General features: G+C 42.6%; 46 protein-coding genes and 2 pseudogenes (1 of these 48 running past the window's edge). 22 read left to right on the top strand and 26 right to left on the bottom strand.

All coding sequences use genetic code 11. From position 1 onward, the window contains the following. The 5 genes and pseudogenes from RM347_RS21220 to RM347_RS21200 form a co-directional block, all read left to right on the top strand. Window positions 1-296 carry the end of a hypothetical protein gene (locus RM347_RS21220; RefSeq protein WP_322718311.1) on the top strand. Its footprint begins 454 nt before the window's first position, so the window shows 296 of its 750 coding nt (coding positions 455-750); its start codon lies off the left edge, out of view; it ends in the stop codon at window positions 294-296. A 32-nt stretch (window positions 297-328) separates the two neighbouring features. Further along, window positions 329-1117 (top strand): Nif3-like dinuclear metal center hexameric protein, encoded by a 789-nt coding sequence (locus RM347_RS21215; RefSeq protein WP_322718310.1) that lies wholly within the window; start codon window positions 329-331, stop codon window positions 1115-1117. 295 nt (window positions 1118-1412) lie between these two features. Beyond that, window positions 1413-1610 (top strand): annotated as a pseudogene (locus RM347_RS21210) (hypothetical protein); the annotation flags it as partial. Between the two features lie 369 nt (window positions 1611-1979). Then, a complete protein-coding gene (locus RM347_RS21205; protein WP_322718309.1) occupies window positions 1980-2138 on the top strand; it encodes a hypothetical protein in 159 nt (52 codons plus the stop codon). A 219-nt stretch (window positions 2139-2357) separates the two neighbouring features. After that, entirely contained in the window at window positions 2358-2669 is a 312-nt protein-coding gene (locus RM347_RS21200; protein WP_012408115.1) for a DUF6679 family protein, read from the top strand. 62 nt (window positions 2670-2731) lie between these two features. Here RM347_RS21200 and RM347_RS21195 read toward each other — a convergent pair whose 3' ends face one another. The 8 genes from RM347_RS21195 to RM347_RS21160 all read right to left on the bottom strand — a co-directional run bounded on the left by RM347_RS21195 (window position 2732) and on the right by RM347_RS21160 (window position 15678). Next, window positions 2732-4399: an MBL fold metallo-hydrolase gene (locus tag RM347_RS21195; RefSeq protein ID WP_322718308.1), complete on the bottom strand. Its 1668-nt coding sequence runs from the start codon at window positions 4397-4399 to the stop codon at window positions 2732-2734. 636 nt (window positions 4400-5035) lie between these two features. Next, window positions 5036-6154 (bottom strand): hypothetical protein, encoded by a 1119-nt coding sequence (locus RM347_RS21190; RefSeq protein WP_322718307.1) that lies wholly within the window; start codon window positions 6152-6154, stop codon window positions 5036-5038. A gap of 405 nt (window positions 6155-6559) precedes the next feature. Then, on the bottom strand, window positions 6560-9163 hold the full coding sequence (locus RM347_RS21185) for a HEAT repeat domain-containing protein (RefSeq protein ID WP_428850590.1): 2604 nt from the start codon (window positions 9161-9163) through the stop codon (window positions 6560-6562). Window positions 9164-9244: 81 nt separating this feature from the next. Beyond that, window positions 9245-9502, bottom strand: a complete 258-nt coding sequence (locus RM347_RS21180; RefSeq protein ID WP_322715910.1) for a hypothetical protein — start codon at window positions 9500-9502, stop codon at window positions 9245-9247. 280 nt (window positions 9503-9782) lie between these two features. After that, the gene (locus tag RM347_RS21175; protein ID WP_322715909.1) at window positions 9783-10169 is read right to left on the bottom strand and encodes an endonuclease domain-containing protein; all 387 of its coding nucleotides are present in this window, start codon (window positions 10167-10169) and stop codon (window positions 9783-9785) included. Between the two features lie 215 nt (window positions 10170-10384). After that, the gene (locus RM347_RS21170) at window positions 10385-10861 is read right to left on the bottom strand and encodes a hypothetical protein (protein WP_322715908.1); all 477 of its coding nucleotides are present in this window, start codon (window positions 10859-10861) and stop codon (window positions 10385-10387) included. 133 nt (window positions 10862-10994) lie between these two features. Next, window positions 10995-14141, bottom strand: coding sequence for an efflux RND transporter permease subunit (locus RM347_RS21165; RefSeq protein WP_322715907.1), 3147 nt, complete (start codon window positions 14139-14141; stop codon window positions 10995-10997). Window positions 14142-14220: 79 nt separating this feature from the next. Next, window positions 14221-15678: an efflux RND transporter periplasmic adaptor subunit gene (locus RM347_RS21160; RefSeq protein ID WP_322715906.1), complete on the bottom strand. Its 1458-nt coding sequence runs from the start codon at window positions 15676-15678 to the stop codon at window positions 14221-14223. 584 nt (window positions 15679-16262) lie between these two features. On the opposite strand from RM347_RS21160, the gene RM347_RS21155 reads away from it, so the two are divergent. After that, the gene (locus RM347_RS21155) at window positions 16263-17144 is read left to right on the top strand and encodes an Npun_R2479 family HD domain-containing metalloprotein (RefSeq protein ID WP_322715905.1); all 882 of its coding nucleotides are present in this window, start codon (window positions 16263-16265) and stop codon (window positions 17142-17144) included. Between the two features lie 162 nt (window positions 17145-17306). Further along, window positions 17307-18422 carry an ABC transporter permease gene (locus tag RM347_RS21150; protein ID WP_322715904.1) on the top strand — a complete coding sequence of 372 codons (1116 nt, stop codon included), beginning with the start codon at window positions 17307-17309 and terminating at the stop codon, window positions 18420-18422. Between the two features lie 229 nt (window positions 18423-18651). Here RM347_RS21150 and RM347_RS21145 read toward each other — a convergent pair whose 3' ends face one another. After that, window positions 18652-20406: an AAA family ATPase gene (locus RM347_RS21145; RefSeq protein WP_428850589.1), complete on the bottom strand. Its 1755-nt coding sequence runs from the start codon at window positions 20404-20406 to the stop codon at window positions 18652-18654. Between the two features lie 905 nt (window positions 20407-21311). Continuing rightward, window positions 21312-22379: a hypothetical protein gene (locus RM347_RS21140; protein ID WP_428850588.1), complete on the bottom strand. Its 1068-nt coding sequence runs from the start codon at window positions 22377-22379 to the stop codon at window positions 21312-21314. 191 nt (window positions 22380-22570) lie between these two features. On the opposite strand from RM347_RS21140, the gene RM347_RS21135 reads away from it, so the two are divergent. Then, window positions 22571-23113 carry a hypothetical protein gene (locus tag RM347_RS21135; protein WP_322715901.1) on the top strand — a complete coding sequence of 181 codons (543 nt, stop codon included), beginning with the start codon at window positions 22571-22573 and terminating at the stop codon, window positions 23111-23113. A 41-nt stretch (window positions 23114-23154) separates the two neighbouring features. Continuing rightward, on the top strand, window positions 23155-23760 hold the full coding sequence (locus RM347_RS21130) for a hypothetical protein (RefSeq protein ID WP_322715900.1): 606 nt from the start codon (window positions 23155-23157) through the stop codon (window positions 23758-23760). Window positions 23761-23776: 16 nt separating this feature from the next. On the opposite strand, the gene RM347_RS21125 is transcribed toward RM347_RS21130, so the two are convergent. Together RM347_RS21125 and RM347_RS21120 are read right to left on the bottom strand one after the other, a co-directional pair. Beyond that, window positions 23777-24802, bottom strand: a complete 1026-nt coding sequence (locus RM347_RS21125; RefSeq protein ID WP_292714796.1) for an ABC transporter permease — start codon at window positions 24800-24802, stop codon at window positions 23777-23779. A 145-nt stretch (window positions 24803-24947) separates the two neighbouring features. Further along, window positions 24948-26600 carry an ABC transporter substrate-binding protein gene (locus RM347_RS21120; protein ID WP_322715899.1) on the bottom strand — a complete coding sequence of 551 codons (1653 nt, stop codon included), beginning with the start codon at window positions 26598-26600 and terminating at the stop codon, window positions 24948-24950. Between the two features lie 419 nt (window positions 26601-27019). Between RM347_RS21120 and RM347_RS21115 the strand changes: the two genes are divergently transcribed. The 7 genes from RM347_RS21115 to RM347_RS21085 all read left to right on the top strand — a co-directional run bounded on the left by RM347_RS21115 (window position 27020) and on the right by RM347_RS21085 (window position 32136). After that, window positions 27020-27169 (top strand): hypothetical protein, encoded by a 150-nt coding sequence (locus RM347_RS21115; protein ID WP_322715898.1) that lies wholly within the window; start codon window positions 27020-27022, stop codon window positions 27167-27169. Window positions 27170-27204: 35 nt separating this feature from the next. After that, window positions 27205-27531: a hypothetical protein gene (locus RM347_RS21110; protein ID WP_322715897.1), complete on the top strand. Its 327-nt coding sequence runs from the start codon at window positions 27205-27207 to the stop codon at window positions 27529-27531. Window positions 27532-28058: 527 nt separating this feature from the next. After that, window positions 28059-29588 carry a photosystem II chlorophyll-binding protein CP47 gene (psbB, locus tag RM347_RS21105; protein ID WP_322715896.1) on the top strand — a complete coding sequence of 510 codons (1530 nt, stop codon included), beginning with the start codon at window positions 28059-28061 and terminating at the stop codon, window positions 29586-29588. Window positions 29589-29604: 16 nt separating this feature from the next. Beyond that, on the top strand, window positions 29605-29748 hold the full coding sequence (locus RM347_RS21100) for a hypothetical protein (RefSeq protein ID WP_322715913.1): 144 nt from the start codon (window positions 29605-29607) through the stop codon (window positions 29746-29748). Next, on the top strand, window positions 29724-29831 hold the full coding sequence (locus RM347_RS21095; protein WP_084227385.1) for a photosystem II reaction center protein T: 108 nt from the start codon (window positions 29724-29726) through the stop codon (window positions 29829-29831). The genes RM347_RS21100 and RM347_RS21095 overlap by 25 nt, the downstream gene beginning before the upstream one ends. A 297-nt stretch (window positions 29832-30128) precedes the next feature. Continuing rightward, window positions 30129-31223, top strand: coding sequence for a 30S ribosomal protein S1 (locus tag RM347_RS21090; RefSeq protein WP_322715895.1), 1095 nt, complete (start codon window positions 30129-30131; stop codon window positions 31221-31223). 178 nt (window positions 31224-31401) lie between these two features. After that, complete coding sequence (locus tag RM347_RS21085) at window positions 31402-32136, top strand: HAD family hydrolase (protein WP_322715894.1); 735 nt, start codon at window positions 31402-31404, stop codon at window positions 32134-32136. A gap of 988 nt (window positions 32137-33124) precedes the next feature. Here RM347_RS21085 and RM347_RS21080 read toward each other — a convergent pair. From RM347_RS21080 to RM347_RS21055, 6 genes are all read right to left on the bottom strand, one after another. After that, window positions 33125-33760 carry a DUF4231 domain-containing protein gene (locus tag RM347_RS21080; RefSeq protein WP_322715893.1) on the bottom strand — a complete coding sequence of 212 codons (636 nt, stop codon included), beginning with the start codon at window positions 33758-33760 and terminating at the stop codon, window positions 33125-33127. A gap of 9 nt (window positions 33761-33769) precedes the next feature. Then, window positions 33770-34516 carry a hypothetical protein gene (locus tag RM347_RS21075; RefSeq protein ID WP_322715892.1) on the bottom strand — a complete coding sequence of 249 codons (747 nt, stop codon included), beginning with the start codon at window positions 34514-34516 and terminating at the stop codon, window positions 33770-33772. A 163-nt stretch (window positions 34517-34679) separates the two neighbouring features. Further along, the gene (locus RM347_RS21070) at window positions 34680-34823 is read right to left on the bottom strand and encodes a hypothetical protein (protein WP_322715891.1); all 144 of its coding nucleotides are present in this window, start codon (window positions 34821-34823) and stop codon (window positions 34680-34682) included. A 124-nt stretch (window positions 34824-34947) separates the two neighbouring features. Continuing rightward, complete coding sequence (locus RM347_RS21065; RefSeq protein WP_416211861.1) at window positions 34948-35991, bottom strand: AI-2E family transporter; 1044 nt, start codon at window positions 35989-35991, stop codon at window positions 34948-34950. 190 nt (window positions 35992-36181) lie between these two features. Next, window positions 36182-36622 carry an NUDIX hydrolase gene (locus tag RM347_RS21060; RefSeq protein WP_322715889.1) on the bottom strand — a complete coding sequence of 147 codons (441 nt, stop codon included), beginning with the start codon at window positions 36620-36622 and terminating at the stop codon, window positions 36182-36184. A gap of 21 nt (window positions 36623-36643) precedes the next feature. Then, window positions 36644-37060 carry a hypothetical protein gene (locus RM347_RS21055; protein ID WP_322715888.1) on the bottom strand — a complete coding sequence of 139 codons (417 nt, stop codon included), beginning with the start codon at window positions 37058-37060 and terminating at the stop codon, window positions 36644-36646. 362 nt (window positions 37061-37422) lie between these two features. Between RM347_RS21055 and folD the strand changes: the two genes are divergently transcribed. The 3 genes from folD (at window position 37423) to RM347_RS21040 (ending at window position 40130) form a co-directional block, all read left to right on the top strand. Continuing rightward, window positions 37423-38313 carry a bifunctional methylenetetrahydrofolate dehydrogenase/methenyltetrahydrofolate cyclohydrolase FolD gene (folD, locus tag RM347_RS21050; RefSeq protein WP_322715887.1) on the top strand — a complete coding sequence of 297 codons (891 nt, stop codon included), beginning with the start codon at window positions 37423-37425 and terminating at the stop codon, window positions 38311-38313. 167 nt (window positions 38314-38480) lie between these two features. Continuing rightward, window positions 38481-39413 (top strand): geranylgeranyl diphosphate synthase CrtE, encoded by a 933-nt coding sequence (gene crtE / locus RM347_RS21045; protein ID WP_322715886.1) that lies wholly within the window; start codon window positions 38481-38483, stop codon window positions 39411-39413. A 261-nt stretch (window positions 39414-39674) separates the two neighbouring features. Next, window positions 39675-40130, top strand: a complete 456-nt coding sequence (locus RM347_RS21040) for a divergent PAP2 family protein (protein WP_190894381.1) — start codon at window positions 39675-39677, stop codon at window positions 40128-40130. A gap of 64 nt (window positions 40131-40194) precedes the next feature. Here RM347_RS21040 and RM347_RS21035 read toward each other — a convergent pair whose 3' ends face one another. The 4 genes from RM347_RS21035 to RM347_RS21020 all read right to left on the bottom strand — a co-directional run bounded on the left by RM347_RS21035 (window position 40195) and on the right by RM347_RS21020 (window position 43072). Beyond that, the gene (locus tag RM347_RS21035) at window positions 40195-40851 is read right to left on the bottom strand and encodes a hypothetical protein (RefSeq protein WP_322715885.1); all 657 of its coding nucleotides are present in this window, start codon (window positions 40849-40851) and stop codon (window positions 40195-40197) included. A 226-nt stretch (window positions 40852-41077) separates the two neighbouring features. Next, window positions 41078-41407 carry an MgPME-cyclase complex family protein gene (locus RM347_RS21030; RefSeq protein ID WP_322715912.1) on the bottom strand — a complete coding sequence of 110 codons (330 nt, stop codon included), beginning with the start codon at window positions 41405-41407 and terminating at the stop codon, window positions 41078-41080. 65 nt (window positions 41408-41472) lie between these two features. Beyond that, the gene (locus RM347_RS21025) at window positions 41473-42192 is read right to left on the bottom strand and encodes a SnoaL-like polyketide cyclase (RefSeq protein WP_322715884.1); all 720 of its coding nucleotides are present in this window, start codon (window positions 42190-42192) and stop codon (window positions 41473-41475) included. 154 nt (window positions 42193-42346) lie between these two features. Beyond that, window positions 42347-43072, bottom strand: coding sequence for a pyridoxine 5'-phosphate synthase (locus RM347_RS21020; RefSeq protein WP_322715883.1), 726 nt, complete (start codon window positions 43070-43072; stop codon window positions 42347-42349). A gap of 180 nt (window positions 43073-43252) precedes the next feature. Here RM347_RS21020 and RM347_RS21015 point away from each other — a divergent pair, with 180 nt between their 5' ends. From RM347_RS21015 to RM347_RS21005, 3 genes are all read left to right on the top strand, one after another. Then, a complete protein-coding gene (locus tag RM347_RS21015) occupies window positions 43253-49204 on the top strand; it encodes a trifunctional serine/threonine-protein kinase/ATP-binding protein/sensor histidine kinase (protein ID WP_322715882.1) in 5952 nt (1983 codons plus the stop codon). Window positions 49205-49407: 203 nt separating this feature from the next. Further along, window positions 49408-51210: a sensor histidine kinase gene (locus RM347_RS21010; RefSeq protein WP_416211860.1), complete on the top strand. Its 1803-nt coding sequence runs from the start codon at window positions 49408-49410 to the stop codon at window positions 51208-51210. 174 nt (window positions 51211-51384) lie between these two features. Then, on the top strand, window positions 51385-52170 hold the full coding sequence (locus RM347_RS21005) for a Uma2 family endonuclease (protein ID WP_322715880.1): 786 nt from the start codon (window positions 51385-51387) through the stop codon (window positions 52168-52170). A gap of 117 nt (window positions 52171-52287) precedes the next feature. On the opposite strand, the gene RM347_RS21000 is transcribed toward RM347_RS21005, so the two are convergent. From RM347_RS21000 to RM347_RS20985, 4 genes and pseudogenes are all read right to left on the bottom strand, one after another. Further along, complete coding sequence (locus tag RM347_RS21000) at window positions 52288-54810, bottom strand: caspase, EACC1-associated type (RefSeq protein ID WP_322715879.1); 2523 nt, start codon at window positions 54808-54810, stop codon at window positions 52288-52290. Between the two features lie 30 nt (window positions 54811-54840). After that, window positions 54841-55218, bottom strand: a complete 378-nt coding sequence (locus RM347_RS20995; RefSeq protein WP_322715878.1) for a hypothetical protein — start codon at window positions 55216-55218, stop codon at window positions 54841-54843. A gap of 417 nt (window positions 55219-55635) precedes the next feature. Further along, complete coding sequence (gene ilvD / locus RM347_RS20990) at window positions 55636-57321, bottom strand: dihydroxy-acid dehydratase (protein WP_322715877.1); 1686 nt, start codon at window positions 57319-57321, stop codon at window positions 55636-55638. Between the two features lie 167 nt (window positions 57322-57488). Then, window positions 57489-57671: pseudogene (locus tag RM347_RS20985) on the bottom strand (hypothetical protein); the annotation flags it as partial.

Below are 57671 nucleotides of genomic sequence, written 5' to 3'. Positions count from 1 at the left end.
AGCCTTTTAGTCTGCTTTTTTTGGATTATTTGCTTATCAAAGGTAAAGAACTTTTACAACGGATTAATCACGGTCAGATCACATCTTATAAACTATGTGACACAGGTTACCGCAATCCCTTCACATTTTCTCGTGAACCAGAAGATGAATACCGTCTGCTAACTTATCTTGCTGAGGAACAACTTATCCCAGTAGCAGTATGGGACTGGAATGCTAGCCCTGTATGGAACAAACCTTTCCAAGAAATGCGTCAGCAATTAGCATTAAAATTAAATATTCAACCACAGAGACACTGATTAGCAATTAGAAATTGCTGAAGAAAATAATTATGAAAATTGCTGATTTAATTACTTGGTTTGAAGCATGGGCAAATCCCACTTGGTGTGAAAGCTGGGATAATTGTGGCTGGCAGATTGAACCAGGAGTGTTGCAGGAAAAAGCACGGGTTTTGGTATGTTTGACACCGACTTTGGCAGTAATGCAGGAAGCGATCGCTCTTAATGCTAATCTGATTTTTGCCCATCATCCCTTAATTTTTAATCCTCTCAAGTCCTTACGCACTGGTGAAGCGATCGCAGAAATGGTAAGGTTCGCCTTTACCCACAATATTGGTATTTACAGCGCCCACACGAATTTTGACCAAGTACAGGATGGTACTGCTGACGTTTTAGCTCAAATTTTAGAACTTAAGGAAGTTACTCCTATATTACCTACACAAGCAGGTTTAGGATATGGTCGTATTGGTTTGCTAGAACCATTTTTAACACTACAGGAATTACTCGCGACAATTCAAACGCGACTTGCTCCCCCTAATTTGATTTTTTCCCCAAGTGCTGATTTACAGCAAACAATTTCACGAGTTGCGGTTTTGGGTGGTTCGGGGGCTAGTTTTATTTCAGCCGTCGCCAAAAGTGGTGCTCAAGCTTATCTAACTTCTGACTGTAAGTTCCATCAATTTCAAGAAAGCCGCGATCGCAGTCTTATTTTAATCGATGCCGGACATTACGCTACCGAACGTCCGGCTTGCGATCGCTTGGTGCAAAAATTTCAGTCTTTAAATCTAGACTGGGTGCAATTAAGTAAAAAGGATGAAGATTTCCGCCAGTTTTTTGCTTGATTGCTTACAAGACCCAACTATATTTTTTGGATGCTTGCCTAAAAGTTTTTTTATATTTTAATATTGTTAAATTATTTGGCTTCTCAATATTAATACTTAAGCTTTTCGGGCTACCTATCTAAGTACATTTAAGAGGGAGATGCACCTAAAGCTCATATTCTTAAACATTCTTGTGATGGCAATCACTATCTACGTGTAATTATAATCACATACTATTAATGTTCCATATCAATTAATAGCAAAGAAAAATGTTCCACACTTGACGTAATAAATTGTTTACTCTGCCCTAATCAACATGATTCGCACACTCGTTGAATCTGCTTTCCAAACTGGATATCTTAGTGTTGAATCTGAGGGTTTACTCCAGCAAGTGCTGTCCACTAAATGCTATCAGTCAGAGGATTTGCCAGCCCTCGCAGCCTTATACAATGCAGTTCGCGCAGGTGAAATTAAACGAGAAGCGTCCTCGTCGAACGTGCTTATGGAATTTCCTCTATCGGTTGAAGGAGGCAGGAGGCGGGAGTCAGGAGGCGGGAGCCAGGAGGAGCAAACTCCAAGGGGATTCGACCCCGGATGATTTGGAGTCACTGAACAGAAATTCAGTAACAGCCTTAAACTGCAAGCTTGCTCTGCTTGCTTTACTGAAGCAGAGGGGAATCTTCTCAAGGTCTTTACCCTTTGCTCTTTATCTCCTTTGTCTATCTGCCTTTTCCCCAACTCGCTTTCTATAATCGGGCAAAAATCTTAAAAACTCAAAACTCTTTGGGTGTTATTGTTGAAAACCATCAAGGTCAGCAAGAGAATGAGTTAAGATCAGATACAAGTGGGTAAAAGTAAAATCAAGTCCCCGGACTTCCCAGTAATGCCAATGATTAAAAGTAGGCAAGTTAAACAACCGCAATCAACGATTGTTTTGGAGTATTCTTTATTACATAATGGTAAGAATGACTCACCAGTAAATATTAACCTGGTTAGGACAGGTACTGAATTGTTTGACTTCTATGAAGCAGACATTCCCTAAAATAAGCCAGAGGGAGATTAAGTTCATTGGTACAGCAACTATTGATTGATGACCCAACATTTCCCAATATTTTGACAACTACAAGCAAGTCTTGGGATTGAGTTATGAAGCGTACTTGTTCTAAACGGTGAAATTAACCTCTTAAAGGTGTAATCTAATGGGGTAGAACCCAGATTTTGACAGGTTTAACTACGTTGTTTAAAAAGGCAGAAACAATACATGCTACACCGCAAGATTTATCAACTCTGTTGCGATGGGCGCGAGGTATGTGTTTTCTTGCGGGACCAGCAACGCTGGATTGAACGCGCCCGCATCATCGACATAGAGGGAGATTTAGTGACCCTACGCTATGAAACAGAAGAAGAGGATGAAGTTTGTTCTTGGGAAGAAATGGTTCGCCTCGAGAGCATTGGTGCTGTAACGCAAAAATTGGCTTCAGTACCACGCGGGAATGTGGAACCTCTGATGACTGAGGACTGTCCCGAAGCTGAACGCATCCACAACCGTTACACTGACTCGAATCCAGAATAATTGTCATTAGTCATTAGTTATTAGTCATTAGTCAAAAATGACAAAGGACAAAGAGCTAATGACTATTGACTATCATTCAAACCTTCAAAGGCAGGACAGTAACCTTCGAGAGTTACCTTGAAGTTAAACAACGGGGAAGCTGGGTTCCAACACCGCTGCCCCCTTTGATATCGGCAAGTACCGCAACAGTCGACATCTGTCCATGTATAGCGATCGCTATTTTGGTTGAGCAGTTCTCGTTGAGACAATCCCCTTAATACTAATTCTTCCCCTTGCCAACGAGCTTCGATTAACCCAGTATCGGCAAACTGCCGCCAACGCGGATCAGCAGTAATCACATCGGGGAGGGTGATTGTGATTACTGTTCCTAACTCTGTCAGTTCGCCTTCGTAGTTAGTCTCTGGCGCTGCCGGTTGTAAAAATGTGTCGCCGATGGGCAGTTCTACTAAGGTTTCAGCCGCCGGGGAATGTATATGGTAGCGGTTTTGCAACTCCTCTAAGCTAGTCAGGTCTGCCAAGTAGGCAGGAGAACCGTGGACAAAAATGACGTGCTGGGGTCGCAAATTATGAATTAGCTGCGTAGTACCAGGGCCGTCACTATGTTGAGCCAAGAGATAGGTTTCGACAGTGGTGGGTGCTAAATATTCTTTGTTAACTTTTATATCAATTTTTTCTGGTAGGAGGATTAGCCAAGGGCCTGTGTCTAGTTGGCAGTGCTTACCCAAATCATCTGTAGAGTCGGTGAGGACAATACAAGGTGACTTACCTACAGTAGGACGATGTTCTGGTTGTAAACGACGCACGCGGGGACGCACCCGTTCATCCCAAAATAAGGGTTGATGGCGGGCGAAGTTCTGCACGGATGGGGGGAGGTGAGATAGCAGTTCTAGGTATGCATCACACCCAGTGGCGACAGCCCCATCTACCCAGATATCTAAATCTCGTCCGGTGAAGTGGTGATGAGACCGTAAGAGCATTAGCAGTTCTTGACCCAATCCTAAAGCAGGAGTGGGAAGGATTACAGAACAATGGTCAGCGATCGCGCGATTAATTCGCTCTGCTAGTTGATTTTCTTGGTTGCGGCGATGGGGATGTCGGGATGTGCCATAAGTGCCTTCAATGATTAGCACATCTAAGTCTAAGCCCCGCAGTTCTTCTAAACGCAAACCTTCTACCAATCGGGAGTTAGATAGGAAAAAGTCTCCTGTATACAGTAGTTTGTAGGTACGCTGCTGGGTAGTGTAGGTAAGTAGAATTGCCACTGCCCCTGGTAGATGCCCTGCGGGAAATAATTCTGCTACCAGACCATCTTGGAATTCTACAGGCGATCGCAACGGCAAGGCATGACAAAATTGGGAAATTTCCTGAGGATCTTGGTCTAGCCAATTCAGCGGCAGTAATTTGCTGGTTACTTCGCTACCATAAATAGGTAACTTTGGAAAAGCCTTATGCAGTGCCAGTAAGCCTCTGGAGTGATCTGGGTGGGCGTGACTAATCAAAACTAAATCTGCTGGTAGGGGCGAACTAGCTCCACGTACCGACTTAGTAAGCCCCTTAGCCAGCGATGAAATATCCTCCAAACCACAGTCCAGCAATATGCGGTGTGGGCCCATTTTCACCAATAAACACACGCCCTCATCGTAATGCTGGACACTATAGGGCAAACATTCTAATTCACTACCCGTTTCCGCAGCATCTACGCGAGAGGATGCCGACAGATTATCCCTCATGCTCTCCTCCCCTCAAACCTCATCATCATGGACATATCCCAAAATCCAAAAGTTACACAAATTTTGGTTTTGTGACTTAGGGGTAAGTTTTATCGTGCGCCCCTACACCCTGAGAATACAGATTTTTGATTGGGGAGGACGCCTCCACCGAACCCGCACTGGTTCGGAAAGGTGGACTAACAACAAGCCAACAAACTAGGAGCTAAAGGATGCCTCTTGTTTATTTTCCCTTTGCAAGTTTTGAGCGCTCTTAGCCAACTCATCCTACGGTAAGTCGCCCAAGCGTCTACAGATTTATCTCAATGTGCGGAGCCATTGCCGTGATAGTTATCTGAATCATAGAATCCATTTTTCGTGCCAAAAAACAAGCACGAAAGCGTAAATATAACTGTTAATCCAGCTAGAATCAGCTTTACATCCATTAGTTTGCTGCCCTTTACTCAAGACTTTCCTATATTAATTTAGTGCTTCCGCAATCAAACGCAATCACTAGAAAATCTTTACTATGCTTATGTGGATTGGGCAATAGGTAAATTTACCGCAATCAGTCAGATTGTAGAACCTTTCGGTTCACCTGTCTATCCATTTAGAAATGATATCGCGTCCAGGTAAAGACTGTTTTTAATTCAACAAAGGTCACTGCTTCCGGCGTACATAGCTAACTCCATCGAGCCAGATGACACTCTTGGGATCTTTCGGATCGGTGATTAAGATGCGACGCTCGCTTGAGCCATCGTCGTAGGTGATGTCCAGCGTCAGTCCTTCAACGCGATAGCGACCGCGCTGATTTGGTGCTGTGTTGCTAGTAGCGATCGATGTGCCACCGGACTGTGCGCGTCCACCGACACCGTTGCCGCGCACGACTCGGCCATCAGCCGAGAAGCGATAGTCCTGCCAAGCAGCGATGGATTGGTTGCCTCCGATCGCAACCGTCCCCGTGCCAGAGAGCGAGCGGAAGAGTCCGTCAAGCCTGAAGTCATTCGGCAATTTCGGATACGTCGTTTGGAAAGGTAACGCTTTCCAGCCGTCCTTTTGTGCAAGTTGCAGTTTGCCACCCTGACGACGCCAACGTGTCCATTCGTCCGGATTTACACCTTTGTGGGCTTCGAGACCGCCTCCGAAAGAAAGCCCTTCGACGTTGGTGAGCGCATCGCCGTTGCGAAAGAGGACAACGGGATAGATATCGAGGGCTATGAAGCCACCAATACCCATCTTCGGACGCGAATTGAAGCCAAAACTATCGATCTGAGCCACAATTTTGGCGTTCGATTGGGAAGAAACAATCGCAGGTGTGGCGGAAGGCGATCGCTCGGCCTTGTTGGGTGTTTTGGGGGGGTTGCTCACCGACGCGAGGAGTTGTGGTGACACCGTTGCAAACTGCGCGTCAGGTAGTTTTGACACCGACAATGCCGCAGTGCAGGCATCAAGATTGACGTACTGACCTGCGATCTTTTGAGTGATATTGGCTACAGCCTGGTCGAGTTGCTGCTTTTGGGTGGGGTAGCGATCGAGGTCGCGTAGGCGTATGCGGATCTGGGCGACACCGTTTGCGGTTTGCCACGCGTCGATCTTGGCAGCATCATTAGCAACGAAGCCACTACCCTGCTGGCATTTTGTGGCGTAGTAGTCGAATGTCATCACCGTCAGCGCCGCCTGCATGAATGCCTTACTCGTGATATCAATGTCTTGCGCGTAAGCACCCTGCGCCGCAACCAGTGAGACTAGCAGAGTCATGGCAATAACATTTACTTGCATACAATAAACACTCCCAGATCGTGACGCTAACGGTTGAATTGAGGGGCAGTAGATATTATGTTTTACGATTAATTGAAATTATCTCTGTTTTGTCCGCTCCTAATGATGTATTATCCGGCGATCGCTCGATCGCCGTAAAAATCCTCATCTAGAATCTGCTCAATCGAAAAAGGACTCCGAGTTATTCAACATTCCAGCTAGCACGAAAGTTTATTCGATCGTAGCGATGAAAGCGATCGCACTTAGAGCCAAGACGAATGGAATTGCCTGCGGCACACTGCGTGTAGCTTGCTTCACCATACGGTCTTTGAAGACGCGATAAATCGCGTCTCTACATGAGGGTTTTGTTGCTCATTCTGAACTGTATTGGGATTTAAATCCCTTACTCCACTGTTAAATTACGAATTATCTAGTTCGCAACAACTGCACAAAGGTATTACTCACTGTATTGTCTTTGGTGTCAGCGGCGTATTGAATCAATTCTTCCCGCAGTTTTTTGGCTGCATCTATCTCAAGTAAGGTTGCTAGTAAGAAGTAAACGCCACGAAAACGCGGGTCGCCCATTCTATCAACTAAGAGTCCTTCGGCGGCATCAGTTTCGCCGAGAAAGTTCTGCACTAAGAAGAAATCCATGATTTTATCGTGGCGGAAGTACCATTCTTTTTTGGCTTCGCCTTTTTCATCTTGCCACTGACGGCTGACTACCATCTTGTATTTCTCGTCTGACAAAGACATGGCGACTTGATAAAATTCATCTGCGGGTAAGGCTTGTTTGTCTGCGAGTCGCATTTCGTAGACGGCGGCGGAGAATTTCTTTAAGGGAAATTCTTGATTCCATTCTTTGAGGTATTCTGCCGCTATTAAATTGTATTGCTGTTCTTGCAGCCGAAATAAATTAGGGTGTTTGCCTTGTGATAACATCAGCGCTACCACAGTTAGATCCATTGGATTGGAAAGAATTCGGCGGACAGCATCTAACTCTTCTTTGGCCTGTGGCTGTTGGAAGACTTCTGTTAAATAGTTGGTGCAGGCTTTGGCGTAATCAGCACCTTGAAGTTGGGCATCTTTGGGGAGTCGCGGCTGACGGGATATCAAAAACTCTTGAATTTGTTGTTGTTCAAGGGGCTGCAATTTATATATCTTGGCTGTTGAGGGCGCTGTCCACTCTAGGGGCTGGGTTGTCATGATAATGTTGCCCCGGAAATAGCTTTCCACAAACTGGCAGATTTTGGCGCGGGTTTCGGCGGTGACTTCGTTGAGTCCGTCGATGCAGATGTCAATTGCACCACTGTAAATCAGGTTTTTTAAGAAGCCGGCATCTTGGGCTTGGCCGTGTAGCTTGTCTTGGATGGCTTCAATTACGCCTTTATGACACTTTTGGGCGGGGAGATAGACAAGAATTTGCTGGGAGTTTTTGACGAGATGGCGCAAAAACATCGACTTGCCTAAACCAGAATCGCCTTCTAAGACTATTTGCCCTTTGATACTGGGTAAGGCTGCGGTGACAGGGAGGATTTCTTCGGAAATGGGAATTTTGACTCTGGACTCTGGGAAGTATGATTGGTCATTAAAGTTATCTAAGCCTGCATCGGCTAATAGAGAAGGCTGGAACGGCTCAAACAGTTTGCGGCGCAGGAACGGAACCCAGGCAAGGAGAAAGCCGACATAGCCGACACCGAAAATTCGGCGTACCCACGGGTTCCAGAAGAAGATGGCTTGGACTTGGGGAAATTTGGGGTAGGCAAAGATGAGGGCTAGCCACAAGGCAGCATGGATGAGGATTGTATTTCTGGCGCGGACAAACCATCGCCACACCTCCAGATTATCTATAACTGACTGCACCGCATTAGCATGGGTGGATCTGACTTGTTTGAGGTTGTTGTAATGGCTTTGCAGTAAGAGAAGATTATCTAATTTCCAAGTCACCTTTTTGTTAGTGGCAACTTCGGAAATTTGCTTGGCTAAGTCTTCTCTTAATTCTGTAAACCCCTGAGTAGGTTCCCAGGCTTTGAGAAAAACCTCTAGTGTTGTCTTGCCCTGTTCGTGGGTAAGTTTAGGAGGAACTGCTTTTCTCTCAGGTTTGCCTACCCATGTGAGTAGCGTTTTTACTTCATCATTGCCACCACTAAGGAAATAAGTCAAAAACCGCCAATATTCAAAAGTTCCGTTGTCTTTAAGGCTTTCCTGGTTTGGTTCATAGATATAATTCAAAACTACAACAACCTCTTCCAACTTGAGTTGTTTTATATTTTCCAATGCCGATGCCGCACTGCCACGAATATATGAGTTAACCTTTTCATCCTTGAGGAAGTTAAGGATGTTAGGGATATACTTGGTAGCCGCCTCTCCCAGGTTGCCCAATGCCGATGCCGCACTGCGACGAACACCTGAGTCAACCTTTTCATCCTTGAGGATGTTAACGATGTCAGGGATATACTTGGTTGCCGCCTTTCCCAGGTTGCCCAATGCCGATGCCGCACTGCCACGAACAACTGAGTAAACCTTTTCATCCTTGAGGAAGTTAAGGATGTCAGGGATATACTTGGTTGCCGCCTCTCCCAGGTTGCCCAATGCCGATGCCGCACTGCCACGAATATATGAGTTAACCTTTTCATCCTTGAGGATGTTAAGGATGTCAGGGATATACTTGGTTGCCGCCTCTCCCAGGTTGCCCAATGCCGATGCCGCACTGCTACGAACAGATGAATCAACCTTTTCATCCTTGAGGATGTTGGCGGCTTTCTGGGCAATTTCCTCCGGTTTTTTAAGCAGAATTTTTAAATCTTGCGGCTTATATTCAGCTAATTTGTCAAAAGCATATCCCTTTACTTTGGGGTAGCTGTCGTCAAGGGCTGCTACTATGCCGTCAATCTGCCACTGTTGCGGTTTGGGTTTGGGGGTTTCTTTGGCGTTTACCCAAGGTAGACAGAGGAGGAAGGAGAAGATAAAGGCTAAAGCATAAAGGATAAAGGGAGAAGGCTTGCTGCTGTGGCGGGGTGTGGTGAGCATAATTTGGGGCAAGGCGGCAGATTACACGCGGTTATGGGTATAATACCAAGCTTGCAATTCCTAATTCCTGATTGAGAGCCTTTAATGTTCGTGGGCGAGTATTAAATACTCATTAACGAAGCTTTGATATTCATCGCCGAATGTTTGATATTCATCGCCGAATGTTTGATATTCGGCGACGAATGTTTGATATTCGGCGACGAATGTTTGATATTCGGCGACGAATGTTTGATATTCATCGCTGAATGTTTGATATTCATCGACGAAGCTTTGAGGTTCATTGCTGAATCTTTGAGGTTCATTGCTGAATCTTTGATGTTCATCGACCAAAAGATACATCTCGTTTTGCCAATTAGGAGACTCTCAATACGATTCGGTTAAGAGGATATTTGAAAAGTCCTCTGCTCGGTAGCAAATACTTTGAGATCCCCCTAAATCCCCCTTAAGAAGGGGGACTTTAAGATCTGTCCTCTGCTCAGTAGCAAATACTTTGAGATCCCCTAAATCCCCCTTAAGAAGGGGGACTTTAAGAGCTTTTTGCCCCCCTTTTTAAGGGGGGTTGGGGGGATCAAAAGCCTGTGGCGCAACTCTAGAAGACTTGTGTGTACACCGTAGCTTTTTAAGGGGTGCTAGGGGGGATCAGACGCTGTATCTGCTCACACACACTATCAAAGTGATTTAAAACTTGACTATTTGTAAACCTAATAATCTTTAAACCATAGCCTTCCAAAATGTTTGTTCTCTCTAGATCATAATCTTGACCTTCATCTGTAAAATGGCTATCCCCATCAACTTCAATCACTGTTTTTAAAGTAGGGCAGTAGAAATCAACTATGAAATGATTAATCGGTCGTTGTCTTAAAACCCGAAATTGAAAATTTATCAAATATTCATACCACAGCTTTTTTTCTGCTGGGGTCATATTTTTACGAAGTTCTTTCGCTCTTTCTACAAGCTTTGGATTGTAAGGTAAATGGTGATTGCTGCTATTGAGTTTGTTTGTCATATTTTCTAGTGTTTATACCCCCTACCCAATACTGCTTGGTTAAGGTGCATAGTTATTGGAGATCCCCCCTAACCCCCCTTAAAAAGGGGGGAACCGGAGTAAAGTCAAAGTTCCCCTTAAAAAAGGGGGAACTAGAATCAAAGTCCCCCTTTTTAAGGGGGATTTAGGGGGATCTCAAAGTATTTGCTACATCACTAAAGGCTTTTAAAAATCCTTTAAGAATCGACAGCAGCTTTGGCAGGTTTACTTTTTATAGCCTTAAAGCGATCGCCTAATTGTTGAGCTATACTTTTTAACCCTGGAGTTTTCTTAGCTGCTGTCTTGACGTAATCATAAACTGTCAAGCTGCTGCCCATTGCTTCGCTACCGACTGCCATTAGCGTATCATCTACTTGTTCTGTCAGTTGTTGCAGTCCAATCAACAGTTCGGTGAGGTTCGCGGCTAGTTGATAATCCCGGACAAACTCATCTAAATCGAAGCTGGCTGGTAAGATTTCCTTGTTAGACTGGGCAGCAATCAGGCTAGTGTTGACAAAAGCGAGTCTTTTATCGCCCATCTTAAATAACTTGCGTCGTTCTTCCACACTCAGGGTTACGAGAAAAGGCATCTTTGCTTGGATAGTCGCAAAGGCTGCTTTAATTTCTTGGATATCTGCTGGGGAAAGGGAAGCAGTGATGTTTTGGTAAGCCATTGGTTATTTACTCAGGTGAATCTGTTTGTTATGATTCCCAGTGGTAAATGCGATCGCACAATAGGCAGAGAGGCGGAAGCAATACGGTTCGGTTAAGGAGACGGCGATAAATCGCCGTCTCTACAATTAATTATTAACGCGATGGTTTCTTGCCAAAGCCATAGCGCAATGTATTCATAATCCAAGTTTGAAAGTTATCAATGTAGCTAAATATTACTGGCACTACCACCAGTGTCAGCAGGGTGGAAGTTGTGAAACCGCCCATAATGGCAATTCCCATTGGTTGGCGAACTTCAGAACCTGCGCCAATTCCCAATGCTAGGGGCAGAGTACCTGCGATCGTTGCCAAAGAAGTCATCATAATTGGGCGCAGACGTGATACGCCCGATTCTACGAGTGCCTGACGCTGGGTTTTGCCTTCCTGCATATTGATGATTGTGTAGTCAACTAACAGAATCGAGTTTTTGGTGACAATCCCCAACAGCAACACGACACCAATCAGGGCATAAAGTCCCAAAGGTTTTTGGGCAACCATCAACGCTACCAATGCGCCGCCTAAACAAAAGGGCAAGGCCGCCATAATCGATAATGGATGCAGGAAGTTGTTATACAGCAGCACCAGAATCGCATAGATACACATTAATGCCAGCCCTAATGCTCCGCCAAAGCGACCGAAAATGTCTTGCATAATTTTGGCACTGCCTGATGGTTGCTGTACTACTCCTGGCGGTAAGTTTTGCATTGCAGGTAGTTTGTTGATTGTCTGGACTGCCTCTCCTAAAGAAATTCCTTGCAAGTTAGCTTCTACGGCAACTTGACGGGCGCGATCGTAGCGGTTGATGGTAGCAGGGCCACTACCAAAGCGGATATCTGCCACTGCGACAAGGGGAACTAATCTGCCATTTTGACTGGGGACTTGGAGATTTGTGATTGTGTTGATGTCAGCCCGCGCTTCCGGGTCGATTTGCACACGAATGGGGATTTGGCGATCGCTCAAATTAAATTTTGCCAAGTTGGCCTCATTATCGCCGATGGTGGCAAGGGAAGCAGTCCGAGCGATCGCTTGCACTGTCACCCCCAAATCTGCTGCCCGTTGTGGGTTGGGAACGATCAAAATCTCTGGTTTAACCAAACTTGCAGTAGAAGACACTTCTACCAATCCAGTTATGGATCGCATCTGTTTTTCTAGCGCATCAGCAGCTTGATTCAATGCTTGGGGATTTTCACTCCTCAGAACAATTGATAAACCTTTACGGCTATCACCTGGTGACTGACTTTGAAAACTAATTCTAGCTCCTGGTATTTGCTCAAAGTCAGGGCGCACTTGTTCCTCAAACTGTTTTTGGGAAATATTCCGTTCTTCTCTGGGTTTGAGATTAATCGCAAGGGTTGCAGAATTGATCTCTTCCGTTGCTAGTACACGTTCAACTATTGGGTTTTGTCGGATGATGTCAGTCGCTTGTGTGACTACCTTGTTAACGTCTGACAAAGTCGAACCAGGAGGTAGTTCTATAGATACGTTAGAAATCCCGAAGTCGCCATCATCAACGAAACCCTTGGGGATTAAGGGAACCAGCGTCAGACTGGCAATAAAGAAAGCTAAAGCGATCGCCATTGTTGTCAATCTATGGCGTAACGCCCACTCCAAAAGCGATCTATAAGGTTGAAAGCGCCGACGCTTTTCAGTTCTGAGTTTTTTACTTCTGTTGCCGCTACCTGGAAGTGTAAATTTAAAATTAAAGAATTTTATTACTCCCCTACCCCCCTGCCCCTCTGCCCCTCTGCCCCTCTGCTCCCCTGCCTCCTTTAAAAGATACGCCCCCATCATCGGCGTAACCATCCGCGCGACAAGAGTTGAAAAAATTGTGGAAACGGCAACGGTAACCCCGAATGGTTGGAAAAATTGCCCCGGAATCCCCCCCATAAAGGCGACAGGCAGAAATACAGCAATAATCGTTGCTGAACTTGCTATTACCGCTAATCCTACTTCGTCGGAAGAGTCAAAAGCAGCTTCCCAAGCTGACTTACCCATAGCCATGTGCCGTTCCATGTTTTCAATTTCCACAACGGCATCATCTACCAAGTTGCCCACCGCCAGCGCTAATGCCAACAAAGTCATGTTGTTGAGAGTGTAACCAAGGGCTTGCTGCACTGCGAAGGTGGGAATTATTGATAGGGGCAAGGCAACAGCCGTAATTAATGTTGCTCGCCAGTCTCGTAAAAACACTAAAATAACGATGACTGCCAGCACCGAAGCTTGAATCAATTCATCAATGGTGCTTTGGTAAGATTGGCGGACAATATCGGCTCTAGTAAAAATTAAATCTAGCTTGACATCTGCGGGAAGGGTTTTTTCCAGTTGTTTGATTGCTGCTTTCACTCCTTCTTCGACTGTCACCAGAACGCTGCCAGTACTACGCAAGACTTGGAAAGCTACCACGGGTTGATTATTCAAGCGGGCAGCTTGGCGCACATCACCAAATTTATCTTCTATGGTTCCCAAGGTGGATAAGGGTACGGAACCACCTTGTGGTAAAAGGATTTCGTAGGTTTTCAACAGATCCACACTGGCGGCACTCCCTAAAGTGCGGATACTTTGTTCGCTACCACCAACTTCGGCGCGTCCACCGGGTAAGTTAATGTTCAAAGCGCGGATTTGATCGTTTACCTGAGTGGCAGTGATAGCTAGAGCTTCTAAGCGGTTTGGATTGAGGTTAATCCGAATTTCTCGGTCAACCCCACCCACACGCTGAATTTGTGCGACACCACGGACTCCCAATAAGGCGCGGCTAATGGTTTGGTCTACGAGATTGCTTAATTCTTCTACAGAACGCCGATCTGATTTAACTGCGTAAGTAATCACCGGGCCGCCGGCAAATTCTAGGCGTTCCACAATTGGGTCGTTGATATCTTGGGGTAAATCTTGGCGAATTTGAGCGATCGCATTCCGAACATCATTGGTGGCGCGATCGCTATCTGTACCCAAAACAAAATTGATTGTGGTCTTAGAATTCCCATCGCTGACGGTGGAAATCATATAATCGATATTGCCCAACCCCGCGACGGCATCTTCAATTTTTTTCGTCACTTGGGATTCTAGTTCTGCTGGGCCTGCACCTGGTTGGGTGACTTTTATTAAAACTGTTGGTACATCAATATTTGGGTTAGTATCAATCCCCAAGGATATGAAGGAGAACCAACCAACTACTGTCAAAATTAAAAATAAAACTATTGTGGGAACAGGTTTTTTGATCGACCAAGCTGAGATATTAAAGGACATTGGGAAATTTTAGATTTTGGATTAGTCATTTGTCATTGGTCATTTGTCATTGGTTATTTCTTCTCATTCCCTATTCCATTCAATTTGTGACTCGAACCCGATCGCCATCTTTGAGATAGCCTGCACCATCAACTACGACGCGATCGCCCAACTGTAACCCACTCTTGATTTCCACTTTGTCGCCATTACCAGGATCTCCTAACTCTACTTTCTGGCTGCGGACTGTATTTTCACCCGACAAGATAAATACAATTACACTTGAGTCTGCTTGGGATTGCACTGCTTTTTGCGGCACCACCATCCGCATCCCTGAGTTCGTAGTAATTGCTGCACTAGCAAACATCCCTGGTTTAAGTAAAGTTGTTGGCGGTAGGTCAATTTTTACCGTAGCCTCCCGTCTTTGATCGTTCACCTGTGGTTGTATGTCCCTGACTCGTCCCTGCGATCGCACGCGCCGATCGACATCAGAAGTAATTTGCACGGATGCGCCAATTTTCACTTGATTTAGTTGAATTTCGGGCACCTTCGCCTGAAGTTCTAATTTTTCATCTCGGATAATCGAAAATAGCTTTTGTGTGCCACCAATCACGGTTCCAACCTGAGTTTGTGGCGGCACACCAGTCACATCACCTACTCTGGCAAGTTTCTCGGCGATTACTCCAGAAACAGGCGATCGCACCACAGTTTGTCCCAACTGAGTTTGTAGTTGTTGCACCTTAGCAGCACTGCTGCGAACATCGGCTTTGGCTTTGTTGATGATCGCTTGGGCGTTACCAATATTAGCTTGAGCGCTGCCGATATTGGCCTGGGCACTACGCACATTTTCTTGGGACAGATTCACAACTTCTATGGCAGTTTTCACTGCGTAGGAACGAGTATCGAGTTCTTGCTTACTAATCGTTCCAGAGTCAGCGAGTTGTTGATAGCGCTGATAATTCTTGGCTGCTTCTTCTAACTTCGCCTTAGCTTGAGCTAAATCTGCTTGTTTTTGTTGGACTATGGCTTTATTTGATGCCAAATCTGCCTGCTTGGCTGCTAAATCTGCTTGTTTTGATTCCACATCTGCTTGTTTTGATTCCACATCTGCTTTTGCTTGGCTAATTTGGTTTTGCAGTATGGAACCATCCAACACTGCCAACACTTGACCTTTTTTGACAAAAGCCCCTTCTTTTACATCTTCAGGGATGCTTTTGATTTGTAAGCCGTTTGTCTGCGGTAGCACTGGAATTAAATCACGTGCTGCAACAGTCCCAGTAGTTTTGAGGGTACGGAAAACACGGGCAGTTTCTACTGTGGCGATGGTAACTGTCATGGTTGGGTTAACTTTTTTATCCGCTACCGCGCTTTGTTGACGGGATGGAAGACGACTTAATATACCCATCCCACCCAAGGCGATCGCGATTCCTAAACCAGCACCCAAGAATAATGGCTTCAACCATGCCCTGGTTGGTTTTTGAGCTGATTTGCTCGAAAAGCTAGCATCTTCAGAGGATACAGGTTCTTTCACTTCGACTTCTGAAACACTTTCATCGCTCACAGTCCCACCTCCACTTTCTGTCTATGCATACCAATCTTGGTATTTTCTTAAGAAAACTTAAAATTTATTTACTTCATATCAACTATGACGCATTTCATAGTAAATGTCTTTCAAATGCAACCGTATAAAATATAGTTATCTTGCTAAGAGTAATTACTACTAAATAGTGCTTAAACATCTAATGTAGATTATGATACAAAAAATATCTCATCTTCATATAATTACTCTAGGTCACACACCAGATGTATTTAGATCACTGTCAACCAATCCTTAGATATGAAAAACTGATGAAGCTAATCTAGATTTATTTAATAAAAATTCAACTTGCAATTGTACTATTTAATACTAATAAAAATACTTTTTTACGCAAGCTATAATTCCTCTAAAGCCTTTGTGTTGCCCGGAAGCCATGCAGTACCATGTCAGCCAAGTATAAGTCAAGCTAGCGTCCACAGCGACACGTGAGTTACAAAGGAGCAAACTCAAACTCCATTGCCCTAAATTCCAGCAAGGGTGGCCCTGATTATGGAATTTTGAAATCAATCAAATCAATAAATAATTGGTATTTACCAGAGTAACCAGATATGTTCAATGCAACTGAAATTTTAATTGATGCCTTTGTAAATGAAATTCGAGAAGGCTACCGTCGCACCTACGGCTGCTTTAAAAATGATTATCAGGACATTATCGCCTGGGCTGGTAACATGGCTTTGGAAAACATTGCCAATAGTGACGCCCTTTATCACAATGTTGAACACACTGTCTTAGTCGCCCTGGTGGGGCAAGAAATTTTACGTGGAAAACACATCAGAGAAGGCGGTGTTTCCAGTGAAGACTGGTTGCATTGTATTATTTCCTTAGTGTGTCATGATATTGGCTACGTTAAGGGAGTTTGTCGGCAAGACCGAGAAACAGCAAACTTATATGCCACAGGTAAAAATGGCAGAATGATTACTGTGGCTGCTGGCGCTTCTGATGCTAGTCTGACGCCGTATCATGTTGATAGAGCCAAGCTTTTTATTGATGAGCGTTTTGGAGGTCACAAGTTAATAGATGCTGAGGCAATTAAGAGCAATATTGAACTGACTAGATTTCCCGTGCCTGCGGCAGAAGATCATCAAGATACAAGGTGTTTTGCAGGATTAGTACGTGCTGCTGATTTGATTGGTCAACTAAGCGACCCGCGTTACCTGAAGAAAATTACTTCTTTATTTTACGAGTTTGAAGAAACTGGGGTAAATAAAGTTTTGGGCTATAAAACTCCTGCCGATTTACGTAATAACTACGCTAAGTTTTACTGGAATGGCGTCTATCCCTATATCCAAGAGGGACTGCATTATTTATCACTAACACAGCAGGGAAAACAAATTCTTGCTAATCTCTACTCAAACGTGTTTGTTGTGGAACATGAAAAACAACAGGAAGAACAGCAGCGGTATTTAGAGAAGTTAGGAGTTGGAAGTTAGGAGTTATTCAATTTTGGATTTTAGATTTTAGATTTTTCTTTCAATCTAAAATTCAAAATCCAAAATTGGCAGACTTAGAAGTTAAGAACTATTAATGATGAATTATGAATTAAAATAAAAGCTTAATTACTCATAGCTCATAACTTATAACTCCTAACTACTATGGATTGGTGGCGAAGACTGAAGAAAAATCCTTTGGCACGATTTGGGGCAATTTTACTGTTGATTTTTTACATAGCAGTAATTGCAGCTGATTTTGTAGCGCCTTATGACCCCTATGCCTCACAGCCTAATGGTTCACTGTTGCCACCAACTAAGATCCACTGGGTTTCTCAGTCAGGGCAGTTTATTGGCCCCTATATTTATCCGACGACTCAGGGAGATACTAATTTAGAAACAGGCGATCGCCAACTCATTGTAGACTCAACAAAGCCTTCACCTCTGCGTCTATTTGTCTCCGGGCCAGAATACCGATTGTTGCAGATGAGTTTGCCATTACCACCGAAGTGGGATGAAGTCACAATTTTTCCTGGTATTCCCTTAAATTGGCATTTATTTGGCACAACAACTGGCGCAAAGTTCAACATCTTGGGTACTGATGACCAAGGCCGCGACCAATTCAGTCGCTTGCTGCATGGCGGTCGCATCAGTATGTTTATCGGGATTTTTGGCATTATCATTACCTATCCCCTCGGTTTGCTCATTGGGGGAATTTCTGGCTATTTCGGCGGTGTGACTGATAGCATCATTATGCGCTTGGCAGAAGTACTAATGACTTTCCCTAGTATTTATCTTTTGGTGACTTTGGGAGCAGTTTTACCACCTGGTTTAAGCAGTACCCAGCGCTTCTTGCTGATTGTGGTGATTACTTCGGTTATTAGCTGGGCTGGTTTAGCACGGGTCATTCGGGGACAAGTATTATCAATTAAAGAGCGAGAATTTGTTCAAGCGGCACGCGCAATGGGCGGGAATCCAATTTATATTATCCTCCGCCACGTTTTGCCGCAAACGGCTAGTTATGTAATTATCTCTGCTACTCTTGCAATTCCCAGCTTTATTGGCGCAGAAGCGATACTGAGTCTTATCGGTTTGGGAATTCAACAACCAGACCCCTCTTGGGGCAATATGCTTTCTCTGGCAAGCAATGCTTCAATTTTGGTACTGCAACCTTGGTTAATTTGGCCGCCGGCTGTGCTGATTATCCTCACAGTGCTAGCATTCAATCTACTCGGTGATGGGCTGAGAGATGCACTTGACCCGCGCAGTTTAAGAAGATAAGCACTCAATAATAGCGAATGCGATCGCCAAATAAGCAAATGGAGTCGCCGAACAAGCAAATGCGATCGCTGAAGTAACAAATGCGAACTCCGAAATAACAAATGCGAACGCCGAAGTAACAAATGCGAACGCCGAAATAGCAAATGCGAACGCCGAAGTAACAAATGCGAACGCTGAAATAACAAATGCCAAATGCGTAGACGTAGCTAGCCGTAGGTATTGCTTTACTCTACTGCTGCAAAACCCAACGCCGAAAAAGTTCTACGATAATCCGCCAGCTTCCCTGAGTTTCTTCAACAACATCATGACGCTTCAGAGTATTCAGCGCTTCCTGTAAATCGGCGTTGTTCATATTTGTAGATTGAGCTAAGGCATCCAAACTTAACCCCTCCGTGTGAGGTGCAAGTACCCGTAGAATTGCTTGTTGACCCTCAACACTCCGTGCTGCCTGACCCCAAACCCCAGTAAAATAGTAGCGTCCCTGCTTGAAAAACCCAGGTTCATTGATAACTACTTCCACATCTTCTACCGTGAAAACTGGGTCACGGGGTTTTCCTTGCTCAAAAACAAAGTTATTGTAGCGGCGCACTAGCTGAAAACCCAGCAGTTGTACTAAATATGGTTGACCATGTGTTAGGGCGTAGATTTCATCTAAGGCTTCCAAAGTGTAGTCGAGGGGGAAATCATCACCTGGGTTAGCTAAAATTTGGCGAGTAGCTGCGCGTTCTTGAAAGCCAACATGGATGGGGATGACACTGGCAAAGAATGGTTGGAAGTAATCTGTTGTCATCTCTTCTAAGGTGTGCAAACCAGCAAAAGCAAAAGCGATTTTAGAACTCATTTGCACTAACCCTCGCAGAAAACCCATAAAGTCCACAGGGATTTTTTTCGCTTCAATCAAATCTTCAATTTTCTCGAATTCGTCTAAGGCGATGATTAACCCACCATCTAGTTGTGCTTCAACCTGCTTTAAATAACGTTCAAAAGTCCGGTAGGGGAGATTTAGTAAATCAGTGTCAGCTGGCGGTGGAAGTTTTACAGTTTGAGAAATTTCATCACAAATTGCCATCAGCACCTCACCAACTCCTTGGGGGCTATCTCCCAAACGTAGAAGGTTAACATAAGCTAGCTGTATTTTTGACTCTAAACGGCTAGCAACATTAACTAGAATAGAGGTTTTGCCCATGCGTCTGTGACCATAGAGAACTACAGATTGGAGTTGATGATCCATAATCCATAATTCCTCTAGCTGTCTCATCACGTCTTCTCGCCCAACAAACCGCTTGCCCTCAACTGGATTACCTACAATGTAGGGATTACGTACATGCTCAGTAATTGAATTCTCCTTTAACTTCTCAGCTACTCGTAGCAAAGATTTCTCCCAAGAACTGGCAATTAACTGTACTATTCTTATATCAGCATATTGAAGTAAACTATTAGTCTTTTCTGAAAGAGTTTTTAACTTCTGCAAAGCTTGGTTAAGAGCAAAAGAACGGGATACAGGAGATGCACTTCTTTGGATGGTACGAGCATCCTGAATGATTGAAACAAGATAATCAAGAGCTTCCCAAGTACTATAGCGGAGTAGAGGTGCTGGAGGAATTACTGGTGATTGAAGCATAGCAATAGTTACTAATTCATCAGCATCTAAAAAAGCAGCAAGGGTTTGAGTTAAAGTCAACATTTCCTCACCGTAAGGACAAGAACGAACTTGATAAAAAGCTTTAATCGCCTCTTGAAGACATCCCTTTTCTCTATATTCTTCACCCCAATAGTCATTAATTTTATACAGTTCCCAAAAACCATATAAAGCAGCATGATATGGACTATCAAAACGGATGTTTGAATATGACTCTAGATTTCCTTCCCAAGTATAGCGGAGTTGTTCTAGATGTTCAGATGATAACTGCGATAAGCGTAATAAAAGTTGTTCTGGAGGTGTTTTTGCAAGGGCGCGATTAATAGCCTCAGTAACGACGAACAATTGGAGACTGTAAGCTAAAATTTGATTGATGTTGTAAAGGCCACTTTCCCAATCATGCAGCAGCCAGTTTGTTAATTGAGGTGATAGATGCGGAAGTCTGAGTGAAGTTATATGAGCAACTAGCCTGCTTTTTCTGCTAGGAATTAGTTGAGATAGGAGAATATTAATCAGCCAATCATCTAGCCTATGCGTTGCTAAGTCATTTGCTATGTAAAATGCTATAAAAAAATTTATTAAACTTATTGCAATAATATTTAAGAGAGATATTCTAAAAAATAATACTATTGTAAAAATAAAAACTACACGACTAATCCAAACTTTTACTAATTTTCTGATAGAATTAAATTTATTATTATTATTATTTTTATAATCTAGACTTCTAATGACACCATTCATTAGGCCAAATAATATACCAAAAGCCACATTATTTTCTGCTTTAAAGGATAGATTAATTTCATCTATGCCTGTATTAATAAGAACATCTATGTTTCCAGGAAGTACACTTAAAACACAGCCCAGCATTATATTTAAACCTATAAAATTTCCAAGCCAGTGTACTTTCTCTATTTGATGATCTAAGTCAGAAAAAAAGTTGCCTAAGTAACCTATACTAAAAAATACACTTATTATGACACTCTGCCAATTAAATGGAAACTTTGTATTTTTAAGAAGAATATTGAGAAAATAGTTACTAAATATTACTAATAGCCAACTTTGTATAGCTAACTGAAGTTGAATATGATTATAACGTTGTTGACTTCTGAAGGTATCCACATACCACTGCAAAGCTTGCGGAAAGAAAAACACCCAATACAGTAGCCGCAAATAGTCCAACGGATTCCATAAAGACAAAGGTTGTCTAAGATTAGGAGCTAAGTTTAAGCGAGGAACAGAGTGGTTTTGGCTCATTGTAGATATTCTACATATTGGGCATAAGTTTGATGGCAGAGTTGCATCAATCGCTGGGGATGACCACCACTTTCTTGTACAAGTTCTTCTATTTCTTCCCTAGTAAAACTTACAGAAGTCATACTTAGACGAGATGCAATAAAAGCACGGATAGTATTTTCGTCCCAAGGTTCAATGTTTTCTTCTTGACAAATACCTTCTAGCGGTGATGTATTACCTTGATTGTGACTATCGTTAAACAATTCATTCAATGGTACACGAGCAGCAAGAATCAGCCGAAAAAAAGGATCGCTCCCCTCTGCTAAACCGCGCAGTTGTTCAAACACATGGCGAGAAAACCCTTTTGAGGTGATATTGCCTACATTATCTGTAGCTAGAATAATTCTACAATTTCGTAAATTGCGGGCTAGCATATGACCTTTACTGTTAGGAATGCCAATTTCGTTACATAAAGCACTGTAGAAGTCATCTTCATCATCAACCAAATTCAAGTCTAAAAATACTGCTTGACAAGGCGATTCAACAAAAGTTTTTACTTGTTGGCAAATTCTCCATAGCAGAGAGGATTTACCGAGACCCTTCTTGCCTATAAGTGCAATACTACTACCACTGTTAAATGCTTCAAATATGCGTCGCATTTCTCGTTCTCGTGCAAAGAACTGCTGCGGATTTACTCTGCCTTGTAGGGGAATAAAAGGATTATAATTTTGCTGTGGAATGGAAGTAGGCTCTGATTCATCTTGTTGAGCTAAATTAGTTGGTTCTGCAATTGATTTTTGTAAAGATAAAACTTGTGCATAAAGCTGTTGATATTGATGTTCTATTGGGTTTTTAAAATTTCTCTTACTAACTTTTATTCCTATCTCTTCTGTAATCTTTTTGCATAAGTTTGCACCTGCCTCTCTCAAATGTTGTTCGCTGTAATCAACCTGACTAGCAATATCTTTGTAACTCTTATGCTGCCATATTCCTAAAAAGAGGCTGGTTTCCAAGTCATTTAAGACTTGCTTATTCTTTTTTACAAACATATTATTAATGAATTCCAATGCTTCTTTTGAGTTCATTCGACTGACTTGAACTGGCAGAGTAAATTTTAAAATCAGCTATTAGCGTAATACTTTACCCTACAAACCTACATTTGCCTACTTTCCCTTACAACAATTTAATCACTCAAGCTTCCTACTAGCGCCTACCTATAGAGTCTGTGTCTCAAGTGATGATGGTTTTACAGCACAAAAGTTGAGGAGTTTGAGAAATGACAACTTTTAGACAACAGCTTGCACTTGCTCTTATCGCTGCCACTGCCACCATAGCAGCTGCCGGAGTGCCTGCCATTATGGGGCTTGGGAACAAACCTTCTCTAGAGTTACCCTCTGTCACCGCCACTTCTACAACGTGTGATAAAGTTACTGTGGCTAAAGTATGCGTTGATAATCTTACAGTGCAGTTTAATAGCAACGAACCTCAGCAAGTAAAAAATCGCGATCGCATACCTCTAAAAGCTGGAGATACTCTAAGATTATCAAATCTAACCTATTGCATACCATCGAAAGCTCCGGTCAATCGAGTAGAAGTAAAAGTTTTTCTGTTTCCAAATGGAGTTGAGAGTTATAAAAATGGACTTTTCACTCCTAGTAACTTCCCGATTAATGCTGCTTGTCATAATATTGGTAATTTCCAACAAACTTTGACGCTTAAGCCAGGACAGCACCGAGTTAGTATACCTATTATCAAATATGTTGGCAGCAACAGAATTGTTGACGGTGGTTTCTACTTTGACTTGGATGTTGGACGGTAATTTCAGTCTTCTATTTAAAAGCGAAAGAGAGTAATAGTTTTATGGCTTACAGCGAGTTTAGTTTAGCTAAAGCAAAACAAGACTTTAGTTTAAGCACATTAGAAAAACGCAATATCTTCGCTGGTGTTTCTGAATTAACAGCGAGTAACTTACTTGTAGAAACACTCAACTATAACCTGGATATCGCTTTAGGAAGTAATAGTGAAAAAGCTCGTTCCGAGTTAATTATTGCTCCAATTTTAGTTGATTTACGCCGACAATTACACGAACAAGTTAGTTTATTTTCTGGAGTAGATTTTACTGTCGATAATAGCAAAGGATTAAACGGCACTTGCGATTTTATTATTACTAAATCTCCAGAAATTCTCATTTTGACAGCACCAGTAATTACAGTTGTAGAAGCTAAAAAAGAAAATATTAATGGGGGTTTAGGTCAGTGTGCGGCGGAAATGGTAGCAGCCCAAATTTTTAATGAGCAAGCTGCAAGCGAGATTAAAACAATTTACGGAGCAGTCACAACGGGCAGTATTTGGCAATTCCTGAAACTAGAAGAACAAACATTGACTATTGATTTAAGCGAATATTATCTCAAAGATGTGAACAAAATTCTTGGGATTTTAGCCAGTGGTATTTCTCAAGAAATTTAACAAAATGTCCAACAGCTTAATATCGAATTCGCGGATCTACATAAGCATTTAAAATATCAATCAAAATGCTGGCACTCACAACGATCGCACCAAAAAAGACTAGCACTCCCTGGACTGTGGGATAATCGCGATCAGCGATCGCTTGATACAGTCGATTTGCTAACCCAGGCCAAGAAAATGTCACCTCTGTCAAAATCGCCCCACCTAACAGAGACGCAAAGGTTAATCCCAAGACTGTAATCACTGGAATTAGCGCATTTTTTAAAGCGTGGGAGGCTAAAATCTTATTTTCACCAATACCTCTGGCTCTAGCTGCTTCTACATAATCGGCTTGCAAGGTTTGCTTTAAATTCACTCGCACAATTCGCTCAAAAATTCCACTGAGCAAAATTCCTAGTGTGAGACTCGGTAGGGCAAGATGGTGCAAAGATGTGAAAAACTGGGTAAAATTTCCACCGAGTAAGCTGTCAATTGTATACAATCCAGTCACAGGAGTAGGCGCTGGAAGATTGGGCGGAAAGCGGTTGGAATTAGGAAACCAACCCAGTTGGACTGAGAAAATCAACTGCAAAAGCATTCCCGCCCAAAACATGGGGAGTGCGTAGGTGATGATCCCAAATAAGCGCCCACCGACATCAAAATATGTCCCAGGACGAGAGGCAGAAAGAGTCCCAACCGCAATTCCGACGATGAGTGCAACCGCCATACTACACACTGCTAACTCCACCGTCGCTGGGAAATATTGCCCAATTATGTCCCAAACATTCTGTCCGCGACTCATTAAAGATGTTCCCAAGTCAAAGCGCAGTATGCTTCCCAAATAATTTAGGTACTGTAGCCAGAGGGGAAGGTTTAAACCTAGTTGTTTTCGCAATTCTTCTTTAGCAGCTTCTGGCGCACGTCCACCGAGAATTGCATCTGCTGGATCTCCTGGTGTTGCTCTTAGTAAGAGAAATACAATGGTGATGATCGTTAATAGCTGAAGAGGCGCGAGAAGCAACCGAGAAACAATGTAATATTGTAAAGCTTTAGAACGAGACATAAGCAATTCAAAGTTTAAAATTAAAAATGCAGTTTTTGGAACTATCTTAGCTATTCACTAGAAATATATTAAACATGAAATATTTTATTTAAGAGTCAAAAGTCAAAAGTCAATTGACTAATGACTTTTGACCAATAACTAATGACTACTTTTTAATTCTTTGATAAACCAGAATTTGGGTAGGGTTAAGTTGTACGCTGTTCACACCATTTCGGGCAAATACATAGTCTTTGCTTTGCCATAAAGGAACATAAGGTACATCAGTAGCTACTTGCGTTTGGATTTCGGTAAAAATTTTCTGACGCGCTTCGGGATTTAGTTCTTTGCGTTGCCGATCAATCAGTTTATTGATGACTTCGCTATAGTAAAACGAACCCTGAGTTTGACTGGCTCCATCTTCGCATCCTTTAGCAACTGAACCTTTATCACAAGACAAAAACGGCTGGACGTAATTATCTGGGTCTAAAAAATCTGGATACCAATCAAGTAAAGCTCCTGGATATAATCCCTTGGAAATGTCTTTAAAAAAGGCTGGTCCTTCTGCTTGACTGACTTCAAATTGCAGTATTCCATCCATCTTGGCATCAACAAGGGATTTGAGTGTCTGTGCTGCCAAACTACGAGTAGGTGAACTAGAAGGGTACCAAATTTGTACTTTTGCCGGATTTTCTTTGGAAAAACCAGCAGTAGTTAACAATTTTTTAGCTTGATCAAAGTTAGCATCACCATATTTATCTTTAAATAATGGCACAGAAACATTAAACGTCGTAGGAATCATGCTATAAAGCGGATCTGCTTGACCAAGTAAGGCCCGCTGATTTAAAAGTGGACGGTCAATTATTGACGCGATCGCAGCTCTAACCTCTGGTTTATCTAAAGGCTTTTGATTCCGGTTTAATACCAGATAACTTACTACGCTACCTTGAGCAGCGATCGCTTGCCAATCACCTTTTTTGGCACCTTCTTCCAAGCTCCGATTTTGATCTGGCTGTAGCGACAGATAAGCTACATCGATTGCGCCTGTACGGAAAGCATTAAACAAATTAACTGGACTAGTTTGAATTTGGAGGTTAACACCCTTGTTAGCTGGTTTTTCTCCCCAATACTTATCAAACGTATCAAATCGGATTGAATCAGTACCATACTGTCCTAACTTGTAAGGCCCAGTCCCCACAAAAATATTCGGCTTGAATTTACCAGCACCGAGTTCGTAAGCTTTTGGTGAAACTGCACACACCCCAGGAAACGCCAGCAGTGAGGGAAACGCTGCAAAGGGCTTTTTCAGCTTAATAGTTAACTCATACTCGTTTGTACTTTTTACCGAATCTACTATATCACCTAGTAAAAAAGAGGGTTTTCCTTTATTTTCAATAAAGCGCTGGATGGTAAAGGCCATTGCTTGGGCGTTGAAGGGAGTCCCATCGTGAAAAACTACTCTCTGACGTAAGGGAATGGTATAAGTTAAGCCATCTTGACTGACTTTGGGTAATGCTGTGGCTAGCTGGGGCTTAATTTCTGTGCTTCCTGGTTCGTAGGTGTAGAGGCGATCGCTCATATTAAACACCAAACCTAAGGATGCTAACTCATAGGCATCAGCTGGATCAAGAGTTCTTGGCTTTGCTGTTGTACCTATAGTAATACGACCATCACCTGTAGGGCTATTTACAGAACCAGATGGTGGCGTAGTTGTTTGTGGACGAGGAGCACAACTAACAACCAAAAATAAACATAGACAGAACAAAGATAGGAATTGTGTAATCCGACCCCACCGTTTTACAGACAAGGAAAACCAGGTCATAGCAATTATATTTTTGATACCAGCGGTCAGCAATTTTACTACATTTATGACTATTGTGCTAAACATTCACAATTTATAGTAGTTCTTGATTTGATGGAACACGCGCTTTGAATGGCAATGCCTACGGCTAAGTATATACGTATAAAAAGCATAACTTGTACAGCCACATGAGAGAAAACTTGATTTTACATTATGACTCTGTAGGCATCTAAATCAAAAATTTGTGGCGGCTACTCAATTTCATAGTTAAGTTTATTCATACTGTAGGATTGCACTATTTTGTTACAAAAAAACCTTGACAGAAATACAAAAATTGACCTTTTTTATGTACTGAAAAATTTTTATTTAATTAAGATTTTCAACATTGGCTAAATTTGTCGTAAATTCTATAGTTACTAGGAAAATAGGTCTGTTAAACTTTGACCTTAGCCCAAGTAGTGTACATTAAGACTTTGCCTGTTGCTGCTTGGGTACAGACATCGATAGAGCAGCGATCGCCAAGTTCAGCTGTATTGTCAAAAAGAAAAGTGTTTGTACATCAGCGACTAAAGCGATCGCGATATCGTTAACAGCAGATTGAAAGTCTAATAGTGAGACTAAGACCGTGAAGTATTTCTTTCTATCTGAGGGATGGGCAGTTGCTAGAGTCTGGGCATCTGATGGACTCTGGCAAATAACTGCATGGCGACGCCAACCAGATATTCAGCGAATGAATATTTGTATAGTTGAACAAAACGAATTGCTATGGCTTTATCGAGTAGAAGAAGCTGTTTTAACCGTGGAAGTGAAGCCAACAACACCAGTGATTGTCAGTAAGACCATAGGTCAAGTAGTACTCAAGCGTTTGATGAGCGCCGAACAGGTAATCGAACGCCTAGGTACAGCTGAGACGAAGTGTCAACTGCAAAATATCCAGTTAGTGGTTCAGTAGATATTAGGGCATTGGACATTGGGAAGAGGCAGGGAGCAGAGGAGAAAGAGGTGATTTTCTTATTTTCCCCCTTGCCCCCTGCTCCCCGGTTACTGAGCGACTTGCCTTGAGCGAAGTCGAAAGGAGTCGAAGTATACTCCCCTGCTTCATCCCCATTTCCCACCGTCCTCGTAAAGAAAAGATAAGCAAATTTAATCTGTGACAGGTCTTGGTAGCGAAAAAACTTGGACATGCTACGCGATCGCATCAATTTACACGCTTGCAAACAATTCCATCAATAGTTACACTTTTTAAAACATTCTCATTTTTGCTTGGCGATGGCTACCCTACAAGGTAAACCTCCCGAAGCGAGTAAGCATTGCCAAAGCACCCACGCTGTCTGACTTATAAGACTAAGCTGTGGTAAGACTCTGGCTCTGGCAATAACAAAAAACAAGAGAGAGTTTTCTGAGTAACGACTTTCGTCTCTCAGAACCTCAGTAAGAAAATTGCTTTGTAAACTAACTCATCGAGGAGGAGCGTAGTCGATGGGACTACCCTGGTACCGAGTACATACAGTCGTTCTGAATGATCCAGGGCGACTGATTTCTGTACACTTAATGCACACAGCCTTAGTAGCAGGCTGGGCTGGTTCGATGGCACTCTACGAACTGGCTGTTTTTGACCCTAGCGATCCCGTTCTCAACCCGATGTGGCGTCAAGGAATGTTCGTCCTGCCGTTCATGTCACGTCTGGGCGTCACCCAATCTTGGGGTGGTTGGAACGTTACTGGTGGCCCATCAACTGATCCTGGCTTCTGGTCATTTGAAGGGGTTGCTGCCGCTCACATTGTTCTTTCCGGTTTGCTGTTCCTAGCTGCCGTATGGCACTGGGTTTACTGGGATTTGGAACTCTTTAGAGATCCTCGCACTGGTGAACCCGCCCTAGACTTGCCAAAGATGTTTGGCATTCACCTGTTCTTATCTGGTCTACTTTGTTTTGGATTTGGTGCTTTTCATCTCACCGGACTATTTGGGCCGGGAATATGGGTTTCTGACCCCTATGGTATAACTGGCACCGTCCAGGCAGTAGCACCAGAATGGGGCCCAGATGGTTTTAACCCATATAACCCTGGTGGGATTGCGGCTCACCACATTGCCGCTGGTGTTGTTGGTATTATTGCAGGCTTATTCCACCTCACAGTTAGACCCCCCGAACGGCTCTATAAAGCCCTACGGATGGGGAACATTGAAACAGTACTTTCTAGCAGTATTGCAGCAGTCTTCTTCGCTGCTTTCGTTGTTGCTGGTACTATGTGGTACGGTAACGCCGCCACACCCATCGAATTGTTTGGCCCTACCCGTTATCAGTGGGATCAAGGCTACTTCCGTCAAGAAATTCAGCGTCGTGTCCAAACAAGCGTCTCTCAAGGTGCAACTCTTGATCAAGCTTGGTCGCAGATTCCAGAAAAACTGGCTTTCTATGATTACGTCGGTAATAGCCCCGCAAAAGGCGGTCTATTCCGTACAGGGCCAATGGTGAAAGGTGATGGCATTGCCCAGTCTTGGCAAGGTCATGCCGTATTCAAAGATTCAGAAGGACGGGAATTGACCGTGCGTCGTCTCCCCAACTTCTTTGAAACGTTCCCAGTGATTTTGACTGATGCAGATGGAATTGTCCGCGCTGACATTCCCTTCCGTCGGGCAGAATCTAAGTATAGCTTCGAGCAATCTGGTGTCACTGTTAGTTTCTACGGTGGCGATCTGAATGGTAAAACCTTTACAGAGCCAGCTGATGTGAAGAAGTATGCCCGTAAAGCTCAAGGTGGTGAAATCTTTGAATTTGACCGAGAAACCTTGAACTCTGATGGTGTATTCCGCACCAGTCCTAGAGGTTGGTTTACCTTTGGACACGCCGTATTTGCTCTGCTGTTCTTCTTTGGTCACCTCTGGCATGGTGCTCGGACAATCTACCGAGACGTATTTGCTGGTGTTGATGCGGATCTAGAAGAGCAAGTTGAGTGGGGTCTGTTCCAGAAAGTGGGTGACAAGTCAACCCGCCGGAAGGAAGCCCTCTAATTTTCAGTGCTGAGTTATGAGTGCTGAGTTCCGAGTTAATGCTCTGATTCAGCACTCAGTACGGGCTAAACGCCCCGCTACCGCTAACAGCATTCGTAACTTAAATTACTGGCTCGATAGGCAGGAAACCGTAATATGGAAAGCGTCGCGTACATCTTGATTTTTACTCTGTGTATAGGTACTCTCTTTTTTGCGATCGCATTTCGCGAACCCCCTCGTTTTGAGAAACCAAAAGATAAGTAGATCCTATTACCAGACCTTTAAGCTGATTTAAAGAAGTTAGTATCCGTTGCTACTACTCGTGGTAGCAACGGATATTATTGTGTTTGTCCTTTATTGGTTTTAACTACTAAGTAAATAACCATTCATTTTTATATTATGATATAATTTCCAATCTTGGGAGTAGATATGTGTTAATACTAGCTTTTCTGCGCTAGGATGAAAATGGATGTTTTGTGTAAGCTGCCATAGAAATGCTTGCATAGCACATCGCGCTTGTCGCACAACCTTTACGGAGACTAGAACCAGGAACAAATCAGCATGGTCAATCAGAATTTAACCGCTACAGAAATTGGATTCACTCACGAAGATTTCGCTGCTCTACTTGACAAATACGACTACCATTTTAGCCCTGGTGATGTTGTCCCAGGAACAGTTTTCAGTATAGAGCCGCGCGGCGCTCTGATTGACATTGGTGCTAAAACCGCAGCATATATACCTATACAAGAAATGTCTATTAACCGGGTTGATAGCCCGGAAGAAGTATTACAGTCAAACGAAACGCGGGAATTTTTCATCCTTACCGATGAAAACGAAGATGGTCAATTAACCCTTTCCATTCGCCGTATTGAGTATATGCGGGCTTGGGAACGCGTGCGACAGCTACAAGCAGAAGATGCTACTGTCCGTTCTGGCGTATTTGCAACCAATCGCGGTGGAGCATTGGTGCGGATTGAGGGATTACGTGGCTTTATCCCAGGTTCCCACATTAGTACCCGTAAACCTAAAGAAGAATTGGTCGGCGAAGAACTGCCATTGAAATTCCTAGAGGTGGACGAAGAACGTAATCGCTTAGTTCTATCTCACCGTAGGGCGTTAGTTGAGCGCAAGATGAACCGCCTAGAAGTCGGCGAAGTAGTAATTGGTACAGTTCGTGGGATCAAACCCTACGGTGCTTTCATCGACATCGGCGGCGTCAGTGGTCTACTGCATATCTCTGAGATTTCTCACGAACATATTGATACACCTCATAGCGTGTTCAATGTCAATGATGAAGTAAAAGTTATGATCATTGACTTGGATGCAGAAAGGGGTCGGATTTCCCTATCTACCAAGCAGCTAGAACCCGAACCCGGCGACATGATTAAAAACCGGGATTTGGTCTACGATAAAGCAGAAGAAATGGCTGCTAAGTATCGTGAACAGCTACTAGCCAAGCAGCAAGGTGCTACTGCGGCGGCGGCATCTGTGGAAGTTGTAGCAGAGGAAGAAATACCACCAGCAGCAGAACTTGAAGAAGAAATACCACCAGCAGCGGAACTTGAAGAAGAAATTCCAGTAGTTGCGGAAATTGAAAAGGAAATTCCAGCAGCGACAGAAACTGAAGAAGAAATTCCAGCAGCTATTGAAGAGTAATAGATTTTTTATAATTTTACTTGTCTTAAAGTAAGAGTATCAAATCATTTTATAAAGAGGGTTTTTCCCTCTTTTTTTATGTGGAGAATCGGTAAAAGTGAAGAGTGGTAGAAGTTAAAAATTAGGAATAATAACTCCTAGGTTTTAACTTTTAACTAAATAAGTGGGGTGAAATATTGTGGTGACCATTAAATGTAGAAATATCACTTTTGATAATATCCAGGCAATTTTGTTTGACAAAAACGGTACTCTAGAAGATTCAGAAACGTATTTGCGAGCGATCGCACAAAAGGCTGCAAGGTTAATAGATGCTCAAATCCCTGGAACTGGGGAACCCCTATTAATGGCATTTGGCGTCAATGGCAATCTTCTAGATCCCGCAGGTTTAATATCAGTAGCGAGTCGCCGCGAAACAGAAGTTGCGGCTGCGGCATATATTGCTGAAACTGGAAGAGGATGGTTTGAGTGCTTAAAAATAGCCCGTCAAGCTTTAGATGAAGCGGAGAAATACATTGGACAAACCCCTTCACCACTGTTTGTGGGTAGCTTAGAAATTTTGAAATACTTACGGGAAGGCGGATTAAAACTTGGTATCCTTTCAGCTGCGACAACTAAAGAAGTACGAAACTTTGTCGCTAATCACCAGTTAAGTGATTATATCCAGTTGGAAATGGGAGTAGATGAAGGGCCGAGTAAACCAGATCCAGTGCTATTTTTGCAAGCTTGCCAAGCTTTGGGAGTCGAGCCAGGCGCTACATTGATGGTGGGTGATTCAGTTGGTGATATGCAAATGGCGCGTAATGCCAAAGCCGCAGGTTGTATTGGTATCACTTGGGTGGGTAAGTCAGATAATGTCCGAGGTGCGGATGTGGTGATTAATCAATTCGATGAAATCGAGATTTTAAAGGATTAAGTTATGGCAGTTTTCAATTGCGTGAACAGCAATTTGTAGGGGTACACAGCTAGTACAGCACGCAATTAACGTGAATTCGACGAATCTCTCCCTGCCTTAAACTAAAGTTCAAATCTGTCCCTCTCCGAATCGGAGAGGGACGGTTTTGTGTGGTAAAACCAGGGAGAGGTCTTTTTATCCCAATACGGTTCAGTTAACAAAAATTTTAGGTTGGGTTAAGCAAAGCGCAACCCAACAAAGTCCTGGAAATGTTGGGTTACCCTGCGGGAAGCCTCTTTGAGTCTACGTTCCTCAACCCGACCTACGTAGTTTAAGGTTTTTGGCGCTAACTGAACCGTATTGCTTTTTATCCAGCTAATTGGACGGACACTAAATATCTTTTAATTATTTGCGTCTAGATACTTAAAAATTTTATATTTTTCTTCAAATTCACCTTATAGTGCCAATAAATACATAGATGAACATATTAATAGAATATTTCTCTATCTAACGGAGGAATTGAGAAAGATAGTATCAAGACAAAATAAACAGATATTCCGATCACCTGACGAACTTTAACTTATATTTCCTCATTTCTATCTAGCAATGGGGATTTTTTTTCAAAAGCTACCAACGTCGAATTCAAAACAGATATTTATCTGCCTTAAGGAGGAATAAGATAAAGTCGAAAAATAATAAAAACTTAAGTAGCCCGATTACCCTACCGGACTTTAGTTCTAGCTCTCCTCATGTTTTTATCTGACGGGGGAGAGTTTATTTAACTAATCACTAATTTGGAATTCGCAATTATTGGGTTTAAGTACTCCACCAAATGGTCAAATTGGTGCTCTTGAATTAGTAGGGGTCTCAATGCCCAACTAATTCAATTACAAATTATATTAGCAACATTCGTGTAGCATTTTTTTGACACAGCCAGTAGTAGAGAATAGAAGGAGTGTTATTATCAATTACAAATTATTTTTAGAAACTAACTATTGTTTCGTCGATGTTATTCTTCCTCTTTCTTTTCTACTAAACTGGTTGTCTTTGTATTTTGCAGAAGGATATAGTCTTCCTGATTCTGTTTTTCTTCTTTCTTTTCTTGTATAACTTGAGTGGCATATATTTCCACATCTCGCTGAATAATATCTTCTACATGATCTGCAAACAGATTAAATGCTTCTTCATGACTTGTATAATTCCGATATGGACCTGTTAACTGCGAGAATTGCCACCCTTGAGTTTTCAAAGATTCAACTGTACGGCGATAGTGTCGCCAACGTTCTCCATAATGAAAAAACTCTTCAATGGCAGCACTAATAGCAACTATTTGGCTCAAACCAAAAGTTGACCAGATAATGACATCCCTGATTCTAGTACTAGTTTCAATATTGTTAACTTTAAAATTTGTAGTGTTAATGTTTAGACTCACCAATGCCGGGAGAATTACACCACCAATAATAGTTGTAATCCGCAAAAAATAATGGCGATCGCGTGATGAATTTGCCTTACCTTCCATCCAGAGGACTTGGTCTAACCAGCGCGATCGCAAAAAATGTTTTTGCACATCGCCTAACTTCATACCCGCAAATAACTTATTAAAATCTTCCTTTAAAAACTCTTGATAACTATCTTTTTTTACCATTATTTACTCCTAATTAGATAGTAAATCCTTAATTAATTTGCCTAAATTCTCAACTCCGCTCTCTATATCGATTAAGTCGATGTATTGTAATGTACCAGATTTAGCTAGCTTTTTAGCTCGCTCATCGGTAGCCTTTCCACGCAAAGCATCTGTAAGTATATCTGCGGTTCTACCACTACCAGCAATCACAATAACTAACCTTCCAGTATTAACGCTAGAAAACGCATCCTGAAAGGTAATTTCACCACCGTTCAATAGTACTGTTACCGAAGGTGCACCATTGGCCAGCACAGTCGCAGTGCGAGATATCCAAGGAGACTCGTCGCCCCAATTATTACCGGGAACTAGCACAAAATGACTATGGTTTGGCTCTAACAATGTTAAATCAGCAGCAGTTTCTGAATGATTAGATAAAGCCACTTTGCTTTCGGGTGCCACACCAACCAAAGCAAACTTAGCACCTATCTGGGTACGAGCCGCACCCATCATTCGCATGATTCCTGCATCCGTACCCCCATCCACGACATAAGCCCCCAAAGTTTCAGCGATAGGGGCTAAATCTTCCACAAACAACCGTTGAATACGGAGAAAATCAACTTCACTGATGTTACTTGCACCCCCCACTACTACTAAAACAGGACGCGAACCGCCAAGCCCTATTTCCTTAAGAGCATTTGGCAATTCCGCTTGCTGCTCAACTCGAGTAGCTAATGCTGTTTGCCCATTGTCAAAGGTAAGTTTCAAAAAACTTTTCATTTATTCAAAATACTGACTGCTTAAGTTCTCCAGCGTAGGCCTTTGCAGTCATTTTCTGCAAACATTGTATTCCATCTATCGTTATCAGCTTGACGACAAGGAATTTTATGATGCTTTTGTATTATGGCTTCATCATTGATTGATGTTTAACCAGGTTTCCTAATTATATGTAAATAGCGATGCCTGCGGTGGTCTCTAAGCGGCTGGTGAGCGGAGTCGAACCATGCTTACCATTTAGTGGAAGCAAGCTACGCGCAGCGTCTCGCAGAGAAGTGCGGGCTATGCCTACGCTCAAGTTTTTTACCATTTTTAGGGAAAACTATTGATGCCTAAAGTAATAGCTTCTTGTTTGTTGGCATCATAAATTAGAGTTTTGCAGTTCATTTATAGACAAACTCACCAGTTTTTTAGTTAATTTGAATCATTGTATTTTAGCTATAAGTTCCTGCTCTCTCACTACTTACCGCAACAGGTTCTGACTCTATATCAACTATCTTATTAAACTCTCCAGCCCGCCAGCTATCTGTTGTATCCTTGATAAAACTAGCAATAGGGATCGCAATTAACAAACCTAGTACTCCTCCCAATTTTGCCCCCAGCAGTAAAGAAATCACTACCCACACGGGATTTAGTCCAGTCAAATTACCAAGAATTCTAGGTGCAACAAAATTAGAATTAACTTGGTCAATCGCAACAGCTACACCTAAGACTTCCACTCCTAACCAAAAATTTTGCAGCGCTACCAACAAACTTACTATGGCGATACCGACCCCCGTACCAAAGGGGAAGAGTGAAAACAAGCCAATACCAATGCCAAAAAGTAGAGCCAAGGGAACTCGCAGCGCCAAAAACGCCAGTGTAATTGTCACCCCTAACACAGCTCCCAATGTTGCTTGACCAATGAAGTAATTGTGAAAATCCTCTCGCAGTAATTCCCGCACTCTTGACCCAATGTTATGGGGAAACCATTGAAAAATTCCGTCCCAAAGACGTTCGCCATTTAATATTAGGTAAATAGTTAGTACTACCGCCAGCAGCACGTTGAGGACAATACCAATGGTATCGACAGCAAAACCGAGAATTCTACCAGTGAAAGACTGAAGTTGGTTAGATAATCGTTCCAGAACTTGAGTAAATAAACCACTTAAATTAATCGGAAGTTGTTGTTGACTTAACGCCCAATCCTGGAAAGCTTGCAGTTGCTGAGTACCAGAATCAATCCAACTGGGCAAAATATTAGCTAGCTCATTGAGCTGTTGGATAATCAGGGGAACCAAGGTGATGCCTAAAGCCACTAAAATCACCACAGTCAAAAGTAACACTCCCCCGATTGCTAAGTTGCGTTTCACCCCTTGTTCCTGAAGAAACTGGATTGGATAGTTCAATACAAAAGCCAGTAGGATGGCGGCGGCAATAATGCTAACTAAGGGTTGAAAATACTGCACAACCTGGATCAATAGCCAGCCGTTGAGAATGGCAACGGGAAATGCCAATCCTATAGTTAACCATCGCGGCAGTTTGTTTGCTGATTGCATTAGTGATTACTCCATAAGAGTTCTAACTTTATTTTGGCTTCTAGGGATTGGGGAGTGGGGATGAAAGGGGAGCAGGGGGAAAATTCCTCTCGTCTGCACCTGCCCCTCTGCCTCTTTCCCAATCCCCAAATTATGCCTGTTGATTTTTCTCAATAAAATCCAGCATAATTCTCTGATGCATTGCCCCCAAAGGCCGGACTTCGCCAGCATTTTGTGAATAACAGTTTCCTTGACGAATATCTTCTACTGTCAATAACCCCATATCCCAACCCTCATTAAGAACCAGTTGATTTAATTCCACTAAGAGTGGTGCATGAAAGACATGACGAACAACTCTTTCGTTGGGATAACAGCCAAATTCAACAAAAGGCGGTAAATTATAACCGATTTCTTCTAGAATTTCTCGCTTTACTGCTACATCTGGTGTTTCACCAGGTTCGATGTGACCGCCAAACATCGCCCAGTAACCAGGGTAGAGAATACCGGGGATGTTGTCGCGCAGTTGCATGAGAAACTTGTTTTTTTGGTAGAGAATTGCGATCGCTACATGCACCTGTTGATGATTGTTCATATGTTCATTTTTAATTACTGATTACTCTTCTTCTAAATAAACTTCCCCCAATTCTTTGCCAGCTAAGGGAATACTTCGGTAGCGAACTTTACCCTTAATCACCACTTGTGCACCCTGACCCAGATTCTTTTGATTGGTGATAACCCAAATTTTGCCAGTTGAGTCATTAATTTGATAAGCCCACTGTTTCATCATGGGAGCTTGTTTTTCTACCTGACCTTGGATGTAAACTATAGCCTGATTGTCTTGTTTTGGTTTAATTTCTCCAATTGGAGTGACATTTGTACCAATTTTTAAGCCAGTTCCACTCAAGCCAGGCGATGTCAAGTTACCACAACTACAAAGCCCCGCTACTAGGAAAAAAGTCAACCCCAGGCGATAAGGAATAATACTGTGCCCGTACAAGAACGAAAGAGATAAATTTCTTGTTTGTTGCATAAAAGCTACCGATTTATTTTGGGCATAAGGAAGAGGCAGAGGGGCACAAAGCTTGGAGCAGAGGAGAAAGAGGTAATTTTCTTATTCTCCCCCTTACCCCTGCTTCATCCCCGCTCCCCAAGAAAGCTGCACCCTTAAAGAATCTTGGGCGTGACCCATAAAGCAAAAAATGTTTGATTTCATCCTTAATCCTTTATTCTTCAGATAACGTCGTTGATCTGAGAAAATAAACATTATGGATTTACTGTGAGAGAAACGCTACGACATCAAACAGCAACACAATAATAGTCGAAAGTCAAGATTCAAGAACCGATTTTTTCACTTTGGACTTTAGACAATAAGCGAATATAGCTGGGATTTTCATGGAAACAAAAACTGCCAAACTCCTTGATGGTAAAGCTTTAGCTGCAAAAATTCAGCAAGAACTTTCTGTTGCTATTACACAATTACAACCAAAAATTGGACGACCCCCTGGTTTAGCAGTGTTGATGGTTGGTGATAACCCAGCGTCAGCCGCTTATGTACGCAATAAAGAAAAAGCCTGCGCTAAAGTTGGTATCGCTTCTTTTGGTAAGCATTTTCCCGCCCATACTACCCTTGGAGAGTTAGAAGAGGTAATTGCTGCACTCAACCACGATGCAAGGGTGGATGGCATTCTTGTGCAACTGCCTTTACCTAACCATTTGGATGCTGTAACTCTGCTACATCAGATTGATCCCGATAAAGATGCTGATGGACTGCATCCGGTGAACTTGGGGCGATTAGTACGGGGGGAAACCGGTTTACGTAGCTGCACTCCGGCTGGTGTAATGCGGCTTTTAGAAGAATATGAGATTCCTTTGCAGGGAAAACAGGCAGTAGTAGTGGGACGCAGTATTTTGGTGGGCAAACCTATGGCGCTGATGCTATTAGAAGCTGATGCCACAGTCACGATCGCTCACTCGCGATCGCATGACCTTAAAACCATCACCCAAAATGCTGATATTCTAATTGCAGCAGTCGGTCGTCCTGGACTGATCTCTGCTGACATGGTGAAACCGGGCGCTGTTGTGGTAGATGTGGGAATGAATCGCGTCACCGATGCTAGTGGCAACAGCCGCTTAATTGGCGATGTTGACTTTAAATCAACCGCTAGCATAGCAGGATTTATCACCCCCGTTCCTGGTGGTGTTGGTCCTATGACTGTCGCCATCTTATTGCAAAATACATTTGCCAGCTATTCCAGAGCGGCACGGCAAGAGAGTGAAAAGTGATGAGTTAAAAGTTAAGAGTTATTAAACCTAACTCCTAACTCTTGTACAGACGCGATTAATCGCGTCTCTCCCAACTTCTAACTCTTAAATCTTCATTTTTTCAGCGCCACAGCACCTTAAAATTGTGACGTATAAGACAAAAATCCCAAAGTGTCAGGAATTTAAGAATGGTAGCAACTGATAACGTTCAAAAGACACCACCAGAGGAAGCCACGTTTAACTTAGCAGCCTATCTAAAAGAGCGACAAAAGCTTTGTGATAATGCTTTGGATCAGGCTATCCCCATCATTTATCCAGAAAAGATTTATGAGGCGATGCGCTACTCGTTATTAGCTGGAGGCAAGCGTGTACGTCCCATTCTTTGCCTTGCTACCTGTGAAATGATGGGTGGAACCATCGAGATGGCCATGCCAACGGCTTGTGCTGTGGAGATGATCCACACAATGTCGTTGATTCATGACGACCTCCCAGCGATGGATAATGACGATTACCGTCGTGGGAAGCTAACGAATCATAAAGTCTATGGCGAAGATGTGGCGATTTTGGCTGGGGATGGCTTGTTGGCTCTCGCTTTTGAGTTTGTTGCCCTTCAAACCCCCCAAAGCGTTAAGAGAGAGCAAGTCTTGCAAGTAGTTGTCCGTCTTGGTCGAGCGCTGGGGGCAGCTGGTTTAGTCGGCGGTCAAGTTGTCGATTTAGAGTCGGAAGGTAAATCAGATATTTCCCTAGAAACGCTAAATTTCATTCATAGACACAAAACGGCCGCCCTTTTGGAAGCTTGCGTAGTTTGTGGCGGGATCATAACTGGGGCATCACTTGAAGATGTGCAGCGATTGACCCGTTATGCTCAAAATATTGGGCTAGCATTCCAAATCATAGATGATATTTTGGATATCACTTCTACACAAGAGCAATTAGGTAAAACTGCTGGCAAAGACCAAAAAGCCAAGAAAGTAACCTATCCCAGCCTTTGGGGACTTGAGGAATCTCGCTCAAAAGCCCAAGAGCTAGTTAAAGCAGCTTGTGCGGAATTAGAACCATTTGGGGAGAGAGCCAAGCCACTCAAAGCGATCGCTCATTTTATTATCAGCCGCAATAACTAGTAACGCTTTGCTAAATTCAGAATTCTTAGACCGGAAGCGTTTCATTGATTTGGAATGGCTAGTTTATTAACGCCATGCTGTATTACACCACCCAGTGGAATTCAAAATTCAAAAAGCTTACTTGATAAGCTTTTGGGTGATTTTGAATAGTTAATCTGTTTCGACCGTGATTTACTAGGTTAATTTTGGATTTTGGGTTGAATCTAAATGTTTCCTCAACCAACAACTGCTGTTAATATTTACTAACCTAACCAAAATACCATGCAGGACATAGGCAACATTTTAGACAACCGGGTGCTGCTGGTTGCTCTGGTAGCTTGTTTAATTGCTCAAGCATTAAAACTCGTAGTCGAGATCATCAAACATCGCAAATTGAATGTGCGTGTTTTGGTGACAACCGGAGGTATGCCCAGTGCCCATTCGGCTCTAGTTACAGCTCTAGCCGCTGGTGTAGGACAAACACTGGGTTGGGCATCTCCTGATTTTGCCGTTGCGATCGTTTTTGCCATCATCGTCATGTATGATGCAGCCGGAGTTCGCCAAGCAGCTGGTAAGCAAGCTCGTATTCTCAATCAAATGATTGATGAATTATTTCATGAAAAACCAGACTTTAGCCAAGACCGTCTGAAGGAATTACTCGGACATACACCAGTTCAGGTAATCGCTGGGTCGGCTTTGGGTATAACCATCTATTGGTTAGCTAGGTCTGCTTATTAGTCAATAGTCTACAGTCTATAGTTTATCAACCAATGACCAATGACTAATGACTAATGACCAATGACTACAACCGCACAGTTGAGCGCAGCAGAATCACCTTACGACTATCTACTATGCTGGCAACGAAACCGCCATTGTTCAGCTTCTGCAATGTGTTGTACGCTTCACTTTGGTTAGTGGTATAAACTGCTAGCAAATAAGGGCGTTGTCCATAAGAAACAAAACCTACGTTACCTCCTACTGCTTGCTGCACACTCTTTACTAGTTCTGGACGGTTGTAATAATCTACCAGCACTGCATAACCCTCTCCTAAGGCTTGAGGATTATAGCTGACTGTCTGCTGAGGTGGTTGTAGCTGTGGCTGTGCCTGTGGTTGTGCATCTGGTACTGTTGGTCGAGTGGTAATTATGGCAGACAACCCAACAATATTGCTGACATATCTCGCCCATCGATTGGCATCATCAATTCTGTTAAAGCCGCCTACTCGCGTCACAGTTTCGTTGAGATATTTGCAGGTAATGGTCTTAAGTTCAGGCGGTAAAGCACTACGCAACTGCTTTTGATTATTTGCTGTCGGGCTTACTACTAATAAAAGATACTCACCCGCATTTGGTGGTTGACAAAGGGGAATGGCTTGTTGAGCAAAGACAGAACTCATGCCACCAATCAACCCTGCGATTGCTAATCCTAAAACACTTGGTAAAGTCTGAAATCTATGCACAAAAGTTAGATTATGTAAATCAAGGTGTCTTAGAAGATTTTATAAGAAAAAAGCTTAAAACCTCGCTACTTCAGTATGGGGATGAAAGGAGTGTCAAAAAATATATTTTGTTACCTAAAAATAAAATTAGGAATGGGGATGAAGTAGGGGAGCAGGGAAGAAGTTGGAGTAAGTTTTTCCCCTCTGCTCCTCTGCCCCTCCGCCTCTTGTGCCCAATGCCCTATTCCTAAGATACGGTAGCAAGCGATGCCAAGGCATCTGGTATTGTCTCAGAAGGAGCCTGAAATTCACCAGTACTGACGTACTCTAAACGCAGTTTTAACCAGGTAATAAATTGGGGATTAGTAGAAATAATCGCTACTGCTGGTTGGGGACATTTCGCCTTTAGCTCTGCAAACTGCGGTGTTTCCAAGAAAGCTGGTTGCTGAACCAACCAAAAATCGATTTGTTTTTCTTGTTCGTGGTAGTGACGGGTGCGTTCTTTGAGAACTTCGTGTGTTGGTTCTTCTTCGAGAAGAAAGCGTTGACTGGCCAAAACGTAATAATATGTTTGCATTTTCATCCTTTAGTTGCTATGTGAATAATTTAAGGGCACAGCATTGCACTCTGTACCCCTAAAAACTAACTTTTGTGGGATTTCTTGAACCAAGAACTGAATGGACAGGCACTTTTCTGGTTTTCAGCTTTTGTCTGCTTGCCACCAGATGTTAGCTTTTCCAAGAACAGACTATTGTCAAAGTAGTGTTCCAAGGAAATAACCTTCAAATCATCAGTAACTTTTGCAATGGTCATACCGATAATTTCTACTGTCTCTCCAGTAGGTGCATGGCCTTTGTATTCTCCGTTAAAATGTCCCCAATGCCGCCACTTGAATGTGACATTTGGTGGCCCTGAGAAAACTTCCAGTACTTCCCAAGGAAACCCTTGGGGAAATGTTGTGTGGAAGACTTTTGCTGATGATTCAAAGCTTTCCTCTGAAGCCTTGTAATATTCTGAATCAGCCATAAATAGATTGTAAGTACCTTGGGCTGATAAATCTGCTGCTGTGTACTCTACTCCACCATTGGTACTCACCCGAAAGTTGTCATTCACAATAGATAACCACTGTTGTGGATTAGCTTTGAAGGATACTTCCATCTCGAAGGTTCGCACCAAGTTTTGCACGATCGTTTCTAGTGTCCCTTCAAGGTGATTATAGGTACTTTCTTGGGCGAGATTCTCTTTTGAACGGGAATAATCAGGCGGTGTCTGATAGCGCCACTCGACATCAGTGCTTTCTGCTATCACCTTATCCCGATCCTGTACCCAAAGCGGCAAGTTGTTAGATTGTGTTGCGCTCATAGAAGTTTTTATTGAAGATGTGATCCCAATTTCTAGATTTCGCAGTGACAATCCCTCTTTTAAGACGGAGGCAAGGGAGCAGGGAGCAGGGGGCAACGGGGAGAATAAGAAAATTATTTCTTTCCCCTCTGCCCCCTGCCCCTCAGCCTCTTCCCTATGCCCCATTCCCCTTTATAGCTTGTTTCATCTCGCGGACTGCCCTTTCCATACCTACTAATGCTGCCCGACTGATGATGGTATGACCGATGTTTAGTTCTTCCATGCCTGGAAGCGCAGCTACCGGATAGACGTTCCAGTAAGTGAGTCCATGACCAGCATTGACTCGCAATCCAGCTTGAATAGCTTGTTCACAACCTTTAGCTAATATGGCTAATTCTCGGTGACAATTTGCTTCATCCTTAGCCTCAGCATATTGTCCAGTGTGCAATTCAATAAACCGTGCCTGCACCTTGACAGAAGCTTCGATTTGTGCTGGATCGGCATCGATAAATAGACTAACTGGAATGCTAGCGCTTTGCAATTTATCGACTATCTCACCTATTCTAGCAATTTGCCCAATAATATCTAGTCCGCCTTCTGTTGTGACTTCTTCGCGCTTTTCGGGGACTAAAGTCACGTAATCTGGTTTGATATCGAGAGCGATCGCTAGCATTTCATCTGTAGCGGCCATTTCTAAATTAAGATGCGATCGCACTGTTTGCCGCAACAGACGTACATCCCTATCTTGGATATGCCGCCGATCTTCGCGCAGATGCACCGTAATTCCATCAGCACCCGCTAATTCTGCCAGCACCGCCGCCGCCACGGGGTCTGGTTCCACCGTCCGCCGTGCTTGCCGGATGGTGGCAATGTGGTCAATGTTAACGCCAAGTGTAGGCACCCCAAATTTCTCCCAAATCCACAGTCCTCAGAACTTGATTTTACCGGAAACGCCGGCAGTTTTGCTTGAGAAGCTCAAGACAGATCGCACACGTAAAATGCCAAAAGCTGAGTTATAAAAAGCTGATTTTTGGGCAGACTACTTTACATAAGTAGCTGATTTAACAAGAGTTGATCGAGTATGAATACAGCATTTGAGCCGATGGACAAGCTTTTAAACTATCAAATTAGTGAGCAACTTTATGCAGGCTCAAGAACCTTGGTTTACCGTGCAATTCGAGAAACCGATCAACTTCCGGTTGTCATCAAACTGCTCCAGCAGGACTATCCTACCTTCAACGAACTGCTGCTGTTCCGTAATCAGTATACGATCGCTAAAAATATCGACTTACCTGGTATTGTTCATCCCTATAGTCTGGAACCTTACCGCAACAGCTATGCTTTGGTAATGGAGGATTTTGGCGGCATTTCCCTCAGAGATTGGATCAACCAAAAAATGGGGAGCAACCAATATACTCTGACAGAGTTCTTGGACATTGCGATCGCTCTGAGCAATATTCTTGACGGACTCTATCACCATCGGGTTATTCACAAAGATATCAAGCCTGCTAATATCCTCATTAACCCGAAAACCAAGCAAGTCAAGTTGATTGACTTTAGCATTGCCTCTCTTTTACCTAGAGAAAGCCGCGAAATTCACAGTCCTAATGTCTTAGAAGGTACTCTTGCGTACCTTTCCCCGGAACAAACCGGGCGGATGAATCGCAAAATTGACTATCGCAGTGATTACTACTCCCTCGGCGTTACCTTCTATGAATTGCTGGCTGGACACCTACCCTTCGAGTCTAACGATCCGATGGAGTTGGTTCATTGTCATATTGCCAAGCAACCGGAAAAATTAGGAGGCAGGAGGCAGGGGGCAGGAGGCAGGAGGCAGGGGGTAGGGGACAGGGGGGAAGAAGAGATTCCCGAAGTTGTTTGTGACATTGTAATGAAATTGATGGCGAAAAATGCTGAAGATCGCTATCAGAGTGCATTAGGGCTGAAATTTGATTTAGAAAAATGTTTGTCTCAATTTCAGGAAATTGGCTCAATTAAATCCTTTAAATTAGGTGAGCGGGATATTTGCGATCGCTTCATCATCCCAGAAAAACTTTATGGTCGCCAAGACGAAGTTGAAAGTTTATTGGATGCCTTTGAGAGAGTCAGTCAGGGAAGCACTGAAATTATGTTGGTAGCAGGCTTCTCTGGGATTGGCAAAACTGCTGTGGTGAACGAAGTCCACAAGCCAATTGTCCGACAACGGGGTTACTTCATTAAAGGTAAATTTGACCAGTTTCAACGCAATATCCCCTTCTCTGCCTTTGTGCAAGCCTTTCGAGACTTAATCAGGCAATTACTGAGTGAAACTGACACTCAATTCGAGCAGTGGAAGTGCAAAATTCTCTCTGCTTTGGGTGAGAACGGACAAGTGATGATTGAGGTAATTCCAGAACTGGAAATTATGATTGGTAAACAGCCTCCTGCGCCGGAACTTTCTGGTAGTGCAGCACAAAATCGCTTCAATTTGCTGTTTTTGAAGTTCACTCAAGTCTTCACTGCATCAGAACATCCATTGGTGATCTTTATTGATGACCTACAATGGGCAGATTCTGCTTCTTTAAAGTTAATGCACTTGTTAATGAGCGAAGCTGACATCGGCTATCTACTGTTAATTGGTGCTTATCGAGATAATGAAGTCAACCCAATACATCCGCTAATGCTGACTTTGGAAGAGATTCAGAAGTTAGATACTACAGTCAATACGATTACCTTAGCTGCCCTCGATCGGGTTTCTATCAATCATTTGGTTGCAGATACATTGAGTTGCTCCTTAGCTTTAGCCACACCCTTAACAGAATTAGTATTGAGCAAAACCAAAGGTAATCCTTTTTTCAGCACCCAGTTTCTGAAAGCGCTACATCAAGATCAATTAATTACATTTAATTTTGACGGTGGTTATTGGGAATGTGATATTGCTCAAGTGCGATCGCTCGCTCTGACTGATGATGTAGTAGAGTTTATGACAATTCAACTTCAAAAGTTGTCAACAAAAACTCAAGAAGTCTTGAAGTTAGCGGCTTGTGTGGGAAACCAATTTGATTTAGCGACATTAGCGATCGTCCATGAAAAATCTCAGGTGGAAACAGCCACAGACTTTTGGAAAGCTGTGCAAGATGGGTTAATTATTCCTACCAATGAGGTTTATAAGTTCTACCATGATGAGTCTGAATTTAGAATTCAGAATTCAGAATTTCAGCAACATAATTCTCCTAACTCTTGTTCTTATAAATTTCTTCATGACCGTGTTCAGCAAGCTGCCTATTCTCTAATTCCCGAATCTCAAAGAAAAGCTACTCATTTAAAAATTGGGAAATTACTGTTAAATAATACATCGCCTGAAACACTTGAAGCCAGTATTTTTGATATTGTTAATCAGATAAATGAGGGAATTGACATAATTGATGAACAATCCCAAAGAGATGAATTTGCTAAACTCAATTTCATTGCTGGCAAGAAAGCTAAAGGTTCTACTGCTTATAAAGCATCTGTAAAATATTTTACAATTGGCAGAGAACTCCTAATAGAACAAAGTTGGATATCCAACTATAAACTTACCTTTGAATTGCATCGTGAGTTGGCAGAATGCGAATATTTAACTGGCAGCTTTGAGCAAGCAAAGAGATTATTTAATTTAGCATTAAATCATAGTAAAGATAGGTTTGAACAAGTAGATATTTATAGAATTCAGATGTACCTGAAAATGACTCAGGGTGATATAGAAGCTAGTATTGAAGCTGGACTGAAAGGTTTAAGCATCATGGGGATGTATCTGCCAGTCACTTCTGAAGAACAGCAAGCTGCTATCGAAACTGAAATTCAAGAATTAAAAGTCAAACTTCAAACGGTTCGTATAGCAGATTTATTCGATCTGGCTGAGATGACAGATCCAGATAAAAAGGTCTGCATGGGTCTTTTAGCTGACCTTTGGGCAGCAGCATATATGGGAGGAGATCAACATCTCAGTTGCTTGGCTCCTCTATTAATGATCGGTTTATCGTTGAGATATGGCAATGCAGAAAGCTCTGGTTTTGCTTATTGTTTATATGGAATGAATCTGGCAAATCGAGGAAATTATCAAATTGCCTATGAGTTCGGTACGTTAGCACTAAAACTTGACCGTCACTTCAATAGCACCCAGTTTATTTTTAAGACCAATAACATCTTTGCACACACCACTAATCCCTATAATCAGCATTTAAAAACGAATTTGCCGCTTTCCCAGGAATCATTTCAAATATGTCAAGAAACTGGAAATTTGGTGTTTGGTGTCTGGGCGGTTTCGTTTCTGATTTGGGCAATGTTAATTAAGGGCGATCGCCTATCAGATGTCTACGCGAAAACTGAGAAATATCTAAGCTACGTAGAGCAGGTGAATGATGCCAATATGCTGTATGCATTTAGTTTACAGAGGCAGTTTCTATTGAATCTACAAGATATATCTAAAAATACCGATTTATTAGACGATCGCAATGACGAAGATATTCCCTATATCGAAGTGTGGAGACAAAAGAACAACTTTGAACATGGAATTAATTGGTACTGCTTTCTCAAAATCCAATTGTCGTACCTTTATGGTTGCTACGCAGATGCTGTACAAGCAGCAGAAGAAGCTGAGAAAACTCTTGGTTGCAACTCTGGTTTTTTTCCAATTATTCAATATCATTTCTATTATCCACTCAGTTTGGTAGCCCTCTATCCTAATGCAACATTAGAAAAGAAAAAGCAGTATTGGGACATTATCCGAGAGCATCAACAAACCCAGAAAGTCTGGGCGAATAATTGCCCAGAAAACTTTCTGCATCGATATCTATTGTTATCTGCTGAAATGGCAAGAATTTCTGGCAAGTATATGGATGCAATCGAGTCATACGATCGCGCCATTGCCAAAGCCAAAGAAAACGAATATCTCAACGAAGAAGCTCTCGCCAACGAACTCGCAGCCAAGTTTTATTTAGAATGGGGCAAAGAACGCATTGCCCAAGAGTATTTGATTAATGCTTACTATTGTTACACTCGCTGGGGTGCTAAAGCCAAAGTTGATGACCTAGAACAGCGTTATCCACAACTGCTAGCTCCCATCTTACAACAGATGCGTTCACGAAGTGACTCTGAAAGAGTATCGCCACTCATCCCCAATGAGACGATTACAAATATTGACAGCATTGCTACCTTCCACCCAAGCATTAATAAATCTGTAACCTCTAGCAGCAACATATCAGTAATGCTAGATTTGGCAACAGTTATGAAAGCTTCTCAGACTCTCTCCAGTGAAATGGAACTGGAAAAATTACTTACGAAGCTGCTGCAAGTGGTAATTGAAAATGCTGGAGCAGATAAGTGTGCCTTACTACTGCTCAAAGAAGGTAGATTGGTAGTTGAGGCGACTGCTAAAGTTGGGCAGCAATCAAGGTTGTTACAGTCCATTTTTGTAGAAGATAGCGCAGACATTCCCCATAGCCTAATTTATGCGGTTAAACGCAGCCTGCAACCTACCGTCATCCTTAATGCAACAGTGCATCCGATGTTGATGGCTGATCCCTACATCATGCGTCAGCAACCCCAAAGCTTGCTGTGTACACCGATTCTCTATCAAGGCAAACTGTTGGGGATTTTGTATTTAGAAAACAATCTTACTACTGGGGCGTTTACGAGCGATCGCGTCGAAATTCTCAATTTGTTATGTACTCAAGCTGCAATCTCCCTGGAAAACGCCCGACTTTATCAGCAAGCACAAGATACTCTAAAAAACCTGGGACAGACCGAACAATTTTTGCGGTTAATTATCGATAATATCCCCCAGTCTGCTTTCTGGAAAGACTGCAATTGTGTTTATTTAGGCTGTAACTATAAATTTGCTCAAATTTCGGGTGTAGGAGTGCCAGAAAATGTTATCGGTAAAACAGACTACGATCTTTGTTGGAATCGTGAGCAATCAGATTGGTATGTAGAGTGCGATCGCCGCATCATGGAGTCTGGACAACCTGAACTCAATATTATCGAAACATTGCAGCAAGCAGACGGAAAACAAATCTGGTCGAATACAAATAAAATTCCTCTACGAGATAGAGAAGGAAACGTTTTTGGCATCCTTGGCACCTCTGAAGACATCACCGAATACCACCAAGCACAACAATTGCTGCAACAGCAAAAACAACAATTAGAACAAGCTTTGCAAGAACTCCAAACGATGCAATTGCAATTGGTGCAGGGTGAAAAAATGTCTGCCCTTGGTAATCTCGTAGCAGGTGTTGCCCATGAAATCAACAATCCTGTTGGCTTTATAGCCGGTAACTTAGAACCAGCCAAAGATTATATCAAGGATTTATTTGGACTAATTAACCTTTATCAAGAGAAGTTTCCTAATCCCGACTCAGATATTAAAGACGAAATTGATGCCATCGACCTAAATTATTTACGTGAAGACTTACCTAAGTTGCTGGACTCGATGAAACTGGGTGTTAGTCGTATCCGCAGTATCAGTACCAGCCTGCGAACTTTCTCTAGAGCAGATAAGGATTATAAAGTTCCTTTTGATATTCATGAAGGTATTGACAGCACCATTCTGATTCTGAGACACCGTTTAAAAGCTAACGAAAACCGTCCGGCAATTGAGGTGGTCAAAGATTATGGCAAACTACCTCTAGTAGAATGCTTTGCTGGACAACTTAATCAAGTGTTTATGAACTTGTTAGCAAATGCTATTGATGCACTTGAACAATACAATGCAGAGCACACTCTGGAAGCGATTCTAGCCAACCCCAATTGCATCACTATTCAAACCCGTGTAGCCGGATCAGGTCAGCACATTTTGATTAAGATTGCCGACAATGGTGTGGGTATGTCACCGGAGGTTAAACAAAAAGTATTTGACCATTTGTTTACTACCAAACCTGTAGGCAAAGGCACAGGATTAGGATTAGCGATCGCTCGTCAAATTATCGTAGAAGCACATGGTGGTTCACTTTCTTGCACTTCAGAACTTGGACAGGGCACAGAGTTTGTCATTCAAATCTCTACTCAACAACATTAATTAAGTAAAAAGACATCTGATTTTTGCATTTTTACTTTGAAATTTTAACTTGTAGCAAGGCGAGAATGATGCTTAAATTGCGGAAAGGCTGGTTGAGAATCAACGACCGATGGTATGCGCTAACCGATAAAATTTACTACTTATTCAAATGGCGTAGGCGAAGCCCGTCGCAGACATCGCGAAACCTACTATTGTTATTAATTGTGGTGATTCTGTCCATTAGTATTAGCGCTACGGCCATCACTAGTTACAAGATTGTTAAGGGGTTATTGCTCGATAGTCTCAAGGAACAAGCATTGTTAAAAACACAGCAAGGTCAGGATGATATTGATAACTGGTTAGCCATTCGGAAGACAGAAATTAAGACTTTGGCAAATTCTCTTGTTGTGCGATCGCTGGATTGGTCTGTGATAGAACCTTACTTGCAATCTGAGGTGAAGCGGCTGCAAACGTTTTTACTCATGGCGTTGAGCATACCAGATGGTACATTAATGAATACTCAAGGCGATTGGCTCAATGTTAAAGATCGAGAATTTTTTCAGCGGAGTATGGTGGGTGAAACGGTAGCTACCGATCCAATTCTTGGACGCACAACCAATCAGTTACAGATTCAGATTAGTTCGCCGATTCCTGCCGAAACAGGCACAAAGCCAGCAGGCGTATTAATGGGAGGGATTCCGATTAACCGGGTAGTTGAGGTCATCAACAATTTACGTCAAGGTAAGGGCAGCTATGCCTTTGCGCTAAATTCTCAAGGAGTTCCCATCGCCCATCCCAACACGGAACTAATTGGTACACCTGAAAAAACCGCCCAGAGTTTCCTCAATTCTTCTAATCCCAGGTTAGTTGAAATTACGCAAGCAATGGTGGCTAAACGCACAAATATTGAATTGGCTCAACTGGATGGGAAGTGGAGCTATATTGCCTACACTCCCCTTAGAGAAGCAAATTGGTCAGTAGCGTTGATTGTGCCACAAGAAAATATTGAATCGCCATTACAGGCGTTGAACCTGTTGGCTACGGTTTTGGGAGGATTGCTAGTAGTTGGGTTGATCAGTGCATGGCGACAGGTGCAACTATATGAACAGATTCGCGATCGCGCCATTGTTTCCAGCCAGCAGGCGCAGCAACTCAGCAAAACATTGAAAGAATTGCAAAATACCCAAGCTCAACTTATCCACACCGAAAAAATGTCTAGCCTGGGACAATTGGTTGCTGGAGTCGCACACGAAATCAATAATCCCGCCAATTTTATTCATGCCAATCTTAACCATGCAAGCGTTTACAGCAAAGACATCCTCGATTTGCTAAAGCTTTATCAACAAACTTACCCAAATCCTACGCCAGAAATTAGCGATCGCGCCCAAGAACTTGATATTGAGTTTCTAGCAGAAGATTTACCCAAGCTAATGGCATCGATGCAAGTGGGAACCAAGCGCATTCGTCAGATTGTGCTATCACTGCGTAATTTCTCGCGCCTCGATGAAGCAGACATGAAATTTGTAGATATTCATGAAGGATTAGACAACACTCTGATGATTCTGAACCGTCGTCTCACAGCCACACCCAATCTACCAGAAATTCAGATCATTAAAAAATACGGCGATTTACCCCTAGTAGAATGCTACGCAGGGCAACTCAATCAGGTGTTTATGAATGTTCTAGTGAATGCAATTGATGCACTGGAAGAAGCTAGCCAAAAACGGAGTTTTGAGGATTTTAAAACTAACCCTAATCAAATTAAGATCCAAACCCAAATTGACAAATCAAGTCATTACGCGATTATTCAGATTTACGATAATGGTATTGGGATGTCAGAGGATGTTAAGCAACGGGTATTTGACCACATGTTTACTACTAAAGCTGTGGGCAAAGGAATCGGATTAGGAATGGCGATCGCCTATCAAATTGTTGTAGACAAACATCGAGGAACTATTGAAGTTGATTCTACTCCAGGATGTGGAACAGAGTTTACCATCGGTATTCCTTTAACAAGTAACAAGTAAAAAGTAAAAATTACTGATAACATCCAAGAGCGCCATCCAATTGTTGAATTAGTTAATAGATATGTACAGAAGTGTTTAACAATTGGGAGAAGTCAAGCTATGCGTAGTTTTAGAGATTGGGTGAAGAATAATTTATGATAGAAACCTAAGGCTTTCTGAGAAAGGCGATCGCTCATGACTACCGAAAACAACCCAAAAGCCATTCTAGACTGGGAACACCCTACACCGCCCACAGATTTAATTTTTGATGACGGAGAACCCTTGGAATCAAATCGCCACCGTATTGCCATGAATGTGTTGATTCGTTCATTGCAGCAAGCTTGGGCTGACCGGAATGATTTTTTTACTGGTGGCAATATGTTTATTTATTACAGCAGCGCCCAAGTACGTAACCAGGATTTCCGTGGTCCCGATTTCTTTGCTGTCCTGAATGTGGACGGGACTAATTCTCGTCAAGGTTGGGTAGTGTGGGAAGAAAATGGTCGTTATCCTGATGTGATTGTAGAATTAATGTCACCATCTACAGCCAAAATAGATAAGACTGTTAAGAAAGACCTTTACGAACAAACTTTTCATACTTCAGATTATTTTGTCTATGACCCCTTTGACCCGACTTCTTTGCAAGGGTGGCATTTAGATCATAATCAGCAATATCAATCTTTGACACCAAATGAGCGTGGTTGGTTGTGGTGTCAAAAGTTAGGTTTGTGGTTGGGAACGTATGAAGGAACAATAGACAGAGAAACGGCGGTATGGTTGCGGTTTTACGATGTAGCTGGCAATTTGGTTTTATTACCAGACGAAGCTGCTGCTGCACAAGCACAAGTTGCAGTCACGCAGGCGGAAATTGCTGTTGCACAAGCACAAGCCGCAGTTGCAGAAGCAGAAGCGGCTGCTGCACAGGTGGCTCGTTTAGCGGCTAGATTGAGAGAGTTGGGTGAAAATCCAGATATGTTGTGAGAAATTTTGGCTTTTTTGATGAGTTTATCGAGTTGTTATAAATAAAAACTGAGTGCGATCGCTATTTTTAAATGTCAGAATGGGTAAGTGCGATCGCTATTAAATAAAGCTTCAAAACTAAGGTTGAATCGGCACAAATTCATATTTATCAGTGCCAGGTATTTGTCGAACTTGGACTAATAAGATGGGTTTGTTGGTGCGATCGCCTGATTTAGTAAACTGAATTGTTCCTGTTGCACCATCAACTGAAAAATCTGGACTATGCAACACCTGTTTTAGTCCCTCACGAGTGTTATTTTGCTGCAAACCTTTACTAATCGCTAGAGTAGCATCATAAGCTGTAGCTGTTCGCCAGTTCACCGTAGCTTTCCATAATTTCTCCGAATTTTTAACAAAGTTTGAGTTGGAAGCATTACCAATATGCCATGGAATTGCTACTACCATTCCATCAGCTTGCTTCCCCAAAGAATTTAAAGTACTTTGTCCGAAAATATTATCTCCTCCCAGTATATATAACTTGCGATTATTAGCCCGAATTACTTTGTAAGTTTTGTCTAGTGTTTCTGAATCAGAGGCTAACATCAACACTTCTGCACCTTGACTAATCGCCTGTTTTACAGCAGTCTCTGCATTAAAATTACTTTTAGAGAAATTAAATTCTGCTTCTTTGAATACCTTACTCTCTTTTGGAAGATATTTAATAAACTCATCTGTTAGCGATTTACTATAAGAACTCCCAAAAACAAAAAAAACTGCTACCTTCTGTTTCTGCAAATTTTTCACCATGTACTTAGCTAATATTTGTGCTGCTACTTCATCACTAGAAACTGTGCGAAAAACATAGGAACTAAAATTAGAAATATTAACAGAAGTGCTAGTAGGAGAAATAGCTATAAGTCCTTCAGTGTTATAAACGTTGCCTGCTTCTAGGGTAGCATTGCTAGAAGCAGGGCCTACGACACCTAAGATTTCCTGATCTGCAACTAAAGCTTTCGCAATTTTTGTAGCAGTTCCTGGTTTCTCGTCATCATTGGCGATCGCTACCTGTAATAGCTTGCTATTAATGCCGTTATTGTTGTTTACCTCGTCTTGAGCTTGAGCTACACCGCGCAGTATCTCTTCTGCTAAATATGGATCGATAGCAATAGGTACGCTCACAGCAATTTTAAGCCAATTCCCTTTTTGACGAGCTTTAGCATTGTTCAAATAAATTAATGTTTCTGGGTCTCTAAAATTAGTTCTCCTATAATAAGTGAAGCTATCAATGGCAGTTTTACAATTACTATTAGCAAATGCTTTTACTCCAGTTTCTTTATCTGAATTTGTATATTGTTTTAATAAAACTTCTTCACCCAAGCTAATGCTGTCATTCAAACTATGCTCCTCTTTATTAGCACAGGAATCTCCTATATTTGAGGCTATCGTTATAGGTCGAAAAACGTATACTAAAGTACCACCAAAAACTACTCCGATTACTAATCCAATAATGCAAGTTCCTACATAGTATTTAAAATTCTTCTTTTGCGAATCCGAAGTATTGACAACTACCGGAGTTGCGGTCAGTGGCTGTTCGGCAATTATGGGAGCTTCGATTAAAGCTATATCTTCATCTCTAAGTCCTAATGCTTGCTGAAGACGTTTCAAATTAGCGCGAGTTTTATCACTGGGAGGAAACTCAAGTTTAATTTCATTGCGAAACGCCTGCTCATATCGCTGCAATTTTTTTTTGTAGACTTCGATAGGCGCTAAAACTTTAGTTTCAATTGCAGCAGCCTCTATCGGTGCTAGTTGTAGTTCTTCTTGTAACCCTTCCAATGCAACACGACCAGTAGCAGAAATTTCACCATTACCACTTTCTACCCAATAATCAACTTCCCGACGATATTTGAGGTTGGGATCATCAATAGGTGCTCTTGCAAGATTGATTTTATAGCCTTCTTTAATAGCATATATCTCCGGTTTCATTGCAGGAGCAGCTTCTTGGACTGCCTTGGTAGCATACTCATGCAATTCATCAACGGAAATCCAACCATCTTCATCACGGTCTGCTGCACCAGTCTCCAGCCCCTCAACTATGTAGCGGGTGTAGGTCGAGGTATCTGCCCCTTGCTGTTCAAAAGAATATTGGGTGGAAGTTGAAGATGTGAGAACTGCTCGCCCCTCTCCACCCAATTGGTTTCTGATATCCACAAAACCATTATCTTTTGCTGACAGACCCTCAGCAAATGCGCCACTAAAGCAACAATCAAGAATTACTACCTCGCGCCTGGAACGACTATTACTCATGACCTCATGCACAAAAATAGCTGGTACTGTTGTTGCTTTAACCAGCACTCCTTTGTCAGTTTTGCGGGTGTTACAAGCTGCGAAGTAAAGTTTACCACTCTCATCTTTTATGCCATGTCCAGAGAAGAACAGCAGCAAGAGATCATCTTTTTGACGATTATCAAACAAGGTTTCGATGGCAACCGCCATCTCATATTGTTGAGGATTTATCAGCAGTGTTACATCATCAAAACCACCAATCTTTAAGTGCAATAAAACTCGCTGCATTGCTTCGACATCTTTTGTCGCTGCTGGTAATGGATTCAGACCAGATTCATACTCACTAACTCCAATTAGCAGTGCTACTTTCGCCATCTTGCTATTCTTCCTTACTGCTGGAATTTCTTAGTTGCCTGCGATAAACTTTTGAGCTTGTTCAATGACGGCGTTTAACTCTTCCTGACTGCTAGCTTTCACCTTCAGTTTCTTGCCGTTAGCTTCGACTTCTAATTCAATAGTTTTGTTGCCCAAGCGATCGCCCAAAAATCCCAGCAATTTCTTAAAATTGGCAAGGCTCACCTCTGTCTGCAATACCCCTACCAGAAAACCGCCAACAGACTTGGCTCCTTCGGGTATTTCTGTAACTGCTACGAGTTCAGCGCTTTCTACATCTAAGTCTTTGATTTCTCGCAGTAGATTCCGAGTTTCCCGTTCTTGTTCCTCTGCATCTAAGTCTGGATTAGAAAGAGCGATCGTCAGTTTGACGTTAGATTCAGAACTCATTTTGTGCCCTTTTAGGTTTTTCAGCAGTTGATGGTCAATTGTATTTCTGTAGTATATCGATTGAGATCACATCTTCTATGTAAATTTCCTGAAACTTCTTCAAAATTTTTACAAAAACTCATAAAATTTAGGTAAAAATCTGGTATAAACATAGAATATCGGTTTTCAATAGCTTCAAAACTTAGAGGCAATCAACAGTATTTTATCTGACAAGTTATTTTGATACAGCAGTTTGTTTTACCACGCTTGCGATCGCAAAGTAAGTTACGAGTTTGTTCTTGCAACTTCCTTAGAGGCGATCGCTAGATCAAACTATTACAGGACGGCGTAAATTCAGCGACCATCTCAATTAACCAGACAAGGGGCTTAAGCCCCTTGTTAAAGGTAGGCAACCTTGCGCCACAGTTGTCAGGTTAATTAAAACAAGTCCAAATCTGTCACAGCACCAATACTGCTAGAAGATACCAATTTGGCATATTTTGCCAACACGCCTTTAGTGTAACGCGGAGCGGGAGGTTGCCAATTGGCACGACGACGGGCCAGTTCTTCTTCGGATATATTCAACTGCAACAAACGAGCAGGTGCATCAATAGTAATACTATCGCCTTCTTCTACAAGCGCGATCGCCCCACCAACTGCTGCTTCTGGAGCAACATGACCAACTACCATGCCGTAAGTACCGCCAGAAAAACGCCCGTCGGTAATTAATCCCACCGCATCACCCAATCCAGCACCGATAATTGCTGAGGTGGGAGCCAACATTTCCCGCATTCCAGGGCCGCCTTTAGGCCCTTCGTAGCGGATGATGAGAATATCACCAGCTTGAATCTTACCAGCCAAAATTGCATCCAAAGAGGCTTCCTCCGATTCAAATACCCGTGCAGGGCCGGTAATTATTGGTTTTTTCACGCCAGTAATTTTGGCGACAGCCCCTTCTGTTGCCAGATTACCTCTGAGGATGGCTAAATGTCCTTGAGCATACATCGGGTTATTCCAAGTCCGAATCACATCTTGATTGGCAGATGGTTCTTCTGGTATGTCTGCTAATATCTCTGCAATGGTTTGACCGCTGATGGTGAGGCTATCACCGTGTAATAAATCATGCACAAGTAACATCTTCATTACTTGCGGAATGCCGCCAGCTTTGTGCAAATCTGTAGCAACATATTTACCACTTGGTTTCAAATCACACAAAACGGGAACGCGGGCGCGGATAGTTTCAAAGTCGTCTATAGTTAACTCTACCTCAGCGGCACGGGCGATCGCTAAAAAGTGCAGTACTGCATTGGTCGAACCACCGACTGCCATAATCACAGAGATGGCATTCTCTATAGATTTGCGGGTGATAATTTGACGAGGCAAGATTTGTTTACGAATGGCTTCGACTAAGACAAATGCTGATTTTTCCGTGCTGTCGGCTTTTTCGGCATCTTCTGCCGCCATTGTCGAGGAATAGGGTAAACTCATCCCCAGCGCTTCAAATGCTGAAGACATGGTGTTAGCTGTAAACATTCCACCACAGGAACCAGCACCCGGACAAGCTCGACCTTCAACCTCTAATAATTCCTTTTCGTCAATTTTTCCAGCACTGTATTGACCAACAGCTTCAAAAGAACTGACTACAGTTAAATCGCGTCCGTTGTAGTGACCGGGTTTAATTGTGCCACCATAAACAAAGATAGCAGGGATATTCATCCGGGCCATTGCAATCATTGCCCCTGGCATATTTTTATCACAACCGCCAATAGCTAGTACACCATCCATACTTTGTCCAGTACAGGCGGTTTCAATAGAATCGGCAATCACTTCCCGCGACACTAGGGAATATTTCATCCCTTCAGTTCCCATTGAAATCCCATCGCTAATGGTAATCGTACCGAACACTTGCGGCATCGCCCCAGCAGTTTTAATCCCAATCTCTGCTCTTTGCGCCAGTTGATTTATCCCCATATTACAGGGAGTGATCGTGCTGTAGCCATTGGCAATACCCACAATAGCTTTGTTGAAATCTTCATCCTTAAAACCAACTGCACGCAGCATAGCTCGATTAGGCGATCGCTGCACCCCTTGCGTCACAATTTGGCTTCTTAAATTCTCCGACATCTTTTTTCCTTCCGTGGCATTATCGCAACTGTTGCGATTGTATTATCTGATTTTCTCATGCATACGTGGCGCGATCGAACTATATAGTGTGCGTCTAATTAGGTGAATAAAAAGGCGTTGCTGAATCAAAATATGAATCAGGCGATCGCTGGAATAAGACTTGTACCTCACATCGTGAGTGGCACTGAACCATACTTGAGATAATCTATGACCAGTCGAATAGAGTGTCTCAGCATTTCTTCTGACTTAGAATAACAAAAAGTTTTACGATGTGGCACTTGCCAAGAATAAATCAGCCCAGCCGTCGCTTTCGCCTTGAGGGCGAAAGCGCCTAAATCTCTCGGTTTTGC

The organism is Nostoc sp. ChiQUE02, assembly GCF_034531305.2.
GTDB lineage: Bacteria > Cyanobacteriota > Cyanobacteriia > Cyanobacteriales > Nostocaceae > Nostoc.
The sequence above is the reverse complement of the archived record's forward strand: the minus strand, read 5'-3'. Positions and strand labels throughout refer to the sequence as shown.

What these genes read in the sequence shown, in the direction of transcription:
- RM347_RS21135 (WP_322715901.1), top strand. Translation starts at nt 22,571, where the DNA reads ATGACAACTTTTAGACAACAGCTTGCACTTGCTCTTATCGCTGCCACT.
- RM347_RS21015 (WP_322715882.1), top strand. Translation starts at nt 43,253, where the DNA reads ATGAATACAGCATTTGAGCCGATGGACAAGCTTTTAAACTATCAAATT.
- RM347_RS21215 (WP_322718310.1), top strand. Translation starts at nt 329, where the DNA reads ATGAAAATTGCTGATTTAATTACTTGGTTTGAAGCATGGGCAAATCCC.
- RM347_RS21070 (WP_322715891.1), bottom strand. Translation starts at nt 34,823, where the DNA reads ATGGTAAAAAACTTGAGCGTAGGCATAGCCCGCACTTCTCTGCGAGAC.
- RM347_RS21120 (WP_322715899.1), bottom strand. Translation starts at nt 26,600, where the DNA reads ATGACCTGGTTTTCCTTGTCTGTAAAACGGTGGGGTCGGATTACACAA.
- RM347_RS20995 (WP_322715878.1), bottom strand. Translation starts at nt 55,218, where the DNA reads ATGAGTTCTGAATCTAACGTCAAACTGACGATCGCTCTTTCTAATCCA.
- folD (WP_322715887.1), top strand. Translation starts at nt 37,423, where the DNA reads ATGGAAACAAAAACTGCCAAACTCCTTGATGGTAAAGCTTTAGCTGCA.
- ilvD (WP_322715877.1), bottom strand. Translation starts at nt 57,321, where the DNA reads ATGTCGGAGAATTTAAGAAGCCAAATTGTGACGCAAGGGGTGCAGCGA.
- RM347_RS21060 (WP_322715889.1), bottom strand. Translation starts at nt 36,622, where the DNA reads ATGAACAATCATCAACAGGTGCATGTAGCGATCGCAATTCTCTACCAA.
- RM347_RS21195 (WP_322718308.1), bottom strand. Translation starts at nt 4,399, where the DNA reads ATGAGGGATAATCTGTCGGCATCCTCTCGCGTAGATGCTGCGGAAACG.
- RM347_RS21170 (WP_322715908.1), bottom strand. Translation starts at nt 10,861, where the DNA reads ATGGCTTACCAAAACATCACTGCTTCCCTTTCCCCAGCAGATATCCAA.
- RM347_RS21080 (WP_322715893.1), bottom strand. Translation starts at nt 33,760, where the DNA reads ATGGTAAAAAAAGATAGTTATCAAGAGTTTTTAAAGGAAGATTTTAAT.
- RM347_RS21200 (WP_012408115.1), top strand. Translation starts at nt 2,358, where the DNA reads ATGCTACACCGCAAGATTTATCAACTCTGTTGCGATGGGCGCGAGGTA.
- RM347_RS21040 (WP_190894381.1), top strand. Translation starts at nt 39,675, where the DNA reads ATGCAGGACATAGGCAACATTTTAGACAACCGGGTGCTGCTGGTTGCT.
- RM347_RS21000 (WP_322715879.1), bottom strand. Translation starts at nt 54,810, where the DNA reads ATGGCGAAAGTAGCACTGCTAATTGGAGTTAGTGAGTATGAATCTGGT.
- RM347_RS21055 (WP_322715888.1), bottom strand. Translation starts at nt 37,060, where the DNA reads ATGCAACAAACAAGAAATTTATCTCTTTCGTTCTTGTACGGGCACAGT.
- RM347_RS21005 (WP_322715880.1), top strand. Translation starts at nt 51,385, where the DNA reads ATGACTACCGAAAACAACCCAAAAGCCATTCTAGACTGGGAACACCCT.
- RM347_RS21100 (WP_322715913.1), top strand. Translation starts at nt 29,605, where the DNA reads ATGAGTGCTGAGTTCCGAGTTAATGCTCTGATTCAGCACTCAGTACGG.
- RM347_RS21125 (WP_292714796.1), bottom strand. Translation starts at nt 24,802, where the DNA reads ATGTCTCGTTCTAAAGCTTTACAATATTACATTGTTTCTCGGTTGCTT.
- RM347_RS21140 (WP_428850588.1), bottom strand. Translation starts at nt 22,379, where the DNA reads ATGAACTCAAAAGAAGCATTGGAATTCATTAATAATATGTTTGTAAAA.
- RM347_RS21090 (WP_322715895.1), top strand. Translation starts at nt 30,129, where the DNA reads ATGGTCAATCAGAATTTAACCGCTACAGAAATTGGATTCACTCACGAA.
- RM347_RS21025 (WP_322715884.1), bottom strand. Translation starts at nt 42,192, where the DNA reads ATGAGCGCAACACAATCTAACAACTTGCCGCTTTGGGTACAGGATCGG.
- RM347_RS21075 (WP_322715892.1), bottom strand. Translation starts at nt 34,516, where the DNA reads ATGAAAAGTTTTTTGAAACTTACCTTTGACAATGGGCAAACAGCATTA.
- psbB (WP_322715896.1), top strand. Translation starts at nt 28,059, where the DNA reads ATGGGACTACCCTGGTACCGAGTACATACAGTCGTTCTGAATGATCCA.
- RM347_RS21165 (WP_322715907.1), bottom strand. Translation starts at nt 14,141, where the DNA reads ATGTCCTTTAATATCTCAGCTTGGTCGATCAAAAAACCTGTTCCCACA.
- RM347_RS21155 (WP_322715905.1), top strand. Translation starts at nt 16,263, where the DNA reads ATGTTCAATGCAACTGAAATTTTAATTGATGCCTTTGTAAATGAAATT.
- RM347_RS21175 (WP_322715909.1), bottom strand. Translation starts at nt 10,169, where the DNA reads ATGACAAACAAACTCAATAGCAGCAATCACCATTTACCTTACAATCCA.
- RM347_RS21180 (WP_322715910.1), bottom strand. Translation starts at nt 9,502, where the DNA reads ATGTATCTTTTGGTCGATGAACATCAAAGATTCAGCAATGAACCTCAA.
- RM347_RS21185 (WP_428850590.1), bottom strand. Translation starts at nt 9,163, where the DNA reads ATGCTCACCACACCCCGCCACAGCAGCAAGCCTTCTCCCTTTATCCTT.
- RM347_RS21190 (WP_322718307.1), bottom strand. Translation starts at nt 6,154, where the DNA reads ATGCAAGTAAATGTTATTGCCATGACTCTGCTAGTCTCACTGGTTGCG.
- RM347_RS21030 (WP_322715912.1), bottom strand. Translation starts at nt 41,407, where the DNA reads ATGCAAACATATTATTACGTTTTGGCCAGTCAACGCTTTCTTCTCGAA.
- RM347_RS21150 (WP_322715904.1), top strand. Translation starts at nt 17,307, where the DNA reads ATGGATTGGTGGCGAAGACTGAAGAAAAATCCTTTGGCACGATTTGGG.
- RM347_RS21095 (WP_084227385.1), top strand. Translation starts at nt 29,724, where the DNA reads ATGGAAAGCGTCGCGTACATCTTGATTTTTACTCTGTGTATAGGTACT.
- crtE (WP_322715886.1), top strand. Translation starts at nt 38,481, where the DNA reads ATGGTAGCAACTGATAACGTTCAAAAGACACCACCAGAGGAAGCCACG.
- RM347_RS21205 (WP_322718309.1), top strand. Translation starts at nt 1,980, where the DNA reads ATGCCAATGATTAAAAGTAGGCAAGTTAAACAACCGCAATCAACGATT.
- RM347_RS21130 (WP_322715900.1), top strand. Translation starts at nt 23,155, where the DNA reads ATGGCTTACAGCGAGTTTAGTTTAGCTAAAGCAAAACAAGACTTTAGT.